The sequence below is a fragment of the Sphingobium sp. genome (assembly GCF_036170395.1).
Classification (GTDB): Bacteria; Pseudomonadota; Alphaproteobacteria; order Sphingomonadales; family Sphingomonadaceae; genus Sphingobium.
Genome location: NZ_JAVHPD010000001.1, coordinates 1 through 56861 on the forward strand (window position 1 = coordinate 1; position 56861 = coordinate 56861).

Consider the following 56861-nt stretch of genomic DNA (forward strand, 5'->3'; position numbering starts at 1 on the left):
CCGTCGAGGCCGAAGCGCTTGGTGCCGACATATTTGCGGCCCAGGAACTTCTCATATTGCTCGGCCTGGATGACCTTGGCCATGATCGCCTTCTTGCCCTCGGGCGTGAAGATGATCTCCTTGTCCTTGCCCTCCAGCCGGTCCTGGAGGAAGCGGCGCTCCTCCACATCGGCGATGTGCATATATTCCAGGCCGACATTGCCGCAATAGTTCGCGCGCAGGATCGACACGATCTCCGCCACGGTCGCATATTGCAGGCCCAGCGTGCCGCCGAGATAGATTTTCTTGTCGGGGTCGGTCAGGCCGTGATATTCCGGCGTCAGGTCGGCCGGCAGTTCGCGCTTGGACAGGCCCAGCGGATCGAGATTGGCGGCCAGGTGCCCACGCACGCGATAGGTGCGGATCAGCATCTGCGCGCGGATCGCGTCGTCGGCGGCGGCGACCGCATCGGCGTCGGACACGGCCTTGCCCGCGCTTTTGGCGGCAGCCTTCACCGCCACCTGCATCTGCGTCGGGTCCAGCGCCCCGGTCAGATCGTCGGTGTCGGTCAGCGGCCAATTGTCGCGCGCCCAGCTCGGGCCGCGCTCCAACTCCCCAACGCCTTCAAATGCTTCCTGGTTTTCGTAACCCATTTTCTTGTCCCATCTCAGCCGCGTGCAGTCGCGAAACGGGAGGATATAGCGGCCGGGGTGCAGCCCGGCCGCGTCTATATGTAGGAGTTATCTTACCCCTTCAAGACCTCGACCAGCGTGGAGCCCAGTTCGGACGGGCTGGCCGCGACCTTGATACCGGCGGCTTCCATCGCCGCGATCTTACTTTCCGCGTCGCCCTTGCCGCCCGACACGATCGCGCCGGCATGGCCCATGCGGCGGCCGGGAGGGGCGGTGCGACCGGCGATGAAGCCGGCCATCGGCTTCTTGCGGCCCTTCTTCGCCTCGTCGATCAGGAACTGGGCGGCCTGTTCTTCCGCGTCGCCGCCGATCTCGCCGATCATGATGATCGATTCGGTCGCGTCGTCGGCCAGGAACAGTTCCAGCACGTCGATGAAGTTGGTGCCGTTGACCGGATCGCCGCCGATGCCGACCGCCGTGGTCTGGCCGAGGCCCGCATTGGAGGTCTGGAACACCGCCTCATAGGTCAGCGTGCCCGAGCGCGAGACGACGCCGACGCTGCCCTTCTTGAAGATGGAACCGGGCATGATGCCGATCTTGCACTCGTCGGGGGTCAGCACGCCGGGGCAGTTCGGGCCGATCAGGCGCGACTTGGAACCGGAGAGCGCGCGCTTCACCCGCACCATGTCCAGCACCGGGATGCCTTCGGTGATGCAGACGATCAGCGGGATTTCCGCATCGATCGCCTCCAGGATCGAGTCCGCGGCGAACGGCGGCGGCACATAGATGACCGAAGCGTCCGCCCCGGTCTTGCTCTTGGCCTCGGCCACCGTGTCGAACATCGGCAGGCCGATATGCGTCGTGCCGCCCTTGCCCGGCGTCACGCCCCCGACCATCTGCGTACCATAGGCTAGCGCCTGCTCGGTATGGAAGGTGCCGGTGGCGCCGGTCATCCCCTGAGTGATGACCTTGGTGTTCTTGTTAACGAGGATGCTCATGCAAGTCTTGCCCTCTTGTTCCACCCCGGCGAAGGCCGGGGTCCAGTTCCTACGTCAGCGATAGCGTGCGGTCGTTCCGATCCGACTGACCGCCTCGCTCCCTGTCATTCCACCCCGGCGAAGGCCGGGGTCCAGTGTCCCGTCGCTCAGGGTCGTGCGATCCGCTCGTAAAGGTCCACCCATTCCGGGTTCGCCCCTTCGATCTCCCGCAACTTCCAGGCGCGCTTCCATTCCTTCATCTGCCGCTCCCGAAGGCGAGCGGCTTCCCAGCTATCGTGCACCTCATACCAGACGAGCAGCCGGCAGCCATATCGTGTCGTGAACCCAGGAACGACGCTGTTGCGATGCTCCCACACCCGCTTGGGAAGATCGACGGTGGAACCAAGATAGATGGTTCCATTCCGCCGATTTGCCATGATGTAGACGAAGGCAAGACCTTCCATCACAGCCTGCCCCTACTGGACCCCGGCCTTCGCCGGGGTGGTTCACATGATCAGGCTAGGCTGCCGTCAATACCCTTGCACGCGACCAGCAATTCCTTGACCGCGTCGATCGACACCTGGAGATAGCCCTTGGCCGTCTCGTCCAGGTCGATCTCGACCACCTGCTCGACGCCGCCCGCGCCGATGATGACCGGCACGCCGACATAGAGGTCATCGACGCCATATTGGCCGGTCAGGTGCGCGGCGCAGGGCAGCAGGCGCTTCTGGTCGTAGAGATAGGCCTCCGCCATCGCGATGCCGCTGGTCGCGGGCGCGTAGAAGGCCGATCCGGTCTTGAGCAGCCCGACGATCTCGCCGCCGCCCGAACGGGTGCGCGCGACGATCGCGTCGATCCGCTCCTGGGTGGAACGGCCCATCTTGATGAGGTCCGGGATCGGGATGCCCGCGACGGTCGAATAAGCCGGCACGGGCACCATCGTGTCGCCATGGCCGCCCAGCACGAAGCTGTTCACTTCCTTCACCGACACCTGGAACTCTTCCGCCAGGAAGTGGCTGAAGCGCGCCGAGTCCAGCACGCCCGCCATGCCGACGACCTTGTTGTGCGGCAGGCCAGAAAATTCGCGCAGCGCCCACACCATCGCATCGAGCGGGTTGGTGATGCAGATGACGAAGGCATTGGGCGCGTTATCGCGAATGCCCTCGCCCACCGCCTTCATGACCTTGAGGTTGATGCCGAGCAGGTCGTCGCGGCTCATGCCCGGCTTGCGGGCGACGCCGGCGGTGACGATGATGACATCGGCATCCTTGATGTCGGCATAATCGTTGGAACCCGTGATCTTCGCGTCGAAGCCTTCGACCGGCCCGCACTGGCTGAGGTCCAGCGCCTTGCCCTGGGGTATGCCCTCGACCACGTCGAACAGGACGATGTCGCCCAGACCCTTGAGCGCCGCCAGGTGCGCGAGCGTGCCGCCGATATTGCCAGCGCCGATCAGCGCGATCTTCTTACGGGCCATATGCTGTCATCCTCCAAGTCGTGACATTTGGAATTGCGGGATCGCCTACGCCCTTCGGACAAGGCTTTCAACCGGGGAAATCCGTCACGGGAAAATTATCTTTGCAATTGGTTCGCAATTGCATTAAACGTTACGCACAGCCTGTCGCTCGTCGGCTCCTACCCTGGCCGCGAGCCTTCCCTGCAGAGCTACCCTGCCGGGCGCGCATCTCCTCGGGCGCGCCCGGCCCCTTTTGCGCGCGCAAAGTTGCGGTAGAATGAAGGGCGGCCTGAACCGCAGGTCCGCTATTTCGGCCCGTGCCCCAGCGCCAGATAGTCGTCCGACTGCATTTCCATCAGCCGCGAGACGGTCCGCTCGAACTCGAACGCCCCATCGCCCTCGGGATACAGGCGCGCCGGCGAGGCATCCGCCGCCGCCAGCAGCTTGACCTTGTATTCATACAGGGAATCGATCAGCGTCACGAAGCGCGCCGCCTCGTTCCGTTTCTCCGGCCCCAGCACCGGAATCCCGACGATGATGACGGTGTGATATTTGCGCGCGATCGCGAGATAATCGGGCGCGCCCCGCGCCTCGACGCACAGCCGCTTGAAGGAAAAGACGGCGACGCCCTTCAGGCTTTTGGGCACATGCAGCGTCCGCCCGCCCTGCACCTTGATGTCCTCGGCCGGCACCTTCGCCCGGTCCTCGACCGCATAGTCGGTCAGGCGGAAGAAGGCCGCGCTCAGCGCCGCCGTCGCCTCCGGCCCGTTGGGGCAGTGCCACAGCGTCGCGTCGCCCAGCCGGTCGCGCCGGTAATCGGTCGGCCCATTGAGGCTCAGCACGTCCAGCTTCGCCTTGATGAGGTCGATGAACGGCAGGAACAGCTGGCGGTTGAGCCCGTCTTTGTAGAGATCGTCGGGCACGCGATTGGACGTGGTGACGATCGTCACCCGCTTTTCCATGAGGCCGGTGAACAGCCGCGACATGATCGCGGCGTCCGCCATATTGTTCACCACCATCTCGTCGAAGCACAGCAGCCGCGCTTCGTCCGCCAGCGACTCCACCACCGGCGGGATCGGATCGCCCGTTTCGGACTTGCGCGCCTCGGCGAGCCGGGCGTGGACATCGAGCATGAACTCGTGGAAATGCGCCCGCTTCTTGCGCTTCACTTGCACGGTATCGAAGAACAGGTCCATCAGCATCGATTTGCCGCGCCCCACCCCGCCCCAGATATAGAGGCCGCGCGGCGGCTCGGGGGCTTTGCGCAACAGCTTCCACAGCGTCGATCCGCGCGCCGGCACCGCCTCCAGTTCCTGCTGCAACCGATCGAGCCGTTGCGCCGCCGCGCGCTGGTCCGGGTCCGGCCGCAATTCGCCCGCCTGCACCAGCGCATCGTAGCGGGCCAGCACGCCCGTCATCTGGGCGTTGGCGCCTTGCGGATCGTGGCGGTGGAGGCCGCGACCGGCTCCCCCTCCTGGGTGATGAGCATCCGCAGGAACAGGAGGCGCCCGGTCTCGCGCAGCAACTCGACCTCGGCGATCAGGTCCGGCCCCACCTTCCCCGCGCCCAGATATTGCATGGTCAGGTCCAGCGTCACGCCATTGACCTGCGCCTCATGCCCCATGATCCACAGGCCGCCGAAATAGGCATGATCGGCGAAGGCCGCCAGAAACCCGCCATGCAGCATGTCCAGCCGGTTGCGATGGCTCGCGCGGGTCTCCAGCGCCACCAGCCCCTTGCCCGGCCCGGCGGCGCGCATATAGCCGCGGCCGATCACCTGGAGGAATGTATCGGGGCGCGGCTCGGCCCATCCGGCCCAGCCCGTCCATTTGCCTTCGCTCAGCGGCTCGCCGCCGGCAACGCCGTCACTCGTCAACTTACAACTGCCGCTCGACCATCATCTTCTTGGTCTCGGCGATCGCCTTGGCCGGGCTCAAACCCTTGGGGCAGACATTCGCGCAGTTCATGATGGTGTGGCAGCGATAGAGGCGGAACGGATCTTCCAGCTCGTCCAGCCGCTCGCCGGTATATTCGTCGCGGCTGTCCGCCAGCCAGCGATAGGCCTGGAGCAGGATCGCCGGTCCGAGGAACTTGTCGCTGTTCCACCAGTAGCTGGGGCAACTGGTCGAGCAGCAGGCGCACAGGATGCACTCGTACAGCCCGTCCAGCTTCTCGCGATCCTCCGGCGACTGGAGCCGCTCCTTGCCGCTCGGCGCGGGGCTGACGGTTTGCAGCCAGGGCTTGATGCTGTTGTACTGGGCATAGAAGTGCGTGAAGTCCGGCACCAGATCCTTGATGACGTCCATATGCGGCAGGGGGGTGATCTGCACCTCCTTGCCCGCGCACTCCTCGATCGCGGTGGTGCAGGCGAGGCCGTTCTTGCCGTTCATGTTCATCGAGCAGGAACCGCAAATGCCCTCGCGGCAGGAGCGGCGGAAGGTCACCGTCGGATCATATTCATTCTTGATCTTCAGCAGCGCGTCCAGAACCATCGGTCCGCAGCTGTCGAGGTCGACCTCGAACGTGTCGTAGCGCGGGTTCGCGCCCGAGTCGGGATCATAGCGATAGACTTTGAAGCTGCGGACATTGGTCGCCCCTTCGGGCGCCTTGTGGGTCGTGCCCTTGCCGTTGATCTTGCTGTTCTTGGGCAGAGAAAATTCGGCCATCGCGGTTCCAGCCTCTTGTCACGAAAATCTGTCGTTGGGGCAGCGCATAACAAAAAATAGGCAAAGGTCCAGCACCGACTATGGGGCATATCGTCCAATCCCATCCTGCCGTTCACGCGAACGACTTGCAAAGCGCGGCAGGCATGGCAATGCAGCAGGCGACCTGCACCCGACCCTTGTGAAAGCCCGCATGAGCCAGACGATCACCACCACCCTCGGCCCCGTCCGCCTGATCGGCGAGAATGCGACGCCGATCTGGGGCATGTCCAATGCCGAACGCAACCGCCGGATGGCGGAAAGCGCGGCCAAGAGCGGCAGCCGCCTCGCCCCCGGCCATGAACTTCTCTCCAACCTCGCTTATGCCTTCGACCCGCTGCTGCTGCGGCTTGCGCTCGACACGCCCGGCACGCTCTTCACCTGGGGGGAAGCCCCGATCGTCGGCCAGGTGGCGCAAGGCAGCGATCCCGCCACCGCGCCCCACATCATCGACCTCTCCGACGGGCGCAAGCTCTACAACCGCGCGCTGCGCAAGCTCGAACAGCCGATGGTGCGCGAACTCACCCCCGCCACCCGCCGCGCGATCGAGCGGCAAAGCTATTTTGGCGCCTATAAGGGCGTCACCGACATCCTCACCAAATATCTCTGGCCCGAACTCGCGCTGATCCTGACCCGCATCGCCGCGCAGCTCAGAATGACCCCCAACATGGTGTCGGTGATCGGCGTCGCCCTCTGCATCCTCGCGACGTTCCTGTTCGCGAAGGGCATGTACTGGAGCGGCTTCCTTAGCGGCTTCATCTTCATGGTGCTCGACACGGTGGACGGAAAGCTCGCTCGCTGCACCATCACCTCATCGAAATGGGGCAATGTCATCGACCATGGCGTCGATCTCGTCCATCCGCCCTTCTGGTGGTATTTCTGGGGCACCGGCCTCGTCTATTGGGGCCTGCCGTTGTCGCCCGCCGATTTCCGCTTCGTCATGGGCGCAGTGATCGCCGGCTATATTCTCCAGCGGGTGATAGAAGGTGCCTTCATCCGCGCCTTCGGGGGGATGCACATCCATGTCTGGCGGCCCTTCGACAGCTGGTTCCGCCTCATCACCGCGCGGCGCAATCCCAATATGGTCATCCTGTTCGTATCGCTGCTGTTCGGCCGCCCCGACCTTGGCCTCATCGCCCTCGCCTGGTGGACGATCCTCTCGCTGATCGTCCACGCCGTCCGCCTGGCCCAGGCTTATCTCATGAAAGCATCGGGCAGGCCGATCGTCAGCTGGATGGACGAGGCGGAGGCAGCGCTATGAACGCGACGATCGAAAAATTCGGCTGGCCCGCGACCCTGATCGCGGAGTTCGACCATTGGCTGGTCCTCCTCCGCCCCGCCCAGCCGACGCTGGGGTCGCTGGTGCTCGCGGCAAAGAGCGACGCCACCGCCTTCGGCGACCTCCCCGCCGCCGCCCATGCCGAACTCAAGACCGTCACCGCGACGATCGAAGCCGCCCTGCGCGGCGCGGTCGATTATGCAAAGATCAACTATCTGATGCTGATGATGGTCGACCCCCACGTCCATTTCCACGTCATCCCCCGCTACGAGGGAACACGCAGCGGCGGCGGCGTGACGATAGGGGACGCAGGCTGGCCGGGACAGCCGGACCTCGGCACAGCGATCAAGCTGGACGGCGATATGGAGGCCGTGCGCGACTGGCTGAAAGCACATTTTCTTGCCCCTCTCCCTTGAGGGAGAGGGATGCGAAGACTTGGCAGCGTGCTGCCTAGTCGTAGCTGGGTGAGGGGGCTGGACGTCACGAAAACGCGCCACCCTCCCCCTCATCCAACTGCGCCTAGGCTCGTTCCTCGCCAAGGCTCCATATCCTTCTCCCTCAAGGGAGAAGGCAACCCATCCCCCACCCCCCTTCCAAAGTAGGATTTCTTCTGGTCTATCCTCCCGGATGAACCGGCCCCTCCCCCGCACGCCACCCGTGACGCTGCCGACGCGGCGCGGGCGCGCGGCCGTCGCGTCGGCGGCGCGCGGCCGTGACCCGGGTGGCGCGCCATGCTGACCCGACAAGCGCGTCGCGAACGCGTCGCAGCGGCGTCGCGAGCGCCATCGGCCCGTAAAGCCCGACCACGGTGTGAACTTCGTAGGAGAGGCCTTGCCGTGACCCTAGGCCCGATAGCGCCCTTCGGCGGTCCACTTGGCCGTCAGCGCCTTTGCCGCCTCGACATCCTGCGGGAAATCCACCTCCTGCCATGCCAGCCCCTCGATCGACACGGTGCCGACCCGATTGCCCTTGGCGATGATGTCGATAGCCCGCAGATACCAGCGCTCGACCCCTTCGGGCGTGCGCATCATCTGGTCGATCTGGTTACGGAATATCGCCGGCCCCTCGCCGGTGAAGGCCAGCATCCCGATCGATTCGGCGTTGGTGTCGGGCGGCAGCAGGCGTTTCCCGATCGCGCGCAGCCGCCCGTCCGCGTCGCGGCTGACCTTCATGTCGTCATCGTCATAGTCGCCGTCGGGCTTCACATCGACGGTGACGGTGATCGCATCCTTCGCCCCGGCGATCAGCTTGCCGACGATTTCGTCCGAAATGATCGTGTCGCCGTTCAGGATGATGAAGTCCCTGTCCATCTCCTCCCGCACGATCCAGCAGGTGCCAAGATTGTCGGCCACCTGGAAGAAGGGGTTGAAGACGGTGCGGATGCGCGCCCCGGTTTCGCGATACAATTGCAGCGCATGGTCTTCGACCCGCTCGGTGCGAAAACCGGTGACGACGACGATGTCGGTCACGCCATTCGCCACCAGCGCCGCCACCTGCCAACTGATGAGGCTGCGGCCGTTGAAGTCGATCATGCATTTGGGGATGTCGCGGGTCAGCGGCAGCAGGCGCGATCCCTGGCCGGCGGACAAAATGATGGCTTTGGTGATGCTCATCGCCGCGCTGTAGAGCGGAATTTGGCCGAAAAAAAGGCGGCGTTTGCACTCGCCCGAGCGCTGGCCTACATCGCGCTGTCAGCACGCCAGCGAGGGGCCGTTCAGCGAGTGATGTTCAAGCGCAAGCCGGGCGCGGCGGGGGACGGGTTCGCGCGCATCCTGGCGAACACCGGATGGCTGCTGGGCGGCAAGGGCGTCGGCGCGGTGCTCAGCCTCGCCTATCTCGCCATCGTCACCCGGACTTTGGGCGTCGCCGATTTCGGCCGCTTCGCCCTGGTGCTGAGCGCAGCGCAGGTCATCAAGACATTGGTGAGCTTCGACAGCTGGCAGATCGTCGTGCGCTACGGCCAGCCCCATCTGGCGGCGGGCAACGGCGACGCGCTCAACCGGGTGCTGCGCTTCTGCATCCTCATCGATCTCGCTTCGGCGGTGGCGGGCGGCGCAATCGCGGCGGCGATCCTGCTCTTCTTCGGCGATATGCTCGATGTCGGCCCCGGCATGGCGCTTCAGGTCTGGATCTTCTGCATGGTGATGATGGTCACCATCCGCTCCAGCCCGACCGGCGTGCTGCGCCTGTTCGATCGCTTCGATTCCGCCGCCCTCGCTGAAACCATGGTGCCGGTCGGCCGGATGATCGGCGCGGTGCTGGCCCTTGTCTTCGCGCCCGGCATCACCGGCTTCCTCATCGCCTGGGGCGCGGCGGAACTGCTCTGCGCCATCAGCTACTGGTACCTGGCGCTGAAGGTCGGACGCGGCCGCATCGGCCATTGGCGCGCCGGCCGGGCGCTCGACGCGCCGCGCGAAAATCCCGGCATCGTCGGCTTTCTGACCGCCACCAATCTCCAGACCAGCCTCGCCTCGATCGGCCAGCAGGTCGCGGTGCTGATCGTCGGCGGCTTCGTCGGCCCGGCCGGCGCGGGTCTCTACCGCCTCGCCAACCAGCTCGCCAATTCGCTGACGAAAATCAGCAGCCTCCTCTCGCGCAGCATCTTCGTCGAACTGTCGCGCACCAGCACCCATGGCACCGAAGCGCTCGGCGCCCTGTTCCGCCGCACGAACAGACTGGCGCTGGCGGCGGGCGCGGTCATCATCCTGCTGATTGTCGCGATCGGCCATCCGCTGCTCGGCCTCATCGCCGGGCGCGAATTCCTGCCCGCCTACCCGCTGCTGCTGATGCTGGGGATCGCGGCCTGCATTGACCTCATCGGCGTCAGCTACCGCCCGCTGCTTATGGCGACCGACCGGGCGGGCCTGTCGCTCCGCATCACCTTCGTCTCGACCCTGCTGCTGCTCGGCCTGCAAGCCGCGCTGCTGCCGCTATACGGCACCAAAGGCGCGGCGATGGCGAACATCGTCGCCGCGCTCGCCGGCTTCGCCCTGATGGGCCTCGCCAGCCGCCGGGCGGTCGGCGCCTAATCGGTCAGGTCGTCGATCTCTGCGCCGGGGCCGTTCGTCTTGATCGACTCGATCGCATTCTTGGCGCCCGCCTTGCTGGCATAGCCTTCGGTCCAGAAGATCGTTTCGCTATTATATTTGAACTTGGCGACGAACTCGCCCGCCTTGTTCTTCTCGATCACGAACCTGTGCGCCATGCCTGCCTCCCCGGAAGTCGTTGCGTCAGCGAAACCGTGCCGGAGAATAGGCCGCCGCATCGATGCTGGCAAGCGCCGGCGGCAGCGCCGCCCCGCCCAGCAACGCCGCCCCGATCAGCGCGGCGGCCGGCGCGGTCTGGATGCCGAAGCCCCCTTGCCCGGCAAACCAGAAGAAGCCCGGCGCTTGGCAGTCGAACCCATAGACGGGCGCACGATCGGGCGAGAAGCTCCGCAGCCCCGCCCATTCATGCTCGACCCCGCCGACCCGCCAGTCGACCGCGTCCTCGAACCGGGCGATCGCTTCCGCCACCGCCAGCTCCTCCGGCGCAGCGTCGCAGGGGGGCGAGGGTTCCTCGTCATGCGGCGTCAGCCACAGCCGCCCCGCCCCCTCGGGCTTGAAATAGAAGCGCTGCCGCAGGTCCATGATGAGCGGCAGGTCGGGCGAGGGCAGGTCGGGCGTTCGGATCTGCACCACCGTCCGCCGCAACGGCGCGATGCCGATCGGCGCAACCCCGCAGGCAACCGCGACCTCATCCGCCCACGCGCCCGCCGCGTTGACGATCAGCCCGCACTCGATCGCCCCGTCCCGCGTCTCGATCCGCCAGCCGTCGCCCAAACGCCGCGCCACCTCCAGTCCCGCTGCAAGCCGCATTTCGCCGCCCCGCCGCCGGAAGCGCCGCAAATAGGCCTGGTGCAGCGCCGCCACCTCGATGTCCTGGCAACTCGCCTCCATCAGGCCCACGGTCCACTCAGGCCGCAACCCCGGCACCAGCCCCTGCGGATCGACCGGCCGCAAATCGACCGCGCCGGCGAACTCGGCAATCATGGCGTCGCGCAGCCCCTCGTCCCCCGCCCGCCCGATATGCAGCGACCCGCGCGGCGACAGGAAACTACCCTCATGAAAATCGGCATCAGGCGACGCGAGCATCGCCCCCGATGCGGTAGTCAGCGGCTGCACCACCGCCCCGCCATAGGTCTCCTCCCAAAAGGCGACCGAACGCCCGGTGGCATGATATCCCGCCCGATCCTCCATCTCCAGGATCGTCACTCTGGCAAAGGCAGCCAACTCCGCCCCCAGGCTCGCCCCCGCCATGCCGCCGCCGACGATCACGATATCGGGCCGGCTCACCTGGCAACCTCGTCCAGAAAGCCGTCAATGCGCTTCAGCGCGTCCAGCCGAACCGGGTCCATCTCGCGCAAAATCTCGTGCGCGGCCTCCCTGCCATAGATGTGCAGCCGCGCGCCCGGAATACGCGCCGCCATCGCCCGGATCGCCGGCGTCGATACCAATGCGTCAGCCTTCGTCGCCAGGATCAGCATCGGCGCGGCGATCCGCGCCACCGCATCCCCTCGCGCCAGCGCCCGCGTGGATTCCAGTGCCTGCAACACCCAGGTCCAGCTCGGCGGCCCCAGCGCCACGTCCCGGCTATGGTCCCGCCACCACAATTCGTCGGCATAGCGCTCGGGATCGTGGGTCAGTCGTTTCTGCCGGATGCGGTTCAGCCGCTCGGACCCTTCCTTCTGGGTCCAGGCTTGCTTCTCCCCCTGCCCCAGAGCCACCATCGCCCGCGCGACCAGATGCGCCAGCCACAGCGGCAGCGGCGCGCTGTGCAGCCCCAGCATCGGCGCGGTAAGCACCACGGCATCGGGCGGCTCCAACCCCTCGGCCAACGCGCGCAACAGCATATGCCCGCCCATAGAATGGCCGACCATCACGCAAGGCCCATCACCCTCGGCTCGCCACTCGGCCGCCAGCGCGGCAAGGTCCGCGATCCAGTGGCCGAAATCCCCGATATGCCCGCACAGTGGGTCGTCGGTCAGCCGGCCCGATCCGCCCTGCCCGCGCCAGTCGAAGCTGGTGACGGCCCAGCCCCGCTCCGCCCAATGGTGGATGACCTCCAGATATTTCTCGATCATGTCGCCGCGCCCGCCCAGCACCAGCATCCGCCCGCGCGCACCGCTGCCCAGCCGATAGCGGCGGATCGGCCAGCCGTCGGGCGCGGTCCAGTAATCGAGCCGCCCACCCATCGGCCAAGCGCGCCGGTCGAAGGACGGTACGGCGGCAAGGCCGGGGAAATCAGGCGAATCCATGGGGCGCATGGTTACGCTTTGGTAAGCCATCTGGTCTAGGGACAAGCCCCATGTCGGGGGATTTTTTCAGACTGGCGCTGGTCGCCGTCCTGGGCGCGCTGCTGATCGTCGCGGCGATCACGGACCTGCGCGCGCGCATCATCTCCAACCGGCTGAACTTCGCGATCGCGTTGCTGGCGCTGCCCTGGTGGATCGCCTGCGGTGCGTCGCCCTGGCCGGACATGGCGGTGCAACTGCTCGCCGGCCTTGTCGTGTTCGCCCTGTTCGCCGCGCTCTTCGCCTTCGGCCTGATGGGCGGCGGCGACGTCAAGCTGCTCGGCGCGCTGGCGCTCTGGTTCCCGTGGCAGGTGACCCTGTCGCTGCTCGTCCTGATGGCGATGCTCGGCGGGCTCGTAACCCTGGTTACGATCATCCATCACAGGATCGCCAAAAAACAGGGTCAGCCGGAAATACCCTACGGCGTCGCCATTTCGGTCGCGGCTTTGTGGGTGATTGGCGAACGATATCTTAACCAATTTGCGTGATGAGTAGGGTGCCGGGGGCAGTGCACCCATTTGAGGGAGGCGAATTTCGTCATGGACGCTAAGAAGATCGTGCTGCTGGTGGGGGCGCTTATCATAGCCGTCACTACCGCCTTGCTTGCGCGCAGCATGTTGAGTTCATCGAGCGCGCCGCAGGTCAACGCTGCGGCCATGCCGAATGAGGCCGAACTGCCGCACGTCCTGGTGGCGACCAAGGCGTTGCCGGTCGGCACCATCCTGGACGCGGAGAGCTTCCGCTTCCAGCCCTGGCCCAAGGATCTGGTCGAACAGGCCTATTATCTGAAAAGCCAGGCCGATCCCGCCAAGCTCGCCGGCAGCGTCGTGCGCACCGCCATCACGGCCGGGCAGCCGCTGACCCAGGGCGCGCTCGTGAAGCCGGGCGAACGCGGCTTCCTCGCCGCTGCGCTCGGGCCGGGCATGCGCGCCGTGACGGTGCCGGTGTCGGCGCAAAGCTCGGTCGCGGGCTTCGTCTTCCCCGGCGACCGCGTTGATCTGGTCCTGACGCAAAGCGTGTCGGGCGGCGGCGACGGCGAACCGCTCAAGGTGTCCGAAACCATCCTGCGCAATCTGCGCGTGCTCGCCACCGACCAGCGCATGGACGCGATGGGCGAAGACGGCAAGCCGGTGGTCCAGACCTATTCCAACGTCACTGTCGAAGTGACGCCCAAGATCGCGGAGAAGATCGCGGTCGCACAGACCATCGGGTCGCTCAGCATGTCGCTCCGCTCGATCGCCGACACTGCGTCGGATCTCGACGCGGCGATCGCCGGCACCGATGTCGACCTGCCTGGCAGCGCCAATCCGAACGCCGAAAAGGCGCTGATCGCGAAGCTCGCGGCGCGCCCGGTCGATCGCGGCTCCACCTATTCGACCGGCGCCGATGTCTCGCGCTACCAGCGCAGCAGCGTGCCGGCCAAAGCCGAAGCGCCGATCCCGTCCATGATGGCCGCCAATGGCGCGCCAGTCGGCACGGTCGCTTTCAAGGGACCAGTGATCCGCGTCGCGCGCGGCACCAATGTGACCGAAGTTCCGGTCGGGGGTAAGTGAGATGAAGAGCTTGCATAATCGCGCCCCGCGCCTCGCCGCTCCGGCGATCGCGCTCGGCCTTGCGGTCGCGGCGGTCGCGGCCCCCACCACGGCGCTCAACGCCGCTCCCTCCAGCACGCAGGACAATGCGATCCTGATGTCGGTCGGCGGCAGCCGGGTGGTGAACCTCGGCTCGGCCATGTCGGACGTGGTGATCGCCAATCCCGAAGTGGTGGACGTCCATGTCCGCTCGCAGAACCAGCTCTACCTGATTGCGAAGAAGGCCGGCGAAACGACCGTCTTTGCGACCGCCAAGAATGGCAAGGTGCTGTTTTCGGGCACGGTCCGGGTCGGCAACAACCTGACCAGCATCGACGACATGCTCCGCCTGGCGATGCCCGGCGCGGACATTGCGGTCAACAAGATGAACGGCATGGTCCTGCTCACCGGCACCATCCAGGCGCCCGAAGACGCGGCCGAGGCCGAACGCCTGACCCAGGCGTTCGTCGGCAAGGACGTGACCGTCGTCAGCCGCCTCCGCATGGCGACGCCGTTGCAGGTCATGCTCCAGGTCAAGATCGCCGAAGTCAGCAAGGATGTCGGCCACAAGATCGGCGTCAATCTTGCTTCGGTCGATCGCAGCTCTGGCACGGCAGGCTATGTTGGAGGCGGCAGGCGCGCGTTTGCCACCTACAATCGGGGGGATACTACCGCGACGGTGAACTCAGACGGCACCTCAACCGTTACCGGGACGCCAAGCTACTGGACCTTCAACCAAGTGTTTGACGGCAGCTACAGCATTGGCGGCGTTGCCCGCATCTTGGGCATCGACGTTGCTGCCGCGCTGGATCTCGCGGAGTCGAGCGGCCTTGCGTCTACACTGGCGCAGCCCAACCTGACCTCGCTGTCGGGCGAAACCGCCAGCTTCCTTGCGGGCGGCGAATATCCCTACACGGTGAACAACGGACCGTCCTCGGGCAACAGCATCGAATTCAAGCAATATGGCGTGCAGCTTGCCTTCACCCCCACCGTGCTTGCCGATGGCCGCATCTCTCTGCGCGTCCGTCCGACCGTGTCGAGCCTCGACTTCTCGGTCAACGCCAACGTCCCTGCGCTGAAAAGTCGCACAGCCGAGACCACCGTCGAGCTGGGTTCGGGCCAGGCCTTCATGATCGCGGGCCTGCTGAATGCGGAAACCAGCAACGGCGTCGACAAAGTGCCGGGCCTCGGCGACATTCCGATCCTGGGCAGCCTGTTCAAGTCGCGCAGCTTCCAGCGCAACGAGACCGAACTGGTGATCGTCGTAACCCCCTATCTGGTGAAGCCGATGAACGCGCAGGACGTGCGCCTGCCGACCGACGGCTTCCGCAACGCCACCCAGCTTCAGGGCCTGCTGCTGCAACAGGGGCAGGACGGCATCAGCGGGCATCCGGGCAACAAACCGCAGCGCGGCCCCACCGGTCCCACGCCCGCGCCCGGCCCGCAGGCCGCAGCGCCGCTGCCGCCGGTCGCCGCCCGCTCCACCGGCAAGGGGCCTGTGACCCCCGGCTTCAGCTTCTGACGGAAGGATAGACCCGATGACTTCTCCCCTCTCCACCCGTCGCTGCCTGACCGCGCTGACCCTCGTCCTCATCGCTGCGCTGCCGATGACGGCCGAGGCCGCCGGCCGCAAACGCGAAACCAACCGCAGCGTCGATTCGGTGCATCAGCCCGTCGTCAGCCACAGCGCCTACACCTATGACGCTCTGGTCGGCCCCGGCGGCCTTTCGCCGCAGGAAATGGTGCGCCTGAACGACTGGTTCGCCTCGATCGGTCTCGGCTATGGCGATCAGGTCGCGGTCGCAGCCGATGCCGGCTATTATGACACCGCCATCCGCGACGCCATCGCCGACGTCGCTGCGCGCTACGGCCTGCTGGTCGGCGAGGACAGTTCCGGCGCGGCCGGCGCAGCGCCTGCCGGCAGCGTCCGCCTGATCGTCCGCCGCGCGACGGCCCGGGTGCCGAGCTGCCCCGACTGGCGCGACACGCAGGAAACCAACATGACCTTGGGCGGCGGGGCCAATTTCGGTTGCGGCGTCAACAGCAACTGGGCGGCGATGGTCGCCAACCCCGAAGACCTCGTGCGCGGCCAGACGACCGACAGCGATCTTCGCACTGCGACCTCGAACCGCGCCATTTCCGCCTATCGTGAAAAGGCGCCCAGCGGTGCGGGCGACCTCAAGCAGATCACCGCAGGAGGCCAGTAACATGAACGCACCCTGGAAACCCGGCATGACGGGACAGCGTGACCCGTTCCACGCCTTCGTCTGCGACGATCACAGCTTCGACCTGCTGCGCGCGGTCGCATCCGAACTGGGCTGGGCGCCCGAGAAGGTGAACAAGGGCGGGATGCGCAACGCGGTCCAGAGCCTGTCGATCACCGCCTCGCCCCAGATCCTGTTCGTCGACATGTCCGAAAGCGGCGATCCGCTGAACGACATCAACAGCCTTGCCGAAGTCTGCGAGCCCGGCACGGTGGTGATCGCCGCCGGCCAGGTCAATGACGTTCGCCTTTATCGCGATCTCGTCGCCAGCGGCATTCAGGACTATCTCCTGAAGCCCTTCGGCGCGGATCAGCTGCGCGACGCGCTGACCCAGGCGCAGGCGGTGTTCATGGCGCCGCGCGACACCGGCCCGGAACGTCCGCACTGCACCATCGCGGTGATCGGCACGCGCGGCGGCGTCGGCGCGTCCAGCGTCGCGACCTCGCTTGCCTGGCTGTTGTCGGAAAAGAAGAAGCGCCCGACCGCGCTGCTCGATCTCGACGTCCATTTCGGCACCAACGCGCTGGCGATGGACCTGGAGCCGGGCCGTGGCCTCACCGACGCGATCGAGAATCCCAGCCGCATCGACGGCCTGTTCATCGAACGCGCGATGGTGCGGGCGAGCGACACGCTGGCGATCCTGTCGGCCGAAGCGCCGATCAGCCAGCCGATGCTGACCGACGGCGGCGCCTTCTACCAGCTGCTGGAAGAATTTCGCCTGGCCTTCGAATGCAGCGTCATCGACCTGCCGCGGGGCATGCTGATCCAGCATCCGCACCTCATGACCGACGTCAATGTGACGTTGGTGGTGACAGAGCTGACGCTGGCGGCCGCGCGCGACACGATCCGCATCCTGTCCTGGCTCAAGAGCAACGCGCCGCAGGGCCGGGTGATCGTGGTCGCCAACCGGGTTCATGCCGGCTCGCCCGAAATCAGCCGCAAGGATTTCGAGCAGTCGATCGAGCGCAAGGTGGACCTGATAATCCCCTTCGACCTGCGCGTCGCCGCGCAGGCGGCCAAGCTCGGCAAGACCATCGCGGAGACCGCCAAGGGCAGCAAGCTCGGCGCCGCCTGCACGGCGATGCTCGACGAAGTGCTCGGCGCGGCGGATGCCGGCGCGGCCGCCGATGCGCCGGCCAAGGGCGGCGCGAAGGCGAGCGTGAAGAAGGGCGACTCCCTCCTCGGCAAGCTGGATTTCAAATCGATGATCCCCTCGCGCCGCAAGGACAAGGTGGCGCAGGACGATTGATGGCGCACGCCGCCCCTTATGGGACGGCGACGCTTCCTTGAATGAACAGGCGACCAGATGGACGGCAATTTCATCCTGATAGCGGTGTTGATCGCCACGATGGTGGGTCTGGCGGCCTTCGCCTTCGCCGGCCCGTCGCCTGAAAAGGCGCGCAAGCGGCGCGTCGCCATGATCCGCGGGCGGCACAGCGATTCGGCCGAGGCGATGCTCGAAGCGCGGATGCGCCGCGCCATCTCCAACCGCCCCACCGGCACCGAGATGAAGGTTCTTTCCTCGCTCGTCCCGAACCCCGAAAATCTGACCAAACGCCTGCGGATGACGGGCAAGAAGTGGACGCTCAACGGCTATATGACGACCTGCGCGGTCATAGCCCTGCTAATCACCGCTTTCCTCGTCCTGCGCGGCTTTCCCTTCCTGTTCGCGATGATGGTCGGCCTCGCCGCCGGTCTCGGCCTCCCCCACTGGTGGGTCGGCGTGGTTATCAAGAAGCGGGTGGACAAGTTCACCGCCAAATTCCCCGACGCGCTCGAACTGCTGACCCGCGGCCTGCGCTCGGGTCTGCCGATCGGCGAGACTCTGGGCGTCATATCGAGCGAAATTCCGGGGCCGGTGGGCGAAGAGTTCAAGCTCATCACCGAACGCATCAAGATCGGCAAGACGATGGAGCAAGCGCTTCAAGAGACCGCCGATCGCCTCGGCACCGCCGAATTCCAGTTCTTCGTCATCACTCTGTCGATCCAGCGGGAAACCGGCGGCAACCTCGCCGAAACCCTGTCGAACCTGGCGACCGTGCTGCGCCAGCGCGCGCAGATGAAGCTCAAGATCCGCGCCATGTCCTCGGAATCGAAGGCGTCGGCCTATATCATCGGCGCGCTGCCGTTCCTCGTCTTCGCGATGATCTGCTACGTCAACTACGACTATATGCTCCCGTTCTTCACCCCCGATCCGACCGGCATCTTCGGCCTCGGCACGATGCAGGTCGTGGGCATCGGCGGCATGATCTGGATGGGCATCGGCGCCTTCATCATGGCCCAGATGATCAACTTCGAGATTTGAGCGGGAGCAAGGAACGATCATGGAAGCCGCCCCTCCCGCCGGAACCCTCTTCGGGCTGACCGCCACCGATTTCGGCACGCTGCTCGCCGCGCTGGCGACGCTCGCTGTCCTCGCCGCCCTCTATGCGGTGATGACGGTGCGCGATCCGATGGCCAAGCGCGTGAAAGCGCTCAACGACCGCCGCGAACAGCTCAAGGCCGGCATCACCGCCTCGACCGCCAAGCGCCGCGCCAAACTGGTCAAGAAGAACCAGGCGACCGATCAGATGCGCTCCTTCCTGTCGAGCCTCAAGGTGCTTCAGGACGACCAGCTCAAGGACGCGCAGATCCGCCTCGCGCAGGCCGGCATCCGCTCGAAGGACTGGGCCGTCGCCGTCATCTTCGGCCGCATGATCCTGCCGATCGTGATCGGCGGTCTGGCTGCGGTCCTGCTCTATGGCGTCGGCATCCAGCCCGAATGGGGGCCATTGAAGCGCTTCTTCGCCTTCGCCGTCGCGCTGCTGCTCGCCTATAAGGCGCCCGACATCTTCATCGACAACAAGGTGCAGAAGCGCGCCGCCGCGATCCGCAAGGGGCTGCCCGACGCGCTCGACCTGCTCGTCATCTGCGCCGAAGCCGGCCTCACCGTCGATGCCGCCTTCAGCCGCGTCGCGCGCGAACTGGGCAAGGCATACCCGGAACTGGGCGACGAGTTCCAGCTGACTGCGATCGAACTCAGCTTCCTCACCGAACGCCGCATGGCGTTTGAGAATCTCGCGACCCGCGTGAAGCTCGACGCGGTCAAGGGCGTCGTCACGACGATGATCCAGACCGAAAAATACGGCACGCCGCTTGCCTCGGCGCTGCGCGTCCTTTCGGCTGAATTCCGCCACGAACGCATGATGCGCGCGGAGGAAAAGGCTGCCCGCCTGCCCGCGATCATGACCGTGCCGCTGATCCTCTTCATTCTGCCGACGCTGTTCGTCGTCATTCTGGGTCCGGCCGCCTGCTCGATCAGCAAGGCCTTCTGAAAAATCCGCCGACGCCCATCGGCTTTGCCGTAGCGTCGCGACACTTGCCCCCCGCCCCGCCCGAAAAAGGCGGTGGCGGGCGTCCTTTTTCCCGCCTATTCCGATGACTTAATGAAAAGGCAATTATGTGTTTTGCAAAGCTGGTGTCGTGTGCCGAGCAGGGCATCCTCCCCTGGAAGGGGAGGTGTCGCGTGCGAAGCGCGTGACGGAGGGGTGTCGCCCTATCGATAGCTGGACACCCCTCCGTCTGGCCTGCGGCCAGCCACCTCCCCTTACAGGGGAGGATTTTAGTTCTGGGTCTTTGAAGGACATCATCGCCAAAGAAAAAGGAGTGGATCGCATGAAGCTGGCTTTGGCAGCCCTTATCACCCTCGCATCGGCAAGCCTCGCCACCACCGCGCAGGCCGCCCAGCCCGTCACCGGCCGTTGGGCCACGGTGGACGGCAAGGCAATCGTCGCTATCGCGCCCTGCGGCAAGCAGCTGTGCGGCCGGATCGAACGGATCGTCAAGCCCACCCCCGGCCGCGCGCCCACCGACATCAAGAATCCTGATCCCGCGCTGCGATCGAAGCCGCTCGTCGGCCTCGCGCTGCTGTCCGGCTTCGAGGATGCCGGCGACATCTGGAAGGGTACGATCTACGACCCCGAAAGCGGCAAGAGCTATGCCTCGAAAGTCAGCCGCAACCCCAACGGCACGCTCAAGGTTCAGGGCTGCATCGCCTTCTTCTGCAAGACCCAGACCTGGACGCCCGTGCGCTGACTATATCTGCACCAGATGCGCGACATCCGCCGCGCGCTCCTGCGCGATATCGCCCTGCCGGATGATCCGGCCATTCTGCATCGCGCTATAGCGGTCGGCGAAGCGCCAGACAAAATCCAGATATTGCTCCACCACCAGCACCGCCATGCCCATCTGATCGCGGACGTGGACCAGAGCCGCCTCGATCTGCTGCACAACATTGGGCTGGATGCCCTCGGTCGGCTCGTCCAGCAGCAACAGGCTCGGCTCGCCCGCCAGCGCGCGGCCGATGGCAAGCTGCTGCTGCTCGCCGCCCGACAGAAAGCCGGCCGCGCGCCCGCGAATGTCCCAGAGCTTGGGGAACAGGTCGAAGATATGCTGCGGCACCCGGCCGGCCCCCTTCCCCCGCCCCGCCAGCGCGGACAGGCCGGTCTCCAGATTCTCCATCACCGTCAGCTGCGGAAACACATGCCGACCCTGCGGCACGAAGCCGATCCCCGCCCGCGCCCGCTGATGCGCGCCCAGCCGCCCCACGTCCCGCCCGTCGAAGCGGATGCTGCCTGCCATGGAAGAGCGCGTCCCCATGATCGTATGGAGCAGCGTCGTCTTGCCCACGCCATTGCGCCCGATCAGCGCCATCACCTGCCCGCGCTCCAGCGCCAGATCGACATCCCACAGCACCTGGCTCTGCCCATAAGCGCCGCACACGCCGCTCAGCTCCAGCAGCGGCCCGCTCACGCCACATGCCCCAGATAGACGGCTGCGACCTGCGGATCGGCGCGCACCTCGGCGATGCTGCCCTGCTTCAGGAACCTGCCCTGATGCATGACCGTAACGGGCGCGGCGAGCTGCTCGACGAAGCTCATATCATGGTCGATGACCAGCACCGTGCGGCTTTCGCCAAGGCCATGGATCAATTCGGCGGTGCGGCTCGTCTCGGCCGGTCCCATGCCGGCGGTCGGTTCGTCCAGCAGCAGCAGCTCCGCGCCGGTCGCCACCACCATTGCGATCTCCAGCCACTGCTTCTCGCCATGCGCCAGCGTGCCCGCGTCGACATCGGCGCGGTGAGTGAGCTTCACGCTCTCCAGCGCCTCTTCCACCGCCAGCCGCTCGTCCGCCGATATGCCCGACCGCAGGCTCTTCCACCAGCGCCGGTCGCGCCGCGCCGCCAGCGCCAGATTGTCGCGCACGCTCAAGCTCGGCAGCACGCCCGGCGCCTGAAACTTGCGGCATATGCCCCGCGCTAAGATCTGCTGTTCGGGCAGCCGCTGTATCTCCTCGCCCTTGAAGATCACCCTCCCCTCGCTCGGCCGCACCCGGCCGATGATCGTGTCGCACAAGGTCGATTTTCCCGCGCCATTGGGGCCGATCACCACCCGCGTTTCGCCGCGATTGAGCGTCATGCTGAAATGGTCGAGCGCCTTGAACCCGCTATAGTCGATGGTTACGCCATCGACGCTCAGCAGCAGTTCGGACACCGCCGATCCGCTCATGCCCCCTTGCCCTTCGCAAGCCCCGCCAACCCCTGCGGCAGCAGGGTGACCACGAAGATGAACAGCGCCCCCATCAGGTAGAGCCAGAGTTCAGGAAAGGCGCTCGACACCGCGTCGCGCGCCAGATTGACCAGCAACGCGCCGACGATCGCGCCAGCGAGGCTGTACCGCCCGCCGATCGCCACCCACACCACCATCTCGATCGACGGCACCACCCCGATCAGCGCGGGCGACACCACGCCCGCGTGCAGCGTGAACAGCGCCCCGCCGACCCCCGCCAGCAAGGCCGCAATCGCGAACGCCACGACCTTGAACGGCGTCGGGCTATAGCCCAGGAACCGCACCCTATTCTCCCCGTCGCGCGCCGCGCGCAGCAATATGCCGAAGCGCGAGGCGAGCAACCAGCGCAGGCCCACGAACGCCGCGCACAATATCGCCAGCGTCACCCAGTACAGCCCTGGCCCGGTGCCGGGGCTCGCCAGCCCGAAGCCGAAGATCGAATAGAAATCGGTGAGCCCGTTGAACCCCCCGGTCACATCCTGCCGGCTGATGATGAGAGTGGAGAAAGCGAGCGCCAGCGCCTGCGTGATGAGCGCGAAATAGGTGCCGCCCACTCGCCGGTGGAACACCGCCCAGGAAAAGAGCGCGCCGACCAGCATCGGCACGATCAGGATCGCCGCCAGCGTGAACACGGGACTGGCGAAGGGCGTCCACCAGAAGGGCAGGCTCTCGCGCCCGCTCCACAGCATGAAGTCGGGTATCTCCCCCTGCGGCAGGTCGCTGAGCTTCATGTGCATGGCGATGGCGTAGCCGCCCAGCCCGAAGAACACCCCCTGCCCCAGGCTCAATATGCCGCCATGCCCCCAGATGAGGACGAGGCCCAGCGCCAGGATCGCCATCGCCATGAAGCGCGCGAGCAGGTTGAGATCATAGGCCGACAGCGCGAAGGGCGCGGCGACCGCCAGCCCCAGCAGCAGCCACGGCAACGCCGGCCGTGCGGCCTGAAAGCGCGACAGGTCAGGCATCGAGTTGCCGCGTCCTGACCGCGATCACCCCTTGTGGCCGGACCTGGATGAAAAGGATGACGAACACCAGCAGCAGCATCTGCGCCACGCTCACATCGACGAAAATCTGCGCCAGCGCGGCGAAGAGGCCGAGGATGATCGCCGACGCCGTAGTCCCGACGATACTGCCCAGCCCGCCCATGACGACGACGAGGAAGGCGGGAATGATATAGCTCTGCCCGACATTGGGGGTCACCGGCCCGAGCAGCGCCAGCATCACCCCGGCCAGCCCCGCCACCCCGGAGCCGAGGCAGAAGATGGTAAAATCCACCCGCCGCACGTCGATCCCCACTGCGGACGCCATCATCCGGTCCTGATTGACTGCGCGCACCAGCAGCCCGATCCGCGTCCTGAGCAGCAGCAGCGCAAGTCCCGCCAGCACCAGCGCCGCGACCAGGATGATGAAGAGCCGCGCCGAAGGCAACGTAACGCCGCCGACCATGAAGCTGCCGCTCAGCCATTCCGGCGCGCGCACCTCCACCCCGATCGCGCCGAACAGGTCGCGCGCGGCCTGTTGCAGGATCAGGCTGACGCCCCATGTCGCCAGCAACGTGTCAAGCGGACGGGCAGACAGGCGCCGGATCAGCGCCGACTGGATCAACCCGCCCATCGCCGCCGCGCCAACGAACGCGACGGGTATCGCGAGCACTATGCCCGCCGCGCCCGGCACAACCAGCAGGGTCAGCCACGCCAGATAGCCCCCCAGCATCAGCATCTCGCCATGCGCCATGTTGATGACGCGCATCAGCCCGAACGACAGCGCCAGCCCCAGCGCCGCCAGCAAATAGAGCGACGCCAGCGACACGCCATTGAACAACTGGTTGAGGAAGAGGGAGTCCATCTGCCTAGGTCCGTTCGCCCTGAGCGAAGTCGAAGGGCTTGGCTGAGCGGAGCGAAGCCACTTCGCTACGCTCAGTGTAGGGCTTCGACAGGCTCAGCCCGAACGGGTTTTGGCCTTTCATCTCGCGCTCAAAGCTTGCAGCTCTTGCCCGGAAACGCCAGCGCATCATAAGGCTCGGGCGCGATGTCCTTGCCGCTGTCGGCGATGATCTCGAATTGGCCATCGGCCTTCAGCTTCCCGATATAGGCTTTCTGCGTCAGGCTCTGGTTGGCCGCGAAGCTCACCTTGCCCATAGGCGTTTCAAACCCGCCCAGCCCCGCCGCCGCCTTGCGCACCGCATCGGGATCGAAGCTCTTGGCCTTCTCCACCGCCGCCTTCCACGCATAGACGTCCAGATAGCCATGCACCATCGGATCGGTGATCGCCGCATCCTTGCCGAACTTCGCCTGATAGGCGGCGATGAACTTGGCGTTGGCCTCGCCCGGCAGGCTCTGGAAATAATTCCACGCCGCATAGCTGCCCTCGACCAGCGCCGCGCCCATCGCCTTGGCTTCCTGCTCGCCGATGGAGAAGGACATGACCGGCATCGTCTTGGTGCTGATGCCTGCCGCCTGCAACTGCTTGAAGAAGGCGACATTGCTGTCGCCATTCAGCGTGTTGATGATGATCGCGGGTTTGGCCTGCCCGATCTTGGCGATGACGCCCGAAAAGTCGGTTCCGCCCAGCGGTACATAGGCTTCGCCCAGCACCGCCATCCCGCCCTTCTCGATATGTTTTTTCAGGATCAGGTTGGCGGTGCGGGGATAGACATAGTCGGACCCGACCAGGAAGAAGCTCTTATAGCCCTGTTTCACCGCCCATTCGAGCGCGGGCAACGCCTGCTGGTTGGGCTGCGCGCCCGAATACATGATGTTGGGCGAACATTCATTGCCCTCGAACTGGACCGGATACCAGAGCAGGTTCTTGGTCCGCTCGAACACCGGCAGCATCGCCTTGCGGCTGGCGGAGGTCCAGCCGCCGAACACGGTCGATACACCGTCGCTCTCGATCAGCTTCGACGCCTTCTGCGCGAAGGTCGACGGGTCGGACGCGCCATCCTCGACCACGGCGTTGACCTTTTTGCCCATCACCCCGCCGGCGGCGTTGATCTCCTCGATCGCCAGCATCTCAGCGTTCTTGACCGTGATCTCGCTGATCGCCATCGTGCCGGTCAGCGACTGGAGCACGCCCACCGACACGCTGTCCCCCGCCGGCGCGCCCGATCCGCCACCGCCGCCCGAGCAGGAAGCCAGCGCCAGCGCGCAGGCGGAAGAGGCAAGCACAAGCAGCTTGGAACGGATCATGATGTGATGGTCTCCCCGGTCAGGCCGCTCGCGGCGCTGAGGCGCTTCGGTCGCTTGAAAGGCTATGGAAAGGCGGCAAACCCCCGTATGCGTCATTTGACGTAGGCTTGTCCGTCCCGCTTCCCCCTAAACTCGGCCTATGGCGAGCAGGGCTGACAGACTGAGCAAAGCGGCGGGCAAGGCGCGCGCCTTCCCCCGACTTTTCCCACTCTTGGGGCGTGTCGCGCGCGATCCGCTCTTCGCTTTCCTTCTCGCTGGCGCGGGTTTGTTCGGCGGCTATCAGCTGATCCAGCGCCTTGAAAAGCCGCCGGTCGTCTACACGCCGGAGATCGAGCAGGCGCAGGTCGCCGATTTGGAGGCGCTGACCGGCCGCAGCGTCAGCGCCGCCGACCGAGCGAAGCTCAAGGCCGACTATATCGCCGAGGAGCTGCTGTTCCGCGAAGCGATCGACCGCGACATGCACCTCACTGATAGCGAGACGCGCAAGCGGCTGGTCGACAAGGTCCGCTACCTCATCGCCGGCGCGCCGCCCGAGCCGACCGAGGAGCAGCTGATCGACTATTACGCTACCCACCTGCCGCTCTACCGCGCCGAACCGCGCACCAGCTTCACCCAGATTTTCCGCCAGCAAAAGCCCGCCGACGCCGGCCTGCTGCTCGCCCGGCTCAACGCCGGCGAAACAATCGAGGGCGACGATTTTTGGCTTGGCCGCGACTATCCGCGCTATGGCGACTCCATGGTGCGCGGCATTTTCGGCCAGCCCTTCGTCGATCGGCTGAAGGTCGCGCCGCAGGGCGAGTGGATCGGCCCGATCGCGTCGCCGCGCGGCTGGCATTTCGTCCGGCGCGGCGAGCGCGTCGCGTCCGCGATGATCCCCTTCCCCGCGATCAGGGATCAGGTGCGGCAGGATTATATGATCGCCCACAGCAACGCCGCCATCGGGAAGGCGCTGGCGGGGCTCAGGGAGAAGTTCGATGTCGAAGAATAAGCTCGCCGCGCTGCTGCTGCTGGCGCTGGCGGCGCTGCTGCCAGGGCCGGCGCTCGCCGACATCTTCCTGTCCGCCGATTTCGCCCTGACGCGCGGCGAAGACCCCGGCACTTATGAATTCACCGCCGCCGTCCCCGAAACGGTGGGCCAGCCCGCGCCCGTCACTTTGCCCGAGGGCTGCCAGCAGACCGGCATGACTCGCCAGACCGGCGGCGGCCGCGCGCAATATGCGATCGAATTTTCCTGCGACCGCCCGTTCCGCGCCGGCGACATGATCCAGACCCGCTGGAAAGCGGATGGCGGCCGCTTCGTCACCAATGTCATGGGCGCGCAGGTCGACCGCAGCCTCACCGGCGACGCGAACGGCATTGCCGTGCCGGTGGGCGAGACCGCCGCGCAGGCCCGCCCGATCGGCCAGATCGCCCCTGAATTTCTGGCGCAGGGTGTCTGGCATATCTGGCTCGGCTGGGACCATCTCGCCTTCGTGCTGTGCCTGGCGCTGCTGGCGCGCGGACGCCAGTTGCTCTGGCTTGTGAGCGCCTTCACCACCGGCCACTCGATTTCGCTCGCTCTCGCCTTTTTTGACCTGGTGCGCGCGCCGGTGCCCCCGGTCGAGGCCGCCATTGCTCTCTCGATCGCCTTCATGGCGCGCGAGGCGCTGTTGATCGGCAAGGGGCGGCAGCGCTTCGCCTTCAACCGCCAGCTCGTCGTGGTCTCGTTGTTCGGCCTGCTCCATGGCCTTGGCTTCGCGACCGCGCTCGGCGAGCTGGGCGTCCAGGCGGACGAGAGGCTATCGGCGCTGATCTTCTTCAACCTCGGCGTAGAGGCCGGGCAGCTCGCATTCGTCGGCGCGATCATGGCGGCGCTGGCGGGCCTGCGCGCCATATCGCTGGCGGCGCCTGCGCGGGCGGCGGCGCTCTATGCCACCGGCGCGATCGGCTGCTTCTGGATGGTCGAGCGGGTGATCGGCTTCGGCGCGGCCTGATCGCGCCAGCGCGCCACCTCCGCCCGCCCGCCCCGCGCGATCAGCCCGCTCATATTGGCGACGGCAAAGGAAACGCCGTGCAGATTGCGCCGCTGCGGCACCCCCGGAATCGGCCGGGGATGGCCCGAAGCGTAGAAGAAACCGTCTCGCGCCTCCCATCTGTCGCGCGGCAGATCCCAGTCGGGCGACACGCCGATCACCCCGTCCAGGCTGCCCGGATAGCAGGGTGTCCCATCCACCGCCCGCGCCGCGACGATCAGCACTCCGGCCGCTCGTGCCCGCTCGACAGCATCGGCAAAAATATGCTGATGCGTCGCATTAACCGTGCCGAGGCTGAGGTTGATAAGGTCCACTTCCGCCGCAATTGCCGCATCAATCGCCCGCACCAGCGCCCGCGCTGTCGTGCGCAGCGAATCATGGAACACACGCATAGGCAAGCATTTGGAATCAGGTGACAAACTCTGGATCGCAGCCGTCACGGCTGTACCATGTCCGAGTGCGTCACAGCTGTCCCACTCGCTGTTCGCTTTGTCCCCTTCGATGGCGATTCCGGGCAGCAGCCGCGCCGCGTCGATATGCGGATGATTGGGCTGAACCCCGCTGTCGATCACCGCGATCCGCACCGGCTCAGGCATCGGCCATCGCCCTGCGCTGTTCCATCCGCGCCCGCCCGTCCGCCAGTCGGATCACGCAATCGGCCATTTCCGCCAGCGCCGGCTTGTGGGTGATGACGATGATGGTCGCGCCCGGCAGCGCGTCCCTCAGTCGCCCCGCCACCAGCGCCTCGGTCTCGCTGTCCAGCGCCGATGTCGGCTCGTCCAGGATCAGCACCGACGGCTGCCGCAGCAGCGCCCGCGCCAGCACGATCCGCTGCCGCTCGCCGGCGGACAGCGCTGCCCCCCGCTCGCCGCAGCGCGTGTCATAGCCCAGCGGCAACCCGGCGACGAACCCGTCCAGCCCCGCCGCACGCGCCGCCGCCTCGATCTCGCTCTGGCGCACCCCTTCGAGCGCGAAGCCGATATTGGCCGCGATCGTGTCGTTGAACAGATAGGGCGCCTGATCGACCAGGATGATCTCGCGCCGCACATCGTCCAGCGCATAGTCGCGCAGGTCGCGCCCGTTCACCAGCAGCCGCCCGCTGTCCGGGTCGAGATAGCGGACGATCAGGTCCGCCATGGTCGACTTGCCGACCCCGCTCGGCCCCAGGATTGCGCACAGGCTTCCCGACGGGATCGTCAGATCGATGTCGCGCAGCACCGCGTCCCGATCATAGCGCGTCCCCACCCGCTCGAACCGCACCTCGCCTGCCCGAACCAGCGGCGCAGCGTCGGCACGCTCCACGACATCGGGCTTGGTATCGAACAGCTCGAATATCCGCCCCAGCGACACCCGCGCCGAAGCCAGCCCCGATGTCAGCCCCATCAGCGTCTGGATGGGCGACAGCAGCCGCATATGATAGGTCATGAAGGCGACCAGCGTGCCGATGCTCATCCCGCCCTCGATGATCCGCCAGCCGCCATAGAGGATCACCGCCGATGTCGCCGCCGTCATAAGCGTGCCCGGCAGCGCCCCGGTCATGAAAGACGCAAGCTGCATCCGCATCATCGCGCCGACAAAGGCGTCGTTCTTCGCCTTGAACCGCCCCACCTCATGCTCGCCCGCGCGCAGCGACGCGACCACCCGCATCCCCATCACCGTATCGACCAGCAGGCTGCCGAGATCCGCCCCCCGCTCCCGCATCTCGCGGGTCAGCGCCGTCAGCCGCCGCTGATAATAAGAGAAGGTGGCGAGGCTGGCGGGCACCAGCACCACGCTTACGAGGAACAGCCGCCAGTCGAGCCAGAGCATCATCGCCACGCAGCCGACGAAGAACAGCAGGTTGCTCACCACCGACAGCAAGCTGTCCGACGCGATGCGCTGCACGTCGCTCACATCGCTGTTCATCCGCGACACGAGATCGCCCAGCCGGAAGCTGCCGTAGAAACGCGGCGAGAGCGTCTGCAAATGCCGCAGCAGCGCCGCACGAATATCGTAGAGCATCGCCGCCGACAGCGCGACGTAGCGATAGCTGGCGAGGATGTTGACGACAAAGCCCGCCACCGTCACCCCGATCATGATCGCCGCGATCTCGACCAGAGCCCCCATGTCGCGCTTCAGCAGCGCCTGGTCGATCATCAGCTTCGAGAGGTAAGGCTGCGCCAGCCCCAACGCGGTCGACAGCAGGCTGATCGCCAGCACCAGCAGCAACGCGCCCCGATAGGGCTTCAGGAAGGGCGCCAGCCGCCGGTAGGTGCGCCAGTCGGCGACGGGCGGCGCGGCATCGCTCACGCCGCCGCCGCGCGCGGGATCAGGCGGAACCCGTCGAGCAGGAAGCGCGGCTCGGGCAGCTTCGCCAGCAGGCCGGTGCACCAATGATGCCCCTCCATCAGCGCTGCGTGCTGCGCCCGCCACCATAGCCCCTGCCCGCCATTGGTGTAGAATTGCGCGCTCAAAAGCAAATGCCGCCGCATCGCCGCGATCAGCATCGAGCGATAATGGGTGAGCAGCGCTGCCCGGTCGCCGCCCTCGGCGATCCCCGCCACAACCGCCGCCGCCAGTATCGCCTCCCGCACCGACTGCGCCACCCCGTCGCCGCAGATCGGATCGAACCCCAGCGCCGCCGTGCCGCACGCCAGCCAGTCGTCGCCATGCAACGGCAGGCTCAGGCGCGGCGAAGCGGCAAAAGGCGTGGACGCCGCCTCCACGGCGTCCACGACCGGCGCGATCAGCGCGCTCTGCCCCAGCAGCGCGTCGATCGGACCGCCTACCCCCAGCAGCCAGCCCATCCGCGCCTCGTCCGGCACCAGATAGAGCCAGCCGCTCTCTACCGCCTCGATCCGCGCCTCGGCAGCGCAGGCAGAATCGCGCAACCGCACCCGCGCCGCCACCGCGTTGCGATCGCCAAAGACGCGCATCTCCCCGGCTGGCACAGGCGGCACCGTGTGAATGGTGAAATCGGCAGGCCCGTCAAAGGTGGCAGTCGGCACCGCCAGCGCCGCCTGCACCTGCGCCTCCGAAGCCAGCGCCGCGCCATGGGGCACCACCACCGGCGGTCCGCCGCCCCAGGCCACCACCCGCCGCCGAACGCGCGGCCGATCGGCGAACAGGTCGGGCCGGTCGAACACACCCCGGATCAGGTCCAGCGCCGGATCGCTCAGCATGATCGTCGGCACGGATGGACGACGGACAGCCTCGGTTGCGACCCGAAGACCCGTGCCGGTCAAGATATGCGCGCACCCGCTGGCGGCGATCCCGCTGCCCCGGATGGCGATGGCCGTCATCGTCTCCCCACGATTGCGGATGCGACCGTCATTCCACCGCGACCATGCCCGCGCCGGTAGTGTCGTTGCCCAGATCCCAGGTCGTTTCCAGCTTCAGCGTCTTGGCGTCATAGACTTCGATGTCGTAGCTCGCGCCATAGATATAGAGCTTGGCCCCATCCATCGACATGCCGAAGCGGAAGCGGGAGCGGCACGGAAATTCGGCCTTATCGACAACTGCATTGGTCGCCATATTCATATGCCAGAATTCGCAGCGCTTGTTGCCGAGCTTGCCGTTGGTGACGACGGTGTAGGCCTGCTTGCCGTCCGGCGTGACCTGCAATCCCGCCATAGCTTCGGGCGCAGGCCCGATCGGCGTGAAGGCGAACTGGCGATTGTTGAGGTCGAACCGCGCCAGCCCGAACATCTTGTTGTGGATATAGGGGTCGGCCGCGTTGAACAGCGACACATATTGGCCCGGCGTGCGGATCGTGTCCATCGGCCCGCCGAAGCCGACATTCTCCAGGCCGGTGCCTTCGGGCTTCGCAAGGTCTATGCGGTCCACGACCTTGAGCGTCGCGGTATCGACGATCAGCACCTTCTCCCCGAACACATAAAGGAACTTGCCGTCGGGCGACAGCTTGTAGGCCGACCGCCAGCCCCCCGACCGTTCGTCCTCCCGCTCCAGCTCGACCATGCGCGCGACCTTCTGGGTCTTCATATCGACCACGCCCCAGCTCGGCTTGCCGACCGTGTAGCGATCCACGCCCTTCTCGAACTTGGTAAGCAACGTGTAGAAATAGCGGCCCGTCGGGTCCGGCACCCCGCCCCAGAAGCGGTAGCGGGTCGTGCCGTCATTGAGGCTGAACTTGCTTGCCACCTTGCGCGTCGCGGTGTCGATCACCTCGATCCCGCTGGTGGTGATGGTCGTCACATAGATGCGCTTGCCGTCATCCGACAGGGTCATCGACGTCGGCAGTCCGGTGGCTAGGGTGAGCTTCTTCGTCACCGCGCCCTTGGCTTCATCGAAGACCAGCAACTGGTCGGGATAGGAGCCCATGAACAATGTCGCGGCGGACGCTGGCAGCGCGCCCAGCAACGACAAGCCAGCGGCAAGAACGGTGCGAAGGGTCATGGCGCGCCTCATGGGAAAACAAGGTCCAGGTTGCGCCAGTCCTTAGTGGCGGTGGCGCAATTGCTCGCCCAGTCGGGCGAATAATTGACATGGTCGGGCACCTGCACCGGCCAGAAGCAGGTGACGTAGCAATCGTATATGTCGCGCTCGACCGGCTGGCACAGCCCCGCCGTGCCGCCCCCTGCATCGACTTCCCAGCCCGGCGAGAAGGACAAAGTGCAGCCCATCGGCACATGCGGACGCGGCTGCTGCTGGAGGGCGACGACATCCTCCTCCATGTCATCCGGGTTCTGCGCCACCGCCTCGATCTGCGTCACCGCCTCGTCAATCGCGCGCGCTTTTTTGTTGATCGGCCGGAGATGCTTCATGACAGGCCCTTTCGTTCAGCGAAGCGTTCGAGGAAGCCGGGATTCTTCACCGCCAGTTCGCCGTAGATGCGCAGGCAGGTGTCGGTCCATTGCCGGATCCAGTCGCAATAATGGAGGTTGGCGTGCCCCGTGTCGCCGTAGCGCACGAACGCCTCATGATGGCATCCGCCAGCGCACAGCGGCCGCGCCCAGCAGCTCTGGCAGTCATATTTCGCCTCGACATGCCCGCGCGCCAGGAAGTCGCTCTGCTTCGTCCGGTCAATCCCGCTCGACACATGCCCCATGACATGCGTGTCGGCGTCGGTGAAGCGGTGGCAGGGCGACAGGTCACCCGACGGACTGACCCCCATCAGCCCCAGTCCAGCCCCGCAGGGATGCGACTTGTTGACGCCCGAAATCAGTTCGCTGATCGTCTCGCTGACATTGGTGAAACCATGGACTTCGCCGCGGAGGGCATATTCCAGCCATTCGTCGGCCAGCACGGTGAACTGCGCCAGCACATCGTCCATGCCCTTGCCGTCGATCGAATAGGCGCGTTCCTCGCCCGTCGTCACCGGCGCGAAGCCGACTTCATGGAAGCCCAGATCGTCCTTCAGATGGCGGAATATCCGCACTACGTCGGTCACGCCCTCGGTCAGCGTCACCCGCGCCGTCACCGCGCGTGTCCGGTGGTTGGCGATCAGCGTCCGCAGGCGCGGCTCGATCACCGCATAGCTGCCCTTGCCATTTTTGTAGACGCGATGCTTGTCCTGCACCTCAGGCGGGCCGTCCATGGACACGGTGACGCCGATCCGGTTGTCGGACAGGAAAGTCACGATCTCTTCGGTCAGCAGCGTCGCGTTGGTGGTGAGGCTGTAGGTGATGCCCTTCCCCGCCGCCGCCGTCGCGGCGTTGGCATACTCCACCACGTCGCGCAGCAGACGGAAGTTCATCAGCGTCTCGCCGCCGAAGAAGGTGATATGCACCGCCTTGCGCCCGACCGCCTCGGCGATCAGCAGATCGACCGATGCCTTCGCTGTCTCCAGCGTCATATATTTGGGCTTGCCCGCCGGCGTCGCGATCTTGTCCGCGCCGAATTCGTAGCAATAGGTGCAGGCGAGATTGCACTGGTTGGTGACGTTCAGCACCAGCGCCTGGAGCGGGAAGTCGGCCGGCGGCGCCTGCGGCATTACCGGGGCCGCCGCGCCCAGCTGGATCAGCCGCGCCGCGCGCAATTCGCGTACCAAAGCCTCGGCCTCGGCCGCATCCCTGCCTTCGCTCGTCAGCGCGCGGATCATGTCGGCATGGGTCAGTTCCTGCCCCTCCAGCCGATCCAGCACCGCGCGCACATCGGCATCGACCTCGAAGATCGCACCCGCGCTTACCAGATAGACGAACGCGCTGCCGCCCGCCGCAAAGCCATGATATTCTGCGCGGCGATATGCCGGTGCCTGCATCACCGTCATCGCGACACCTCCGGCTGGTCGATCATTTTGTAGAGCGGCACCGTCACCACCATGTACGACCGGGCGCTCAGCGGCTTGCCGAACTTGTCGCGCTCATTCTTCGCCGTCGCGACCACCCACACCTCGCCATAATTGTTGCGGCCGAAGCGGCGGGCGGGGTTCGGCCCTTCCTCGGCCGGGGTGAAGAAGGCGGTGGGGCTGAGCGCGCCCACATATTTGGTGTCGTCGTCATAATAGACCGACATGAACTCCTGCATCGACCAGTCAGCCGGCACCGGGCCTACCGCGATGTCATCCGCCGTGTTCGGCTTGCCGTCGAGGCCATTTTCATAGCCGATCGCCTCGAACTGCTGGTAGCCCTTGGGGAATTTAACCCCCCCGAGCCGCGCCAGCGACGTTTCAGGCGTCGCCTTGATATAGTCGATCTTGCGATAGACCGGGAAGGCCTGCTCCAGCACCGCGCCCGCGATGCTGACGTCGCGTGGGCCGGAGGTCGCGCCGGGGGCTATGTCCGCCGTCACCACCAGCTCCTTCGGGGTTGCCGACACGATCTTCGTGACGCTGACGCCCTCGCCAAGATCGATGTCGGCCACGCCGGGCGCGGCGGGCAGATTATTGCCCAGGATGCGCACCTGCACAGCCTTCGCCCCCGCCTTAACCGGGCCGGGCGCCACCGCCAGCACAGTCGGCGCGGCGGTCGCGCGCACCAACTTCACGTCATAGCCGAATTCCTGATAACTGCCCCAGAACCAGCGTCCGGTCGCGCTCTGCTGGTCGGGCGCGAACCACATCGCCTCCCGCGCTGCGCTGGTCAGATCATCGGGCCGCGCCGCGCCGGTCCCCTGCGAACTGCCGCGCCAGCTATAGCCGGCATAGACGATCCCCGTCCCGCTGCGGCTGATGGTCGTGCCATCGGCCAGCGAGCGCAGCGTCACCTGCGTGGTGAACTCGTCCGCCGCCTTGCCCGGCGCGACCACATAGTCGCCCACGAAGCGCCCCTTGCCCGGCACGCTCGCCACCACCAGCCATTCCCCCGCAAGCCGGGGATTGCGCTGCCGCGCGCTCCACGCCGCCCATTCGGGCGTATGCAGCGGCGCGACCTTGGGCATATAGGTCAGCGCATATTCGCCGCGGTTCATCTTGTCCTTGGGATCGCGCCCGGCGGGCTGTTCGCTATCCTCGGCGGGGCGGCGATATTGCGCGTCGGCCTGCGAATAGAGGGCGACATGCAAGTCCTGAAGCTGTTTCCATTCCAGCTTCGACCGCCGCCAGGACAAAGGCTGGGCAAAACTGTGGCAGGCGGCGCAGGCCCCGCGCATCGTCTCGTTGGGAATGTTCGTTTCGTCCAGCATCCGCTTTTCGGGCAGATACATGACCGGCCGCGCCTCCTCCGGCGCAAGACCGTGCGAGGAGGATAGCGACTTCACGATCGCCCGGCTTTCTTCGGGCGTGATCGACAGGCCGTTGAGGCTCACCATCCGCTTGATCGCCTGTGACCAGCCTTCCGGCGTCGTGCGAACCCAGCTAATCCGCGTCATGTTACCCTTGGCGTCGGCGCTGTGGCACGCCCCGCATTTCTCCTTGACTAGCGGATCGGCGACCGGGATGCCCGCCTCGGTCTCCTTCATCGTCGCGCCGTCTGGGCCGCCATCCGCCTGCGCGAACACGACCGACGCGGAAAACAGAGCCATAAGGCCGAATTTCGTGACGGGAAGCCGATTCACCCTGCCTGTCCCCCTTTGCGGACTCCTGCCGCCAATGTCGCGAGCCTAGATAGCCGTCACGGCCACGCCATTGCCCAAATGACGTATGGCGCGGCACCGATCCGCCATAGAAATCTTGACGACCGTCAGGATTTTTTCTTGCGGAGCGCAATCCCGCTCAGACAGGCATGGAGAATATAGTTGGCGCTCATCCGGCTGACATAGGTCGGGTCAAGGATCGGCGCGGTATCGAGCAGGTCGAACCCGACCACCTTGGTCTGCGCGCAGAGCTGTCGCACCATCGGGATCGCCTCGCGCATGGCGAGACCGCCCGGCACTGGTCGCCCCGATGCCGGCGCATCGCCGGGGTCGAGCACGCTCATATCGAACGAGACGAACACATTCTCCGGCCCCTTGCTGAGACCCGCCACCAGATCGTCGGCGACCGCCCGCCATCCCTTCTCCTGGATCGTCGCGGTCGGCACGATCTTGGCGCCCTGCGCCGCCAGCCGCTGCCGGACGGCTGGTCCGGCATCGCGGCCATTCAGACCCACCAGAGTCACGTCGCTACCGCGCAGCAGATTTTGAGCCAGCAGGCGGGTCAGAGTCTGGTTGTCGGACAGGCGATGGTCTCCATCCAGTTCGGCGTCGGCATGGGCATCGAACTGCACCAGCGCCACCTTGCCCGCGCCATAGACATCGACCATCGCCGCGACATCGGGGAACATGATCGTATGGTCGCCGCCGACGATGAAGGGCACCGTGCCGAGGCTCGCCATCTCGGCGATCATCTTGCGGACATGGTCCATGCCCCGGTCGGGCGCCATGTAGTCCACCGCCAGGTCGCCATAATCGGCGATCGACAGCAGCACGCCGGGGTCGATCCCGCCATCGGCATCCGCGCCGACCAGCCCGTCCATGCCGCGCAGCGCCATTGGCGCATGTTTGGAATCGCGCCAGCCCGACGAGAAATCCAGCGGCACGCCGACAAAGGCGACCTCCACCTTGCCGGCGACCAGATCCTCCTTGCGGATCGCGACCGGGGCGTCGGCGAAGGTCGGCACGCCCGCCTTCTGGAACATGTATCGCTTCAGGCTGAACGGCCCGTCCGCGCGCTGGCGCTTGTCGAACAGCTTGGGGCGCAGCGTCGTGCTGGCGTTCCACCCCCGCGCCTGCGGGTTGAGCGCGATCTCGGCGGGATCGCGCCCGGCCTTGAAGCGGCTGTCCTCAATGATGGCCAGCAGCCCGCTGGCATAGGCGTCCACTTCCTCGGCAGAGCGTCCGGCTAGCGCAACCTTCACCTTTTCAGGCGTCAGCCCGAACCGCTCCAGCGCGGCCGCGTCCGACAGCAGCGCCTGCTTCTCTGGCGACAGGCCGGCCAGCGGGTCGCCCTGTGCCTGTGCCTGTGCCTGGGCCGGGGCTGAGGCCAGGATGATTGCCATGGCGAACAGGGCCGTGTGCGCCCCTCGGCAAGCGCGGGCCATCAGTTCTTCTTCCCATAATAGGCGTCAAGCCCATGATCGACCGACACGGGGTTCAGATAGCCCGGCTTCAGCCCCTTCTTGCGCATCGCGATGCCGGCGAGGCAGGCATTCAGCAGGTAATTGCTGTTGAGCGCCGTCTTGTAGCTGGTGTCGAGATAGGGGGCGACCTCGACGATATCTATGCCGGCGATGTCGTTCTGCGCGCAGAGGTTCCGCATGATCGGCTGCGCCTCCCGCATCGTCAGCCCCCCGGGCACGGGCGTGCCGGTGCCGGGCATGAAGGCGGGATCGAGCACATCGACGTCAAAGCTGATCCACAGCTTCTTCGCATTTTCCCGCGCTTCCTTGAGCGCGCGGGCCATGACCCGTTCCCAGCCCCATTTCTCGACCTCGACCATCGTGTGGTAGCGCATCCCCTTGTTGCGCATCCAGCCGAAGGTTTCGAGGTCCGGTCCCCGCGCGCGCAGCCCCATCTGGATATAGTCGCTGCCGCGAACATGCCCCTCGCTCAGCACGCGATAGACCGGTTGCCCATGGTCGAGCAGATGCACCCGGCCACGGCCGATGTCATAATGGCTGTCGAAATGGATGACGCTGACATTGCCCTTGCCATGCACGTCGGCGGCGGCGGCCAGGTTGGGATATTCCAGGCTATGGTCGCCGCCGATCACGATCGGGATCGCGCCGGTGCGGGCGATCTCGGCCACCATCTCGCGGACATGATCGACGCTGCGCTCGGTGCTGTTCTGGTCGATGGCGATATCGCCATAATCGACGATCTTGAGCGCGGCATTGGGATTTATCATCGAATACATGTCGTTGCCGGTCGCGCCGCCGGTCATCCGCATGGCGCGCGGGCCGTCGATGGCGTTGCGCCAGCCCGACCCCATGTCGAGCGGCGCGCCGACGATCGCGACGTCGACCTTGCCGGCCTTCAGATCCTCGGGCGTCATGGCCACCGGCGCGCCGGCGAAGGTCGCAAAGCCGCCGCCAAAGCCGCCGACATAGCGGGTCAGCTCGACCGGGCCGGGATCGCGGCGCGGGTCGAGCGCGGACGGGCGCCTGGCCTTCCACGCATTGAACCAGGGCGAGGCCGTGTCGAGCGGGATCGCCGCCAGATCGCGCCCGGCCTTATATTCGACCTGCGCGTGCAGCGCCTGCATGGCGTCGATATAGGCGCTGATCTCCTCGACCGTCCGGGTGCGGATGCGGTCGAACAGCATATCCTTTTCGACATAGCGGCCGGTGACGCCGCTTTTCAGGAAATCGACCTTCGCCTTGTCAATGCCGGCGAGCTTCGCCTCGACATCCTTGGGCAACTCCAAAGGCTTCGGCCTGCCCATATCGTCCTCGATCGGCGTCTGCATCGCCGGGGTGCCGGCGTTCCTGTCGGGCGCGCGATAGGGCGGGTCGCCGGCGACTGCAGCCCCGACCGCCGCTATTCCGGCCATGCTCCATGCGGCGATGGCGTTGAGTGAGGGCATAAATTCCTCCTGCCGGCATCCGGCACAGACGGTGGAGGCAAAGCGGATGTCCGCTGCGCTCCGAAGGGGTAAGCGCGCCGCCGGTCGCTCCCCATGGGGCGTTTGACGTAGGGCGACGCCGCAGCGGCCAGGCCTCGCCCCATGCTACGTCAAATGCCCCATGTTTGGACGGCCGCGCGGTCCATAGCCTCCCAGGACAGAAACGAGGCCCGGAAACGGCCTCCGCATGTCGCCGCGCCCCGGCAAGAACCCAAGAATATCCGGTCGGTCGGGGCAGGGAAAAGAAGAAAAGGGGAACAGCATGTCTTATCGCGCAAAGTTGAAGCTGGCGCTCTTGTCCGCGACCATCATCTCGGGTGCGGCAGCGCCGGTGATGGCGCAGGAGCCGCAAGCCGCCGCCGAAGCGGAAAGCGACGTCATCGTCGTCACCGGGACGCGCCGCAGTACCGCGCTGACGGAAACGCCAATCAACATAACGGCGATCAGCGGCGAGAAACTTCAGGCGCAGCGCATCAATGATGTGCGCTCCCTCGGGGACTTCACGCCGGGCCTCACTGTGCTGGACACAGGGCCGGGAACGACCGGCACCATCGTCATGCGCGGGCTGAGCGCGGACGACGTCAGCGACACCGGCAGCAACAGCGACAATGCGGTGGGCACCTATCTGGGCGACGTGCCGCTTTATCTGGATTTCAAACTGATTGACTTGGAACGGACCGAAGTTCTGTTCGGCCCGCAGGGCACGCTTTATGGACTGGGGACGCTGGCCGGCTCTATCCGCTACATCCCCAACCGCCCCGACCCGGACGCCATGTCGGGATACATCCATGCGCGCGCCTACGACATCGCACATGGCAAGGATATCGGCTGGAACATCGACGGCGCGTTCAACTTCCCGATTATTCCCGGCAAAATCGCATGGCGGTCGACCGCCGGCTATTACGACGAGGCCGGCTTCATCGACTATAATTATCTGCTGAAGACGCCCGGCACGTCGATCGCGCAGCCCGGCGGCGGCAGTTCTCTGCCCGGCACCTCCCTTCCCGATCCGGCCGACCCGCCAAGCCTGGGTACCCCGGAACAGCAGGCCGCGAACCTGCGGAGCAAGAAGGATCAGAATTTCGAGCACACCTTCGCCACCCGGCAACAGATCGGCCTGTTCCCGACCGAAGGCCTGACCGGCTATTTGAGCTATGTCTATCAGCGGACCAAGACCAACGGCAACCAGTCGAACAGCGCTGGCGTGCTGGGCACCGGCAGATACGAAAACGCATCGCGTTACCTCGACGAGTCCGACCGGAAGGCGCACCTTGTCAGCTTTGAACTGGAAGCGGAACTGGGCGACGTAGCGCAGCTCGTGTCCGCCACTGCCTACACCAAGCGTCAGACCAAGAGCCATTCGGACGTCACCGACCTGCTGCTCGACCTCGACTATGACTATGAGCTTTTCCCCGCCTTTTCCGGCTTCACGACCAGCCAGAACACGCAACGTCAGTGGAACCAGGAAATCCGGCTGGTGTCCGCCCATGGCGGCTCCTTCAGCTGGGTGCTCGGTGGCTTCTTCAATGAATTGAAAACCCAGAACGACTATGCCGAACGCACGCCCGGCCTGGCGCAGGATTTTGGGATTACCGACAATCCGGAATCCCTGGAATATGTGAGCTACACCAAGTCCAGGATCAGCGAGAAGGCGGTGTTCGGCGAGGCGAGCTTCCAGGTTACGCCCGAATGGCAGGTTACGGCCGGCGGACGCTACTTCAAATATAAGTCGGATATCGAAGGCGCGATCGTGCTGCCGCTGCTCGGCGATCCGCTGAGCCCCTATGATGTCGAACCGGGCGGGGGCGTGGCGAGCGACGACGGCGTCGTCTGGAAGTTCAACACCTCCTACAAGTTCAGCCCCAACCTCATGGTCTATGTGACCTACAGCAAGGGTTACCGCATCGGAGGCCCCAATCGGGTCGCCCCTTGCCCTGAAAATCTGGAAGAGGCGCAGAATGCCTGCGCCCTCCCCAACGAACTTTTCTTCGGCCCCGACAAGACCATCAACAAGGAGATCGGCATTCGCGGCAGCCTGTTCGATCGCAAGCTGAACTTCAGCCTGTCGGGCTATCATATCGACTGGAAGGGCATCCAGCTGGGTAGCGTCACTACGTTCGGCGCAACGGGTATCACCGTGAACGGCGGCGAGGCCGTTTCCAAGGGTATCGATTTCTCCTTCGACGCCCGGCCCATTCCCAAGCTCACCATTTCGGGCACCTATGCCTATAATGACGCTCATCTGACCGAGGACGTCGAAGATCTGCTCACCTACCGCAACTCGGCCTTCCCAGGTCTTCGGACCAATGGCAGACCATGCAGCGTGTTCTGGGGGTCGTCCAACCCGCTCAATGCCACCTGCGAAGACAAGTTTGTCGATGTCGACGCGAAGAAAGGTGATCGGCTGCCCGGGTCCACGAAGAATTCGGGCACGATCAGCCTGACCTGGGAAGAGCCGATCGGCGATGCGACGATATTGGCGAACTGGACCGCAATATATCGCGGCGGGGTGTTCTCGCGTCCGGGCAACCGGGCGTTTGGCGAGCGCATTCCGAGCTATATCGTCAACCGCGCTTCGGTCACATACCAGATGGAGGATTGGGAAGTCCGGCTTTTCGCGGACAATATCTTTGACAAATATGCCATTACTTCCGTCGGCAATGACCGGTCGCGGCAGATCGTCAACGATGGTATCGCATCGCGCTATTACACGCGCGGCGTGATATCGCCGCGGAAACTGGGCGTCGAGACGGTTTTCCGGTTCTGACATTTAATCCACCTCTACCCCCTCCCCCCTCAGCCAGTCGCGCACGGGCGCAAGCGCTGCCCCGTGCCGTTTCCAGCGGGCGACGGCGTCGGCGTTGAGGGGGCGGCGGACCTGGGCGGCGCTGGGGGTCGCCACCGCCGCCTTATTCTCGTGGAAGGACAGGCAGGCCGCGTCCCAGTCCAGCCCGCAATGGGCGAGCAGCCGTCGCGTCTGTCCCTCCTGATCCGCGACCAGCGCTTCATAGGATAGCTGGAGGATGCGGCCCGGAAAGAGCCGGTCCCAGAGCGCCATCAGCCGGTCGAACCGGGCGAAATAGCGCGCTGTGTCCATCAGATCGTAGCTATAGGCATAATAGGCCGACTGGCTGGCGAAGAGATTCTTGTAGTTGCTCCAGACCGTGTCCATCGGATGGCGGCGAAGGCACACGATCCGCGCCTGGGGCAAAGCACGGGCGATGTGGCTGATATAGAGGAAATTGGCGGGCAACTTGTCGACGAAGCGCGGCTTCCCCTCCGGCCGGTGATGCACGGCCCGCGCCATATACCCCCGCCCCATCGCCAGCGGATCGGCCGAGGCGCTGGCGGCGATCGTCGCTGGGTCGATCACCTGGCGGGAGGCGGTGCCCGCAAGCTGCTTTACCGCCAGCGGCATCGCCTGCAACTCGCCGGCCGATCCGACCTGCGGATGGGAGGAGAGAATGCGATCGACCAGCGTGGTTCCGGTGCGCGGCATTCCGACGACGAAGATCGGCGAGGGATCGTTCAGCCCCTCGCCCCATGAGGCAGGCGGACCGTCGGCGAAGAGATGCTCGATTGCGTCGAAGATCGCGGCGTCCGAGGCGAAATCATAGCCTATCTCCTGCTTGTGCGCTGCGTTGGCGGCGGAGAGATGGGCGAAGGCGGCCGCGCCGTCGCCCAGATCCTCCTGCGTCTTCGCCAGCGCATAGCGGAGGCGCAGGCGGTCCTCGGGCCGGGACGCCGCCGCCAGCGCGGCTTCGAGCCGAGGGATATGGTGATTTTCCGCGGTCTGCTTCGACAGGATCGCCAGCGCATAATGGACGCGGGCGTCGCCGGGATCGGCGGCCAGGATCGCCTCATAGTGAGAACGCGCCGCCGCCTCCTGCCCGGTGAAGCCATAGGCCGCCGCCAGATTGTAGCGATAGCTGAGATTGGCGGGTTCGGCCTCGACCGCCGCCTCGAACGGCGCGAGCGAGGCCGCATGATCGCCGAGGCGGGCCAGCACGCAGCCGATGGTGTCGTGCGTCAGAGCATCGGCCGGACCCGCCGCCAGCGCATCCCGCGCCGCCCGCCCCGCTTCGCCGTCGCGGCGCAGCAGGATCAGCAGCCGGGCATATTGGGCCAGATGCTCGGCGCTCGCACCCCGCGCCACGGCCTGCTCCAGCATCGGCAGCGCCTTTGCCACCTGCCCCGCCTCCGCCGCCGCCATGCCGAGCAGGAAGAAGCCGGCGGGCCGGTCGGGCTGCTCCAGCGCCAGCCGCTGCGCCGCCTGCGCCGCCGCCGCAAGGTCGCCGCGCGCCAGCGCCGCGCGGGCGGCTGCCTCCAGGCTCATGCCGGCCTTGCCTGACGCTGGCGCGGAGTCGATCGCGATCTCCTACGAAGTTCACACCATGGCAGGGCTTTTTCGGCTCGAAGCGCTCGCGACGCGCCCCCGACGCGCTGCCGACGCGCTCGCGACGCGCCTCTTCCTACAGGCGCCGGATGGGGCTTGCGGGAGGGAAGGATGAGGCGGATCGGCATTGGCGGAGGAGAACAGAAAAATTCCTACATTGGAAGGTGCCGCCGCCTCCCGTGGGGGAACAGAAGAAAGCGGATCCCGGGTCGAGCCCGGGATGACGGTGGGGCTTAGGCCAGCATCTCTGGCGTGATGGGCAGCGAGCGGATGCGCTTGCCGGTGGCGGCGTGGATGGCGTTGACCAGCGCGGGGATGACCGGGGGCAGCGCGGGTTCGCCGAGGCCAGTGGGCGGATAGTCGGTTTTCACGAACTCCGTCACGATCTTCGGCGCGTCGCTGATCCGCAGATAGGGGTGCGTATCGAAATTGGCTTGCTCTACCGCGCCGGCGACTTGCGTGATCTGCTGCCCGGCAAGCGCCTGACTGAGCCCCTCGATCACCGATCCCTCAACCTGATGCAGCGCGTTGATGGGGTTGATGATCTGGCTGCCGACATCGCCCGCGACCCACACGGTTTTCACCTTGGGCGCGCCATCGGCGATCGCGACCTCCACCACTTCGGCGAAATAGCCCATATGGCTGTAGTAGAAGGCAAAGCCCTTGCCCGTTCCCCTGGGCAGCGACGTGCGGCTTGCCCAGCCGCTCATCGCCACGACCTTCTCGATCACGCCCTTCGCGCGCGCGGTGAGGAAAGGCGGCTGGTTGGTCCCGCGCGGCAGTTCCTTCGGATCGCCCAAAAGCTCCAGCATCAGCGTAGGCAGATCCTTGCCCGCCGCCGCCGCGACCTCGTCCAGAAACGCCTGGGTGACGAAAGCGAGCGCGTTGGAGCCAGGCGCGCGCAGCCAGCCGGTCGGCAGGTTGGTGGCAAGGAAGCTCTGCTCCAGCAGCGCATTGGGCACGAGGCCGGCGGGCGGTTCATGCGCCGGCATCTCGGCGGCGCGCAACGGCTTGCCGTCCTTGCCGAACGTCACGAAATGATCGTGGAAGGCGGTCATCCGCCCGTCCTTGTCGAGCGCCGCGCGGAAGCCGTGCCAGCCCGCCGGGCGGTAGAAATCGCGCTGGATGTCCTGCTGCCGCGTCCAGAGCAGCTTGACCGGGACGCCCGGCAATTGCGCCGCGATCGAGGCGGCCTGCACCATATAGTCGTTCATCAGCCGCCGACCGAAGCCGCCGCCGATGCGGTTGAAGTTGATCCGTATCTTTTCGGGCGGCAGGTTCAGCGCCTTCGCCACAAGGCCGCGCCCATTTTCCGGGTTCTGCGTCGGCGCCCAGATTTCGATCGCGCCATCCTTGAACAAAGCGGTGCAGTTCTGCGGCTCCAGATTGCCATGGGCGAGGAAGGGATAGCTATAGTCCGCCGCAACGGTTTTCACGGCACTGGCGAAGGCGGCGTCCACGTCGCCGGCCCGCACGATCTCGCTCTCGGCCTTCGCCTTGCGCTTCCCGGCGGCCTGCGCGGCATAGGCGTCGGTCGAAAAGCCGCTGACGGCGCTCATGTCCCAATCGATCGCCAGCTTCTCGCGCGCCTGATTGGCGGTCCACCAGCTCTTCGACAATATGGCGATGCCGTCATGGCCTGACTCCGCCGTGCCGTCGCCCTTGATCGTCAGCACATGGGCGACGCCGGGCAGCGCCTTCACCACATCGATATTGGCCGACTTGATCGTGCCGCCGAACGCCGGGCAGGTCTCCAGCACCGCGTAGAGCATCCCCGGCAGCGTGAAATCGATGCCGTAGAGCGGCTTGCCGGCGACGATGGCGGGCGTGTCCACGCCGCCGACCGAGCGGCCGATGATACGGAAATCGGCCGCGTTTTTCAGTTTCAGCGTCGACGGGTCGGGCGGGGGCAGCTTGGCCGCGGCCGCGGCCAGCGAGGCATAGGTCGCCGACTTGCCCGACGTGGGATCGATCACCTTGCCGCTTGCCGTCTTGAGTCCCTCCGGCGCGACGCCCCAGCCCTGCGCCGCCGCCGCGACCAGCATCGCCCGCGCGGCCGCGCCCGCCTGCCGCGTGGGCACCCATTCGCGCGGCGTCGTGCGGCTGCCGCCCGCGCTTTGGCCGCCGAAAATCTTGGCGTCGGCATGGGTCTGCTCGATCGTGACCTGGCTCCAATCGACGTCCAGTTCCTCGGCGATCATCATCGGCAGCATCGTCTTGGCGCCCTGCCCCACTTCGGCATTTTTCGCGCCGATGATGACGCGATTGTCGGGCAGGATGCGGATGAAGGCGGTGAGGATGACGGGCGCGCCGTCGGCCGCCTGCGCGATCGGGAGATTGAGGTCGAACAGCAAGCCGCCGCCGGCGAGGAGCGAGGCGGAGATGAAGCCGCGCCGGGAAAGGACGGTCGCGCTCATGCCTGCGCCTCCTTGATGCCGGCCGCTTCCCTGATCGCGGCGCGGATGCGGACATAGGTGGAGCAGCGGCAGAGATTGCCCATCATCGCCGCGTCGATCTCTTCGTCGGAGGGCTTGGGGCTAGTCGCCAGCAGCGCCGTCGCGCTCATGATCTGGCCGGCCTGGCAATAGCCGCATTGCGGCACGTCCAGCTTCACCCAGGCGGCGGCGACGCGCTTGCCCGGATCGCTTTTCTGCACGCCTTCGATCGTGGTGATCGCCTTCCCCGCGACATCGCCGAGCGGGGTCTGGCAGGAGCGCACCGCTTCCCCGCCGACATGGACGGTGCAGGCGCCGCAAAGCCCCGCGCCGCAGCCGAACTTGGTCCCGACCATGGCGAGATCCTCGCGCAGCACCCAGAGCAGCGGCTTGGCGGGATCGCCCTCCACCTGCCGCTTGTCGCCATTCACCGTGAAGCTGACCGCCATATGCCTCTCATCCCCGCTGTCATGCCTGCATTAGATGCCGATCCGCATCGCCCTGTCCAGCCCCCGGCGTCGCTTCCCCCTCGGCCGGCGGCAATCGCGCGAGCAGCGCGTCGAGCTGCGCCCGCGCGGCGATCGCCCCGCGTCCCAGCAACCGGCCGCGCGCATCGATCAGCGCGGCGGCGGGAAGATCCGTCGCCTGGAAGTCGCGCAGCAGCTGTGCGCTCACTATCATATCGGTGTCGCGGATGCGATGCTGGCGCAGCAGGTCGCGATAGTCCTCCGCCCGCCCTTCGCCCAGGAACAGCAGCCGCAGCCGCTTGCGGTCCGTAAGCGCGAGGGCGTCCCGGATCGCGGTGCGGCTGGCGGCGCAGCCGGCGCGGATGAAGAGCAGCAGCCAGGCTCGCCCGTCCGCGCTCGGCCCGCCGATCGTCAGCATGTCGCCCGCCAGCGTCGGCGCGCTCGCCACCGGTGCTGTGCCCGTCAAAGGCGCGGTGCCGGCGAGCGGCGCGGGGTTCAGCCGGTCGTGCAGCTGCCGCAGCTGGCGTGCCTGCGTCACCACCGCGACGCCCAGCAGGATGACGGCGACCCACAGCAGGAACAATGATGCGATCAGCACGGATCGGCCGTGGCGCTGGACATGGTCGTCACCCCCGTTTTGCGACCCCTCCCCCTCGCGCTACCGCTCCGGGCGAGGCGGCTCGATAGGGCGTTTGACGTAGGCGCAGGGAGCTACGTCAATCGCCCCATTGCCCGGCGGCGCGCCTTTCCCCGACTTAGGGCAGCGGCCGGCGAACCGAACCAAGGGGGCAGATGATGAGGCTGAAACACGCATTGCTGGGCGCGTTGCTCGCCGCGACGGTGATCTCTTCGGCGGCCGTGGTCGCGCAGAACGACAAGCCGACGATCCCCCCGGCGCTGGAAGCCAAGATCAAGGGGCTGAGCAAGGAGAAGCGCGAGTTCCTGACCTCCGAACCGGCCGAGTTGTTCGCCGGCTCCTACGACAAGCTGTTCGAGCGGCTGGCGACCAAGACGCCCGAGGAGATCGGCGCCTATATCCAGGCGATGATGGACGCGGTCGAAGCCGCCAAGTTCAACCCCAAGACCGATATGGCGGCGATCCCGCTGGACACGGAGAACGAGAATTTCAACGGCTGGAAGCTGCGCCGGCCGAGCGGTCTCGACCCCAAGCGCGATCCGGGGCCGTTTGAACTCAGCTATTATGCCGAGGGACGCGGGGGCGGCGTCTATGGCGGCGGGATCGCGACCTTCGCGGGCGCGCCGGTCGCGATCTTCCCCGAGGATCTGGTCGCGGGCAAGGTGGATGTCGCGATCGTCGGCGCGCCGCTCGACATGGGATCGGGCTATCGCGGGGCGAAGGGCGGGCCGTCCGCGATGCGGACCCAATATGGCGCGGGCGGGATCGACATGTACACGATGGTCGATCCGTCCAAGGAACTGAAGATCGTCGATTATGGCGACATCGCCGTCGACAATATGTCGACCGAGCGCACCGTCGCCCATGTGCGCGAGCGGGTGGCGGAGATCGCGCGGACCGGCGCGATCCCCTTCATCGTCGGGGGCGACCACAGCCTGGAATATAGCGATGTCGCGGGCCTCGCCGATGTCCATGGCAAGGGCAGCTTCGGCGTCGTCCATTTCGATTCTCACTATGATGCGGGCAAGGGCGGCGTCCATTTCATCACCCATGGCGCGCCCGTCTATCGCGCGGTCAAGGAAGGCCATGTCCTGGGGAAAAACTATATCCAGGTCGGGCTGCGCGGGCCGTGGCCGGAAAAGGAAGGCTTCGAGTGGATGCGCGACAATGGCGTGCGCTACCATGCGATGCCGGAAGTCGAGAAAAATGGCTGGGCCGCGACGATGGAGCGCGCGCTCAAGGAAGCGCGGGAGAGCGGCAAGAAGCTCTATGTCTCGTTCGACGTGGACGTGCTCGATCCCGCCTTCATTCCGGGCACCGGCACCCCGGTTCCGGGCGGGCTGACGATGCGCGAGGCGATCCCGATCGTACGGCGGCTGTGCGCGGAAAACCAGCTGATCGGCTTCGAGATCGTGGAACTGGCCCCGGTGCTCGACCCGACCTACCGTAGCGCGCTCAACGCCAATTTCATCATGCACGCCTGCCTGACCGGGGTGGCGATGCGGAAGAAGGGGATCACCCAGCCGGGCTTTCTGTCCGACCTGACTACGGAACATGGCCAGCCCTTCTATGGCGAAAAGGCGGCGAAGGAGGGCAAGACCGAAAAGCCCGATCCCGGTTATGCGCGCGGGGGACGACGGCCGACGACGTGAGGGACGCAAGTCCTCCCCTGCAAGGCCAAGGCTATCGCATATGAAAATGCCGTGCGTCCTGAGCCTGTCGAAGGACTGTCCTTTTCTTGGCGCAGGCACTCGGAACAAAGAAAAAAAGCCCTTCGACAGGCTCAGGGCGAACGGAGACTTGGCCAAATCCTTTTTCACACCAAGGGCAAACTCCATACGCGATTGCCTTGCCCTACGGGGGTGGAATTCTTGGCGCTGCGGACGTGCGCACCTTCCTGTCCCATACGTCATATGACCCATGTCGTGAGCTTCCGGCGCTGCCCACATGTCTGACATGACTGTGCAAAACGCCCTGACCGTCCCGCCTGCATCCCGGCATCAGCGGGTCGACGGGCAGGCGATGGTGGCGTTCGCGCCGCACGGCATCCGCGACATGATGCAGGTCGCCCCGGCGCGGTTGCTGTTTCCCTATGGCCGCGAAGGGGATTTTCCGCTGGCGGTCACGGTGACCACCAGCGGCGGCTTGACCGGCGGGGACCGGATCGCGCTCGACATCCTGGTCGATGCCGGCGCGAGCGCGACGATCGTGCCGCAGGCGGCGGAGAAGCTGTATCGCTGCCTGCCCGAGGACGCGCCGACCCGCATCGACACGCGCATCGTCCTTGGTGCAGGCGCGACGTGCGAATGGCTGGCGCAGGAGGCGATCCTGTTCGACCGCAGCCGGATGCGCCGCACGCTGGAAGCGACCCTCGCGCCCGACGCGCGGATGCTGGCGATGGAGATGCTGGTGCTGGGGCGCGGCGCGATGGGCGAGACCTATACGCAGGGGCTGATCCACGACGCCTGGCGCATCCGGCGCGGGGGGCAATTGATCTGGGCCGACACGCTGCATGTCGAGGGCGATTTCGCCGCGCAGGGGCGCGCGTCCTTCGGCTTTGGCGATGCGACCGCGATCGCTACGCTGGTCTATGCCGGGCCGGACGCGGGCGACTATCTGGAGCTGGCGCGCGGCCTGTTCGATCATCCGCGTTTCGGCGCGACCAGTTTCGACGGCCTGCTGATCCTGCGGATGACCGCCGCCGATCCGCAGGCGCTCCGCAAGGAGGTGATGCGCGCAGCGGGCATTTTGCGCGCCGCGATCTTCGGCCTGTCGCCAACCATGCCGACCATCTGCTATTGTTAGCCCCATGAACCTGACGGGGCGGGAAAAGGACAAGCTGCTGGTCGCGATGGCGGCGATGGTCGCGCGTCGCCGACTGGAACGGGGCGTGAAGCTCAACCATCCCGAGGCGGTCGCGCTCATCACCGATCATGTGGTCGAAGGCGCGCGCGACGGGCAGAGCGTCGCGGCGCTGATGGCGAGCGGCGGCCATGTGCTGACCCGCGATCAGGTGATGGAGGGGGTGGCCGAGATGATCCACGACATCCAGGTGGAAGCGACCTTCCCGGACGGGACCAAGCTCGTCACCGTGCACAGGCCGATCCGGTGAGGGGGGTGCGGCAATCCCGTTCCCCGGCGCAGGCCGGGGTCCAGGCCCACGGTCCGAACTGGACCCCGGCTTTCGCCGGGGAACGGCAGGGGGTGCAGGCCCAGTGATCCCCGGCGAGATCATTCCAGCGGCGGGCGATATCCTGCTGAACGAAGGGCGCGAGGCGATCATGCTGACCGTCGCCAATAGCGGCGACCGGCCGATCCAGGTGGGGAGCCATTATCATTTCGCCGAGACCAACCCGGCGCTGCTGTTCGATCGGGTCGCGGCGCGGGGCTATCGGCTCGACATTGCCGCCGGCACCGCCGTCCGCTTCGAGCCGGGGCAGAGCCGCGACGTGCAGCTCATCCCCTATGCCGGAGCGCGGATCGTGACGGGCTTTCGTGGTGACGTGATGGGGGCGTTGTGATGAATGGCTCTCGCTTCATTCGTCGTCATTCCCGCGGAGGCGGGAATCCATCTCCTGACGTTGCGTCCAGAACCGCGCGCGGGAGATGGATCCCCGCTTTCGCGGGGATGACGGGAAAGGGGACACCATGCCGGTAAGTATCCCCCGCCGCGCCTATGCGGGCATGTTCGGGCCGACCGTGGGGGATCGGGTACGGCTGGGTGACAGCTCGCTCCTGATCCGGGTCGAGGAAGACCGCACCATATATGGCGAGGAAGTGAAGTTCGGCGGGGGCAAGGTGATCCGCGACGGCATGGGCCAGAGCCAGGTCAGCCGCGCGGAGGGCGCGCCCGACACGGTCATCACCAATGCGCTGATCCTGGACCATTGGGGCATCGTCAAAGCCGATGTCGCGATCCGCGACGGGATGATCGCGGCGATCGGCAAGGCGGGCAATCCCGACGTGCAGCCGGGCGTCGACATCCCGATCGGGCCGGGCACCGAGATTATCGCGGGCGAAGGGCGCATCCTGACCGCCGGGGGGATCGACGCGCATATCCATTTCATCTGCCCGCAGCAGGTGGAGGAGGCGCTCAATGCCGGCGTCACCACCATGCTGGGCGGCGGCACCGGGCCGGCGCATGGCACGCTGGCGACGACCTGCACGCCGGGCAGCTGGCATATCGGCCGGATGCTCCAGGCGCTGGAAACCATGCCGATGAACTTCGGCCTGTTCGGCAAGGGCAATGCCAGCCGTCCCAACGCTCTGGTCGAGATGGTGCGCGCGGGGGCATGTGGCCTCAAGCTGCACGAGGATTGGGGCACGACGCCGGCCAGCATCGATTGCTGCCTGTCGGTGGCGGACGACATGGACGTGCAGGTGACGCTGCACACCGACACGCTGAACGAAGCGGGTTTCGTCGAAAACACCATCGCCGCCTTTGCGGGGCGGACCATCCACAGTTTTCATACCGAGGGCGCGGGCGGCGGCCATGCGCCCGACATCATAAAGCTGGCGGGGCTGGCGAACGTCCTCCCCTCCTCCACCAATCCGACGCGGCCCTACACCGTCAACACGATCGAGGAACATCTCGACATGCTGATGGTGTGCCATCATCTCGATCCCAAGATCGCCGAGGATGTCGCTTTCGCCGACAGCCGCATCCGCAAGGAGACGATCGCGGCGGAGGATATTCTGCACGATCTGGGCGCTTTCTCGATGATGTCGTCGGACAGCCAGGCGATGGGCCGGGTGGGCGAGACGATCATCCGCTGCTGGCAGACGGCGGACAAGATGAAGCAGCAGCGCGGGTCGCTGGGCAACGACGACGCCGACAGCGACAATTTCCGGGCGAAACGCTACATCGCCAAATATACGATCAACCCGGCGATCGCCCATGGCATCAGCCATATCGTGGGATCGATCGCGGTGGGGAAGCTCGCCGACCTGGTGCTCTGGTCGCCTGCCTTCTTCGCGGTGAAGCCTGACCTCGTCATCAAGGGCGGCAGCATCGCCACCGCGCCGATGGGCGACGCCAATGCCAGCATCCCGACGCCTCAGCCGGTCCATTACCGCCCGATGTTCGGCGCGCTGGGCCGGGCGGGCGCGCTGTCGGCGGTGCATTTCGTCTCGGCGGCGGGGATCGCCGAGGGGATTGGCGAGCGATTGCAGCTGGCCCGGCCGCTGGCGGCGGTGCGCAACACGCGCGGCGGCATCGGCAAGGCGTCGATGATTTTGAACGACGCCCTGCCGCAGATCGAGGTCGATCCCGAAACCTACGAAGTGCGCGCCGACGGCGAACTGCTCACCTGCGAACCGGCGAGCGTGCTGCCGTTCGCGCAACGCTATTTTCTGTTTTGATGGGTGGGGCGATGGCTCATCCTCCCCTAGAAGGGGAGGTGGCAGGGCGAAGCCCTGACGGAGGGGTGTCGCCCTCTCGATGGCGGGACACCCCTCCACCACCGCTTCGCGGCGGTCCCCCTCCCCTTACAGGGGAGGATTTTCTTGAGGAAATCCGATGCTGACCGTTCACGACGTCATTCCTCATGGCCACTGGCGCGGCGCGGCGGCAGACCATATCACGCTCGACCATGATGCCCGCCACCGCCGGCGGTGGCATTATGTCGCGGACCATGGCACCGCTTTCCTGCTCGATCTGCCGCGCGCGACGGTGCTCAATCATGGCGATGCGCTCCAGCTTTCGGACGGGCGGCTGGTGGAGGTGCTGGCCGCGCCCGAGGCGCTGGTCGAAGTGACAGCGGAGAGCGCGGCGACGATGATGCGGCTGGCCTGGCATATCGGCAACCGCCATCTGCCGGCCGAACTGCACCCGCACGCGATCCGGCTGCGCGACGATCATGTCATCAACGCGATGCTGGAGGGGCTGGGGGCGACGGTGACGAAGATCGAAGCGCCCTTCACGCCGGAGGGCGGGGCTTATGCGGGCGGCGGGCATAGCCACGCGCATAGCCATGGCGACCACCATCATCATCACGACCATCATGACCATGCTGGCTGACGCGGCGCTCCACCGGCTGCTGGCCTGGACCTCGCCCGCCTATCCGGTCGGCGGCTTCACCTATAGCCATGGGCTGGAGACGGCGGTGGAGGACGGGCGCGTCCGCACCGCCGCCGATGTCGTTGCCTATGTCGAGGCGGTGCTGGGGCGCGGGGGTGGCTGGGTCGACGCGGTGCTGTTCGTGCATGCCCATCGCGCGGCGGAGGACGCGGCTGCGTTCGATTCAGTGGCGGAACTCGCCGCCGCCTTCCGGGGCAGCAGCGAGACGGCGCTCGAAAGCCGGCAGCAGGGCGGCTCTTTTCTGAGCGTCACGCGCAAGGCGTGGCCGCACCCGGCGCTCGACGATTTCGCGGCGCGCTGGGGCGAGCGGCCGATCGCTCACGCCGCCGTCATGGCGCTCGCCTGCGCGGTGCACGCTATCCCGCTGGGGCCGGCGCTGCAGGGCTGGCTGCATGGGACCGCCGCCAATCTGGTGTCGGCGGGGGTGCGGCTGGTGCCGCTGGGGCAGACCGACGGGCAGCTTGCCCTCGCCGCGCTTTCCCGCGCCATCCCGCCTATCGCGGCGAAGGCGCTGGTCACGGCGCTCGACGATCTCGGCACCGCAGCGCCGGAGCTGGAACTTGCCAGCATCGCCCATGAAACCCTCTATACAAGGCTCTTCCGCTCATGACTTCGCATAATGGTCCCCTGCGTGTCGGCATCGGCGGGCCGGTCGGCTCGGGCAAGACCGCGCTTACCGACCGGCTGTGCAAGGCGATGCGCGACGATTACAATATCGCCGCCATCACCAACGACATCTATACGCGCGAGGACGCCGAATTCCTGACCCGGTCCGGCGCGCTCGTGCCCGAACGGATCATGGGGGTGGAGACGGGCGGATGCCCGCACACCGCGATCCGCGAGGACGCCAGCATCAACCTGGCCGCCGTGGACGAGATGAGCCGCAAATTCCCCGGCCTGGAGGTGATCTTCATCGAGAGCGGCGGCGACAATCTGGCCGCGACGTTCAGCCCCGAACTGGCCGACATCACCCTCTATGTCATCGACGTGTCGGCGGGCGACAAGATCCCGCGCAAGGGCGGCCCCGGCATCACCCGGTCGGACCTGCTCATCATCAACAAGATCGATCTGGCTCCGCTGGTCGGCGCAGATCTGGGAGTCATGGACCGGGACGCGAAGAAGATGCGGGGCGCCCGGCCCTTTCTCTTCACGAACCTCAAGGACATGATCGGGCTGGACGCGATCATCGACTTTCTGGTCGCCACCGGCGGGCTGCGGCCACGCCCGGCGCTTGTCCCGGCCGGCTGATGGACCGCGCCGCCTATGTCCTGCGCGAAAAGCGGCTCTACAATAAGTGGGTCGCTAGCCAGACATTGGAGGATTATGCGCTGCGCTACACCGCCGACAGCGCGCGGCGCTGGTCGGCGGGACAGGTGGCGGGCACGGCGATCGGGGCGACCGCCTTCCTGGCGTGCGAGGCGATCGGCGCGTCGATCACCCTGACCTATGGCTTTGCCAACAGCGTGGCCGCGATCGCCGCCGCCGTGGCGCTGATGTTCGTCATCGGCCTGCCGATCGCCTATCATGCGGCCAAGCACGGGCTCGACATCGACCTGCTGACGCGCGGCGCAGGGTTCGGCTATCTCGGCTCCACCCTCACCTCGCTGATCTATGCGAGCTTCACCTTCCTGCTCTTCTCGGTCGAGGCGACGATCATGGCGGTCGCGCTGAAAGCGATGACCGGGATGCCGATGAGTGTCGCCTATCTGGTGAGCGCTTTGGTCGTGATCCCGATCGCGCTTTACGGCATGAGCGCCATCACCCGCTTCCAGAACGCGACCCAGGCGATATGGGTGGTGCTCCAGGTCGCTCCGATCGCCTATATCCTCTGGTCGGGGCCGGCGGCGCTGGCGGAATGGAGCCGGTTTGCGGGCCAATTGGGGGCGAAGGACGGCAGCGTCAGCCTGCTCTATTTCGGCTTCGCGCTCTCGACCCTGCTCTCGCTGCTGCCGCAGATCGGCGAGCAGGCGGATTATCTGCGCTTCCTGCCCGGCAAGGCGAAGATCGGCGCTGGCAAATGGTGGGCGGCGATGCTGGCGGGCGGACCCGGCTGGACGCTGATCGGCGGGCTGAAGCTGCTGCTCGGCAGCTATCTCGCCCATTTCCTGCTGAAAAGCGCGGCGGCGCAGAGCGAGGCGGCGAGCCCGACCGCGATGTTCCACGGCATCTTCACCGCCATGTCGGGGCAGGCGGGACTGTCGCTGGTGGTGACGGGCCTGTTCGTCATCATCTGCCAGCTCAAGATCAACGTCACCAATGCCTATGCCGGGTCGATCGCCTGGTCAAATTTCTTCGCGCGGCTGACCCACAGCCATCCCGGCCGCGTCATATGGCTGGTATTCAACGTGCTGCTTGCGCTCCTTTTGATGGAGGTCGGCATATTCGACGCGATCGAGGCGATCCTGATCCTCTACGCCACGGTCGCGGCGGGCTGGATCGGGGCGCTCGCCGCCGATCTCATGATCTCCAAGCCGCTGGGCCTGTCGCCCGCCGGCATCGAATTCAAGCGCGCGCATCTGTTCGACATCAACCCCGTCGGCATCGGCGCGATGCTGCTGTCGATCCTGGTGTCGGGCAGCGCGCATCTCGGCCTGATCGGCGGTCTGGCGCAGGCATTCGCGCCGGTGATCGGCATGGCGGTGGCTTTCACCGCCGCGCCCGTCATCGCGCTCGCGACCCATGGCCGCTACTATATCGCGCGCCGCTCGCACTGGCCCGATCCGCAAGCGACGCAGGCCTGCATAATCTGCGAAAACAGCTTCCAGCCGGCCGATATGGCGCATTGCCCGATGTATGCCGCGCCGATCTGCTCGCTCTGCTGCACGCTGGAGGCGCGGTGCCACGACCGCTGCAAGACCGACAGCCGCGCGACGCAACAGGCCGCCCGCTGGCTCGAACGACTGCTACCAAGCCGGGCGGCGCGCTATGTCCACACGCCGGTGGGCCATTTCATTGCGGTGATGAGCCTCATTACCCTGGCGAACGCCGCGCTGCTGGGCGGGATCGGCTGGCAGGTCGCGCGGCGCGCGCCGTCGATCGCGCAGCAGACATCGGGGCTGATCCTCGGCCTCTTCCTGCTCTTCACTCTACTGGGCGGGGTGATCGCCTGGATGATCGTGCTCGCCCATCAGAGCCGCCGGTCGGCGATGCAGGAAAGCGAGCATCATGTGCAGAAGCTGATGGAGGAGATCATCGCCCATGATGTGACCGGCGCGGAGCTGCAAAAGGCGAAGGAGGCCGCCGAAGCCGCCAATGCGGCCAAGAGCCGCTATCTGGTCAGCGTCAGCCATGAGATACGATCGCCGCTCAATTCGATCTACGGCTATGCCCAGCTGATGGAGCGCGGGCACGAGATCGCGCCGGTGGAAGCCGCCAAGATCATCCGCCGCAGCGCCGAGCATCTGACCAACCTGGTCGAGGGGCTGATGGACATCAGCCAGGTCGAAAGCGGCGTGCTGCGGATCAGCAGCGACACGGTGCGCCTGTCGCCCTTCGTCGATCAGATCGCCAATATGTTCCGGCCGCAGGCGCAGGCGAAGGGGATCGAATTTTGCTACGAACGGCCCGAAACGCTGCCCGATTTCGTGCGGACCGACCAGAAAAGGCTGCGCCAGATCCTCATCAACCTGCTGTCCAACGCGATCAAATTTACCCGCTCGGGCTCCGTCACCTTCCGCGTCGCCTATCGCAGCCAGATGGCGACCTTCGACATCATCGACACCGGCATCGGCATCGCGCCCGATGACCTGAGCCGCATCTTCGCGCCGTTCGAGCGCGGATCGAACCCCGACGCGCACAAGCAGAAGGGGGTGGGCCTCGGCCTCGCCATCACCCAGGCGCTGGTGCAGATATTGGGCGGCGACCTGTCGGTCGTAAGCACGCCGGGCGCCGGCACCCAGTTCACGGTGCGGCTGATGCTGGGCCATGTCGTCGCACAGACGGCGGACAGCCAGCCGCTCGAACGGATCAGCGGCTATCAGGGCGAGCGGCGCAAAGTCCTCTTGATCGATGACGATGCCGCGCAGGTCGCGGTGCTGCGCGGGCTGCTGGAGCCGCTCGACTTCGTCGTGCTGGAAGCGTTGAGCGGACGGGCGGGCCTTGCGGTCGCGGAACGCGAGCGGCCCGACATCGTGCTGCTCGACATTTCAATGCCGGGCGAGTCCGGCTGGGAGATCAGCCGAATGCTGCGCGAGACATTGGGCGACGCGGTGCGGATCGTGATGGTGTCGGCGAACGCGCATGAATATCATCGCGGCGGCGACGGCCGCGCGGCGCATGACATGTTCCTGATGAAGCCGGTCGACCTCGACGCGCTGCTCGACGCCATCGCCGACCAGTTGCGTATCCGCTGGACCGGCGACACTCTGCCCCCGCCTCCTGCCCCGCCCGAGGACGACGCGGCTCCTCCCCTGCCGGAAGAAGCCGCGCCGATCCTGGCCGACATCGAGCAGAAGGCGATCATCGGCCATGTGCGCGGGATCGAGGCGAGCATCCGCGCGCTGGAGGCGCAGGTGCCCGACGCCGCGCCGCTGACCCGCCGCCTGCTCGCCCATCTCGACCGCTTCGACCTTAAAGGGCTTATCAAAAGCATAAGGGCCGCCCGATGATCGCCAACCACCAGGATACCGTGCTCGTGGTCGACGACACGCCCGAATCGCTGCGCTTCCTGACCGACACGCTGGAGGCGGCGAAGATTTCCGTGCTGATCGCCACCAGCGGCGACGCGGCGCTGGAACTGCTGGACCATGTCGCGCCCGACCTCATCCTGATGGACGCGGTGATGCCGGGGCTGGACGGGTTCGAGACCACCCGCGCGATCAAGCAGCGGCCCGCCGACAAGCCGATCCCGATCATCTTCATGACCGGGCTGACCGAAAGCGAGCATGTCGTCCAGGCGCTGGAGGCGGGCGGGGTGGACTATGTCCGCAAGC

At 66.2% G+C, this 56861-nt stretch carries 52 protein-coding genes and 1 pseudogene (1 of these 53 running past the window's edge); 24 read left to right on the forward strand and 29 right to left on the reverse strand.

The window, feature by feature from the left end; all coding sequences use genetic code 11:
- From sucA to V2B31_RS00035, 7 genes and pseudogenes are all read right to left on the reverse strand, one after another.
- Positions 1-632: pseudogene (gene sucA / locus V2B31_RS00005) on the reverse strand (2-oxoglutarate dehydrogenase E1 component); the annotation flags it as partial.
- A gap of 92 nt (positions 633-724) precedes the next feature.
- Positions 725-1609, reverse strand: a complete 885-nt coding sequence (gene sucD, locus V2B31_RS00010; protein WP_328274173.1) for a succinate--CoA ligase subunit alpha — start codon at positions 1607-1609, stop codon at positions 725-727.
- 146 nt (positions 1610-1755) lie between these two features.
- Entirely contained in the window at positions 1756-2052 is a 297-nt protein-coding gene (locus V2B31_RS00015; RefSeq protein WP_328274174.1) for a GIY-YIG nuclease family protein, read from the reverse strand.
- 50 nt (positions 2053-2102) lie between these two features.
- Entirely contained in the window at positions 2103-3065 is a 963-nt protein-coding gene (gene mdh, locus V2B31_RS00020) for a malate dehydrogenase (protein WP_328274175.1), read from the reverse strand.
- A gap of 284 nt (positions 3066-3349) precedes the next feature.
- Positions 3350-4462: a cell division protein ZapE gene (gene zapE, locus V2B31_RS00025; protein WP_328274176.1), complete on the reverse strand. Its 1113-nt coding sequence runs from the start codon at positions 4460-4462 to the stop codon at positions 3350-3352.
- On the reverse strand, positions 4459-4920 hold the full coding sequence (locus tag V2B31_RS00030) for a PaaI family thioesterase (RefSeq protein WP_328274177.1): 462 nt from the start codon (positions 4918-4920) through the stop codon (positions 4459-4461). Before V2B31_RS00030 ends, zapE begins: the two co-directional genes overlap by 4 nt.
- A gap of 1 nt (position 4921) precedes the next feature.
- Positions 4922-5710, reverse strand: a complete 789-nt coding sequence (locus V2B31_RS00035) for a succinate dehydrogenase iron-sulfur subunit (RefSeq protein WP_328274178.1) — start codon at positions 5708-5710, stop codon at positions 4922-4924.
- 190 nt (positions 5711-5900) lie between these two features.
- Between V2B31_RS00035 and V2B31_RS00040 the strand changes: the two genes are divergently transcribed.
- Both V2B31_RS00040 and V2B31_RS00045 read left to right on the forward strand, forming a co-directional pair.
- Complete coding sequence (locus V2B31_RS00040; protein ID WP_328274179.1) at positions 5901-7007, forward strand: CDP-alcohol phosphatidyltransferase family protein; 1107 nt, start codon at positions 5901-5903, stop codon at positions 7005-7007.
- Positions 7004-7441 (forward strand): HIT family protein, encoded by a 438-nt coding sequence (locus V2B31_RS00045; RefSeq protein ID WP_328274180.1) that lies wholly within the window; start codon positions 7004-7006, stop codon positions 7439-7441. The genes V2B31_RS00040 and V2B31_RS00045 overlap by 4 nt, the downstream gene beginning before the upstream one ends.
- Positions 7442-7867: 426 nt before the next feature.
- On the opposite strand, the gene V2B31_RS00050 is transcribed toward V2B31_RS00045, so the two are convergent.
- Positions 7868-8638: a phosphocholine cytidylyltransferase family protein gene (locus V2B31_RS00050; protein WP_328274181.1), complete on the reverse strand. Its 771-nt coding sequence runs from the start codon at positions 8636-8638 to the stop codon at positions 7868-7870.
- Positions 8639-8749: 111 nt separating this feature from the next.
- On the opposite strand from V2B31_RS00050, the gene V2B31_RS00055 reads away from it, so the two are divergent.
- Entirely contained in the window at positions 8750-10054 is a 1305-nt protein-coding gene (locus V2B31_RS00055; protein ID WP_328274272.1) for a lipopolysaccharide biosynthesis protein, read from the forward strand.
- On the opposite strand, the gene V2B31_RS00060 is transcribed toward V2B31_RS00055, so the two are convergent.
- The 3 genes from V2B31_RS00060 to V2B31_RS00070 are packed head-to-tail and all read right to left on the reverse strand — an operon-like array spanning position 10051 to position 12330.
- Positions 10051-10230, reverse strand: coding sequence for a YegP family protein (locus tag V2B31_RS00060; RefSeq protein ID WP_328274182.1), 180 nt, complete (start codon positions 10228-10230; stop codon positions 10051-10053). The two genes, V2B31_RS00055 and V2B31_RS00060, sit on opposite strands and share 4 nt — an antisense overlap.
- Before the next feature lie 25 nt (positions 10231-10255).
- Positions 10256-11359, reverse strand: a complete 1104-nt coding sequence (locus V2B31_RS00065) for an NAD(P)/FAD-dependent oxidoreductase (RefSeq protein WP_328274183.1) — start codon at positions 11357-11359, stop codon at positions 10256-10258.
- Positions 11356-12330 carry an alpha/beta hydrolase gene (locus V2B31_RS00070; RefSeq protein WP_328274184.1) on the reverse strand — a complete coding sequence of 325 codons (975 nt, stop codon included), beginning with the start codon at positions 12328-12330 and terminating at the stop codon, positions 11356-11358. Before V2B31_RS00070 ends, V2B31_RS00065 begins: the two co-directional genes overlap by 4 nt.
- A gap of 41 nt (positions 12331-12371) precedes the next feature.
- Here V2B31_RS00070 and V2B31_RS00075 point away from each other — a divergent pair, with 41 nt between their 5' ends.
- The 8 genes from V2B31_RS00075 (at position 12372) to V2B31_RS00110 (ending at position 20266) form a co-directional block, all read left to right on the forward strand.
- A complete protein-coding gene (locus V2B31_RS00075) occupies positions 12372-12845 on the forward strand; it encodes an A24 family peptidase (protein WP_328274185.1) in 474 nt (157 codons plus the stop codon).
- A gap of 51 nt (positions 12846-12896) precedes the next feature.
- A complete protein-coding gene (gene cpaB / locus V2B31_RS00080) occupies positions 12897-13910 on the forward strand; it encodes a Flp pilus assembly protein CpaB (RefSeq protein WP_328274186.1) in 1014 nt (337 codons plus the stop codon).
- A 1-nt stretch (position 13911) separates the two neighbouring features.
- Complete coding sequence (locus V2B31_RS00085) at positions 13912-15450, forward strand: type II and III secretion system protein family protein (RefSeq protein WP_328274187.1); 1539 nt, start codon at positions 13912-13914, stop codon at positions 15448-15450.
- Positions 15451-15466: 16 nt separating this feature from the next.
- Complete coding sequence (locus V2B31_RS00090) at positions 15467-16135, forward strand: CpaD family pilus assembly protein (RefSeq protein WP_328274188.1); 669 nt, start codon at positions 15467-15469, stop codon at positions 16133-16135.
- A gap of 1 nt (position 16136) precedes the next feature.
- A complete protein-coding gene (locus V2B31_RS00095; protein ID WP_328274189.1) occupies positions 16137-17441 on the forward strand; it encodes a pilus assembly protein CpaE in 1305 nt (434 codons plus the stop codon).
- Positions 17442-17498: 57 nt separating this feature from the next.
- A complete protein-coding gene (locus V2B31_RS00100; protein WP_328274190.1) occupies positions 17499-18497 on the forward strand; it encodes a type II secretion system F family protein in 999 nt (332 codons plus the stop codon).
- 19 nt (positions 18498-18516) lie between these two features.
- Positions 18517-19506 carry a type II secretion system F family protein gene (locus V2B31_RS00105; RefSeq protein ID WP_328274191.1) on the forward strand — a complete coding sequence of 330 codons (990 nt, stop codon included), beginning with the start codon at positions 18517-18519 and terminating at the stop codon, positions 19504-19506.
- A 340-nt stretch (positions 19507-19846) separates the two neighbouring features.
- Positions 19847-20266, forward strand: a complete 420-nt coding sequence (locus tag V2B31_RS00110) for a DUF2147 domain-containing protein (RefSeq protein WP_328274192.1) — start codon at positions 19847-19849, stop codon at positions 20264-20266.
- Here the strand turns inward: V2B31_RS00110 and urtE are convergent, their stop codons facing one another.
- The 5 genes from urtE to urtA all read right to left on the reverse strand — a co-directional run bounded on the left by urtE (position 20267) and on the right by urtA (position 24986).
- Positions 20267-20983 carry an urea ABC transporter ATP-binding subunit UrtE gene (gene urtE / locus V2B31_RS00115; RefSeq protein WP_328274193.1) on the reverse strand — a complete coding sequence of 239 codons (717 nt, stop codon included), beginning with the start codon at positions 20981-20983 and terminating at the stop codon, positions 20267-20269.
- Entirely contained in the window at positions 20980-21738 is a 759-nt protein-coding gene (gene urtD, locus V2B31_RS00120; protein WP_328274194.1) for an urea ABC transporter ATP-binding protein UrtD, read from the reverse strand. The genes urtE and urtD overlap by 4 nt, the downstream gene beginning before the upstream one ends.
- Entirely contained in the window at positions 21735-22763 is a 1029-nt protein-coding gene (urtC, locus tag V2B31_RS00125) for an urea ABC transporter permease subunit UrtC (RefSeq protein WP_328274195.1), read from the reverse strand. Before urtC ends, urtD begins: the two co-directional genes overlap by 4 nt.
- Entirely contained in the window at positions 22756-23643 is an 888-nt protein-coding gene (gene urtB, locus V2B31_RS00130) for an urea ABC transporter permease subunit UrtB (RefSeq protein ID WP_328274196.1), read from the reverse strand. Before urtB ends, urtC begins: the two co-directional genes overlap by 8 nt.
- A gap of 128 nt (positions 23644-23771) precedes the next feature.
- Positions 23772-24986: an urea ABC transporter substrate-binding protein gene (urtA, locus tag V2B31_RS00135; RefSeq protein WP_328274197.1), complete on the reverse strand. Its 1215-nt coding sequence runs from the start codon at positions 24984-24986 to the stop codon at positions 23772-23774.
- Positions 24987-25125: 139 nt separating this feature from the next.
- Between urtA and V2B31_RS00140 the strand changes: the two genes are divergently transcribed.
- Both V2B31_RS00140 and V2B31_RS00145 read left to right on the forward strand, forming a co-directional pair.
- Positions 25126-25974 (forward strand): peptidylprolyl isomerase, encoded by an 849-nt coding sequence (locus tag V2B31_RS00140; protein ID WP_328274198.1) that lies wholly within the window; start codon positions 25126-25128, stop codon positions 25972-25974.
- Positions 25961-26959, forward strand: a complete 999-nt coding sequence (locus tag V2B31_RS00145; RefSeq protein WP_328274199.1) for a HupE/UreJ family protein — start codon at positions 25961-25963, stop codon at positions 26957-26959. The genes V2B31_RS00140 and V2B31_RS00145 overlap by 14 nt, the downstream gene beginning before the upstream one ends.
- On the opposite strand, the gene qhpE is transcribed toward V2B31_RS00145, so the two are convergent.
- From qhpE to V2B31_RS00190, 9 genes are all read right to left on the reverse strand, one after another.
- Positions 26893-27594: a subtilisin-like serine protease QhpE gene (gene qhpE / locus V2B31_RS00150; RefSeq protein WP_328274200.1), complete on the reverse strand. Its 702-nt coding sequence runs from the start codon at positions 27592-27594 to the stop codon at positions 26893-26895. The two genes, V2B31_RS00145 and qhpE, sit on opposite strands and share 67 nt — an antisense overlap.
- On the reverse strand, positions 27587-29287 hold the full coding sequence (locus V2B31_RS00155) for an ABC transporter ATP-binding protein (RefSeq protein WP_328274201.1): 1701 nt from the start codon (positions 29285-29287) through the stop codon (positions 27587-27589). The genes qhpE and V2B31_RS00155 overlap by 8 nt, the downstream gene beginning before the upstream one ends.
- Positions 29284-30279 carry a hypothetical protein gene (locus tag V2B31_RS00160; RefSeq protein WP_328274202.1) on the reverse strand — a complete coding sequence of 332 codons (996 nt, stop codon included), beginning with the start codon at positions 30277-30279 and terminating at the stop codon, positions 29284-29286. The genes V2B31_RS00155 and V2B31_RS00160 overlap by 4 nt, the downstream gene beginning before the upstream one ends.
- Before the next feature lie 28 nt (positions 30280-30307).
- Positions 30308-31393 (reverse strand): hypothetical protein, encoded by a 1086-nt coding sequence (locus tag V2B31_RS00165; protein ID WP_328274203.1) that lies wholly within the window; start codon positions 31391-31393, stop codon positions 30308-30310.
- A gap of 8 nt (positions 31394-31401) precedes the next feature.
- A complete protein-coding gene (gene qhpC, locus V2B31_RS00170) occupies positions 31402-31761 on the reverse strand; it encodes a quinohemoprotein amine dehydrogenase subunit gamma (protein ID WP_328274204.1) in 360 nt (119 codons plus the stop codon).
- Positions 31758-33206: a quinohemoprotein amine dehydrogenase maturation protein gene (gene peaB, locus V2B31_RS00175; protein ID WP_328274205.1), complete on the reverse strand. Its 1449-nt coding sequence runs from the start codon at positions 33204-33206 to the stop codon at positions 31758-31760. Before peaB ends, qhpC begins: the two co-directional genes overlap by 4 nt.
- A complete protein-coding gene (peaA, locus tag V2B31_RS00180) occupies positions 33203-34897 on the reverse strand; it encodes a quinohemoprotein amine dehydrogenase subunit alpha (RefSeq protein ID WP_328274206.1) in 1695 nt (564 codons plus the stop codon). Before peaA ends, peaB begins: the two co-directional genes overlap by 4 nt.
- Before the next feature lie 158 nt (positions 34898-35055).
- On the reverse strand, positions 35056-36351 hold the full coding sequence (locus V2B31_RS00185; RefSeq protein WP_328274207.1) for an agmatinase family protein: 1296 nt from the start codon (positions 36349-36351) through the stop codon (positions 35056-35058).
- A 41-nt stretch (positions 36352-36392) separates the two neighbouring features.
- Positions 36393-37877, reverse strand: coding sequence for an agmatinase family protein (locus V2B31_RS00190; RefSeq protein ID WP_328274208.1), 1485 nt, complete (start codon positions 37875-37877; stop codon positions 36393-36395).
- A gap of 301 nt (positions 37878-38178) precedes the next feature.
- Between V2B31_RS00190 and V2B31_RS00195 the strand changes: the two genes are divergently transcribed.
- Positions 38179-40683 (forward strand): TonB-dependent receptor, encoded by a 2505-nt coding sequence (locus V2B31_RS00195; protein ID WP_328274209.1) that lies wholly within the window; start codon positions 38179-38181, stop codon positions 40681-40683.
- Between the two features lie 3 nt (positions 40684-40686).
- Here the strand turns inward: V2B31_RS00195 and V2B31_RS00200 are convergent, their stop codons facing one another.
- The 4 genes from V2B31_RS00200 to V2B31_RS00215 all read right to left on the reverse strand — a co-directional run bounded on the left by V2B31_RS00200 (position 40687) and on the right by V2B31_RS00215 (position 45812).
- Positions 40687-42252, reverse strand: a complete 1566-nt coding sequence (locus V2B31_RS00200) for a tetratricopeptide repeat-containing sulfotransferase family protein (RefSeq protein WP_328274210.1) — start codon at positions 42250-42252, stop codon at positions 40687-40689.
- A 293-nt stretch (positions 42253-42545) separates the two neighbouring features.
- A complete protein-coding gene (locus tag V2B31_RS00205; protein ID WP_328274211.1) occupies positions 42546-44729 on the reverse strand; it encodes a xanthine dehydrogenase family protein molybdopterin-binding subunit in 2184 nt (727 codons plus the stop codon).
- Positions 44726-45196 (reverse strand): (2Fe-2S)-binding protein, encoded by a 471-nt coding sequence (locus V2B31_RS00210; protein ID WP_328274212.1) that lies wholly within the window; start codon positions 45194-45196, stop codon positions 44726-44728. Before V2B31_RS00210 ends, V2B31_RS00205 begins: the two co-directional genes overlap by 4 nt.
- Positions 45197-45215: 19 nt before the next feature.
- Positions 45216-45812 carry a methylamine utilization protein MauD gene (locus V2B31_RS00215; protein ID WP_328274213.1) on the reverse strand — a complete coding sequence of 199 codons (597 nt, stop codon included), beginning with the start codon at positions 45810-45812 and terminating at the stop codon, positions 45216-45218.
- A gap of 197 nt (positions 45813-46009) precedes the next feature.
- Here V2B31_RS00215 and V2B31_RS00220 point away from each other — a divergent pair, with 197 nt between their 5' ends.
- The 10 genes from V2B31_RS00220 to V2B31_RS00265 form a co-directional block, all read left to right on the forward strand.
- Positions 46010-47503: an agmatinase family protein gene (locus V2B31_RS00220; RefSeq protein WP_328274214.1), complete on the forward strand. Its 1494-nt coding sequence runs from the start codon at positions 46010-46012 to the stop codon at positions 47501-47503.
- A gap of 304 nt (positions 47504-47807) precedes the next feature.
- Complete coding sequence (locus V2B31_RS00225) at positions 47808-48656, forward strand: urease accessory protein UreD (protein WP_328274215.1); 849 nt, start codon at positions 47808-47810, stop codon at positions 48654-48656.
- A 4-nt stretch (positions 48657-48660) separates the two neighbouring features.
- Positions 48661-48963 carry an urease subunit gamma gene (locus V2B31_RS00230; RefSeq protein WP_328274216.1) on the forward strand — a complete coding sequence of 101 codons (303 nt, stop codon included), beginning with the start codon at positions 48661-48663 and terminating at the stop codon, positions 48961-48963.
- A gap of 103 nt (positions 48964-49066) precedes the next feature.
- Positions 49067-49372: an urease subunit beta gene (locus V2B31_RS00235; protein WP_328274217.1), complete on the forward strand. Its 306-nt coding sequence runs from the start codon at positions 49067-49069 to the stop codon at positions 49370-49372.
- 127 nt (positions 49373-49499) lie between these two features.
- Positions 49500-51212 (forward strand): urease subunit alpha, encoded by a 1713-nt coding sequence (ureC, locus tag V2B31_RS00240; RefSeq protein ID WP_328274218.1) that lies wholly within the window; start codon positions 49500-49502, stop codon positions 51210-51212.
- Between the two features lie 157 nt (positions 51213-51369).
- Positions 51370-51870, forward strand: coding sequence for an urease accessory protein UreE (gene ureE / locus V2B31_RS00245; RefSeq protein WP_328274219.1), 501 nt, complete (start codon positions 51370-51372; stop codon positions 51868-51870).
- Positions 51824-52540 carry an urease accessory protein UreF gene (locus tag V2B31_RS00250; protein ID WP_328274220.1) on the forward strand — a complete coding sequence of 239 codons (717 nt, stop codon included), beginning with the start codon at positions 51824-51826 and terminating at the stop codon, positions 52538-52540. The genes ureE and V2B31_RS00250 overlap by 47 nt, the downstream gene beginning before the upstream one ends.
- A complete protein-coding gene (gene ureG / locus V2B31_RS00255) occupies positions 52537-53178 on the forward strand; it encodes an urease accessory protein UreG (protein WP_328274221.1) in 642 nt (213 codons plus the stop codon). The genes V2B31_RS00250 and ureG overlap by 4 nt, the downstream gene beginning before the upstream one ends.
- Complete coding sequence (locus V2B31_RS00260) at positions 53178-56537, forward strand: hybrid sensor histidine kinase/response regulator (protein WP_328274222.1); 3360 nt, start codon at positions 53178-53180, stop codon at positions 56535-56537. The genes ureG and V2B31_RS00260 overlap by 1 nt, the downstream gene beginning before the upstream one ends.
- A protein-coding gene (locus tag V2B31_RS00265; RefSeq protein ID WP_328274223.1) for a DNA-binding response regulator crosses the window boundary here: on the forward strand, positions 56534-56861 show its start. 587 nt of this gene lie beyond the right edge of the window; the window shows 328 of its 915 coding nt (coding positions 1-328); its start codon is at positions 56534-56536; its stop codon lies beyond the right edge, outside the window. The genes V2B31_RS00260 and V2B31_RS00265 overlap by 4 nt, the downstream gene beginning before the upstream one ends.

Bases quoted from the DNA above. Each gene is read 5' to 3' on its own strand.
- V2B31_RS00105 (WP_328274191.1), top strand. From the start codon at position 18,517: ATGGAAGCCGCCCCTCCCGCCGGAACCCTCTTCGGGCTGACCGCCACC.
- urtD (WP_328274194.1), bottom strand. From the start codon at position 21,738: ATGAGCGGATCGGCGGTGTCCGAACTGCTGCTGAGCGTCGATGGCGTA.
- zapE (WP_328274176.1), bottom strand. From the start codon at position 4,462: ATGACGGGCGTGCTGGCCCGCTACGATGCGCTGGTGCAGGCGGGCGAA.
- V2B31_RS00060 (WP_328274182.1), bottom strand. From the start codon at position 10,230: ATGGCGCACAGGTTCGTGATCGAGAAGAACAAGGCGGGCGAGTTCGTC.
- peaB (WP_328274205.1), bottom strand. From the start codon at position 33,206: ATGACGGTGATGCAGGCACCGGCATATCGCCGCGCAGAATATCATGGC.
- peaA (WP_328274206.1), bottom strand. From the start codon at position 34,897: ATGGCTCTGTTTTCCGCGTCGGTCGTGTTCGCGCAGGCGGATGGCGGC.
- V2B31_RS00200 (WP_328274210.1), bottom strand. From the start codon at position 42,252: ATGAGCCTGGAGGCAGCCGCCCGCGCGGCGCTGGCGCGCGGCGACCTT.
- V2B31_RS00260 (WP_328274222.1), top strand. From the start codon at position 53,178: ATGGACCGCGCCGCCTATGTCCTGCGCGAAAAGCGGCTCTACAATAAG.
- V2B31_RS00110 (WP_328274192.1), top strand. From the start codon at position 19,847: ATGAAGCTGGCTTTGGCAGCCCTTATCACCCTCGCATCGGCAAGCCTC.
- ureE (WP_328274219.1), top strand. From the start codon at position 51,370: ATGCTGACCGTTCACGACGTCATTCCTCATGGCCACTGGCGCGGCGCG.
- qhpE (WP_328274200.1), bottom strand. From the start codon at position 27,594: ATGCCTGAGCCGGTGCGGATCGCGGTGATCGACAGCGGGGTTCAGCCC.
- V2B31_RS00075 (WP_328274185.1), top strand. From the start codon at position 12,372: ATGTCGGGGGATTTTTTCAGACTGGCGCTGGTCGCCGTCCTGGGCGCG.
- V2B31_RS00225 (WP_328274215.1), top strand. From the start codon at position 47,808: ATGACTGTGCAAAACGCCCTGACCGTCCCGCCTGCATCCCGGCATCAG.
- V2B31_RS00090 (WP_328274188.1), top strand. From the start codon at position 15,467: ATGACTTCTCCCCTCTCCACCCGTCGCTGCCTGACCGCGCTGACCCTC.
- V2B31_RS00220 (WP_328274214.1), top strand. From the start codon at position 46,010: ATGAGGCTGAAACACGCATTGCTGGGCGCGTTGCTCGCCGCGACGGTG.
- sucD (WP_328274173.1), bottom strand. From the start codon at position 1,609: ATGAGCATCCTCGTTAACAAGAACACCAAGGTCATCACTCAGGGGATG.
- V2B31_RS00095 (WP_328274189.1), top strand. From the start codon at position 16,137: ATGAACGCACCCTGGAAACCCGGCATGACGGGACAGCGTGACCCGTTC.
- V2B31_RS00035 (WP_328274178.1), bottom strand. From the start codon at position 5,710: ATGGCCGAATTTTCTCTGCCCAAGAACAGCAAGATCAACGGCAAGGGC.
- V2B31_RS00050 (WP_328274181.1), bottom strand. From the start codon at position 8,638: ATGAGCATCACCAAAGCCATCATTTTGTCCGCCGGCCAGGGATCGCGC.
- V2B31_RS00045 (WP_328274180.1), top strand. From the start codon at position 7,004: ATGAACGCGACGATCGAAAAATTCGGCTGGCCCGCGACCCTGATCGCG.
- urtA (WP_328274197.1), bottom strand. From the start codon at position 24,986: ATGATCCGTTCCAAGCTGCTTGTGCTTGCCTCTTCCGCCTGCGCGCTG.
- V2B31_RS00185 (WP_328274207.1), bottom strand. From the start codon at position 36,351: ATGGCAATCATCCTGGCCTCAGCCCCGGCCCAGGCACAGGCACAGGCA.
- V2B31_RS00085 (WP_328274187.1), top strand. From the start codon at position 13,912: ATGAAGAGCTTGCATAATCGCGCCCCGCGCCTCGCCGCTCCGGCGATC.
- V2B31_RS00210 (WP_328274212.1), bottom strand. From the start codon at position 45,196: ATGGCGGTCAGCTTCACGGTGAATGGCGACAAGCGGCAGGTGGAGGGC.
- V2B31_RS00100 (WP_328274190.1), top strand. From the start codon at position 17,499: ATGGACGGCAATTTCATCCTGATAGCGGTGTTGATCGCCACGATGGTG.
- mdh (WP_328274175.1), bottom strand. From the start codon at position 3,065: ATGGCCCGTAAGAAGATCGCGCTGATCGGCGCTGGCAATATCGGCGGC.
- V2B31_RS00070 (WP_328274184.1), bottom strand. From the start codon at position 12,330: ATGCGCCCCATGGATTCGCCTGATTTCCCCGGCCTTGCCGCCGTACCG.
- V2B31_RS00040 (WP_328274179.1), top strand. From the start codon at position 5,901: ATGAGCCAGACGATCACCACCACCCTCGGCCCCGTCCGCCTGATCGGC.
- V2B31_RS00145 (WP_328274199.1), top strand. From the start codon at position 25,961: ATGTCGAAGAATAAGCTCGCCGCGCTGCTGCTGCTGGCGCTGGCGGCG.
- cpaB (WP_328274186.1), top strand. From the start codon at position 12,897: ATGGACGCTAAGAAGATCGTGCTGCTGGTGGGGGCGCTTATCATAGCC.
- ureG (WP_328274221.1), top strand. From the start codon at position 52,537: ATGACTTCGCATAATGGTCCCCTGCGTGTCGGCATCGGCGGGCCGGTC.
- urtC (WP_328274195.1), bottom strand. From the start codon at position 22,763: ATGCCTGACCTGTCGCGCTTTCAGGCCGCACGGCCGGCGTTGCCGTGG.
- V2B31_RS00190 (WP_328274208.1), bottom strand. From the start codon at position 37,877: ATGCCCTCACTCAACGCCATCGCCGCATGGAGCATGGCCGGAATAGCG.
- V2B31_RS00195 (WP_328274209.1), top strand. From the start codon at position 38,179: ATGTCTTATCGCGCAAAGTTGAAGCTGGCGCTCTTGTCCGCGACCATC.
- V2B31_RS00140 (WP_328274198.1), top strand. From the start codon at position 25,126: ATGGCGAGCAGGGCTGACAGACTGAGCAAAGCGGCGGGCAAGGCGCGC.
- ureC (WP_328274218.1), top strand. From the start codon at position 49,500: ATGCCGGTAAGTATCCCCCGCCGCGCCTATGCGGGCATGTTCGGGCCG.
- V2B31_RS00165 (WP_328274203.1), bottom strand. From the start codon at position 31,393: ATGACCCTTCGCACCGTTCTTGCCGCTGGCTTGTCGTTGCTGGGCGCG.
- V2B31_RS00015 (WP_328274174.1), bottom strand. From the start codon at position 2,052: ATGGAAGGTCTTGCCTTCGTCTACATCATGGCAAATCGGCGGAATGGA.
- qhpC (WP_328274204.1), bottom strand. From the start codon at position 31,761: ATGAAGCATCTCCGGCCGATCAACAAAAAAGCGCGCGCGATTGACGAG.
- V2B31_RS00160 (WP_328274202.1), bottom strand. From the start codon at position 30,279: ATGACGGCCATCGCCATCCGGGGCAGCGGGATCGCCGCCAGCGGGTGC.
- urtB (WP_328274196.1), bottom strand. From the start codon at position 23,643: ATGGACTCCCTCTTCCTCAACCAGTTGTTCAATGGCGTGTCGCTGGCG.
- V2B31_RS00055 (WP_328274272.1), top strand. From the start codon at position 8,750: ATGTTCAAGCGCAAGCCGGGCGCGGCGGGGGACGGGTTCGCGCGCATC.
- V2B31_RS00250 (WP_328274220.1), top strand. From the start codon at position 51,824: ATGGCGACCACCATCATCATCACGACCATCATGACCATGCTGGCTGAC.
- V2B31_RS00205 (WP_328274211.1), bottom strand. From the start codon at position 44,729: ATGAGCGCGACCGTCCTTTCCCGGCGCGGCTTCATCTCCGCCTCGCTC.
- V2B31_RS00230 (WP_328274216.1), top strand. From the start codon at position 48,661: ATGAACCTGACGGGGCGGGAAAAGGACAAGCTGCTGGTCGCGATGGCG.